This window comes from Pseudorhizobium sp. NPDC055634, assembly GCF_053618655.1.
On record NZ_JBSHHW010000012.1, the window covers coordinates 1 to 57671 of the forward strand.

General features: G+C 64.6%; 47 protein-coding genes (1 of these 47 running past the window's edge). 24 read left to right on the forward strand and 23 right to left on the reverse strand.

Translation table 11 applies throughout. From position 1 onward, the window contains the following. Positions 1-162 precede the first annotated feature (162 nt). Positions 163-366: a CsbD family protein gene (locus ACWGPT_RS17775; protein ID WP_452606968.1), complete on the reverse strand. Its 204-nt coding sequence runs from the start codon at positions 364-366 to the stop codon at positions 163-165. A 230-nt stretch (positions 367-596) separates the two neighbouring features. Here ACWGPT_RS17775 and ACWGPT_RS17780 point away from each other — a divergent pair, with 230 nt between their 5' ends. Then, a complete protein-coding gene (locus ACWGPT_RS17780) occupies positions 597-938 on the forward strand; it encodes a PilZ domain-containing protein (protein ID WP_452606969.1) in 342 nt (113 codons plus the stop codon). A gap of 62 nt (positions 939-1000) precedes the next feature. On the opposite strand, the gene ACWGPT_RS17785 is transcribed toward ACWGPT_RS17780, so the two are convergent. The 7 genes from ACWGPT_RS17785 to ytfQ all read right to left on the reverse strand — a co-directional run bounded on the left by ACWGPT_RS17785 (position 1001) and on the right by ytfQ (position 7749). Then, positions 1001-1711, reverse strand: coding sequence for a BA14K family protein (locus ACWGPT_RS17785; protein ID WP_452606970.1), 711 nt, complete (start codon positions 1709-1711; stop codon positions 1001-1003). A 247-nt stretch (positions 1712-1958) separates the two neighbouring features. Further along, positions 1959-2162: a CrpP-related protein gene (locus tag ACWGPT_RS17790; RefSeq protein ID WP_452606971.1), complete on the reverse strand. Its 204-nt coding sequence runs from the start codon at positions 2160-2162 to the stop codon at positions 1959-1961. Positions 2163-2357: 195 nt separating this feature from the next. After that, positions 2358-3146 carry a FadR/GntR family transcriptional regulator gene (locus tag ACWGPT_RS17795; protein ID WP_452606972.1) on the reverse strand — a complete coding sequence of 263 codons (789 nt, stop codon included), beginning with the start codon at positions 3144-3146 and terminating at the stop codon, positions 2358-2360. Further along, complete coding sequence (gene yjfF, locus ACWGPT_RS17800; protein WP_452607073.1) at positions 3147-4145, reverse strand: galactofuranose ABC transporter, permease protein YjfF; 999 nt, start codon at positions 4143-4145, stop codon at positions 3147-3149. Beyond that, positions 4145-5173, reverse strand: coding sequence for an ABC transporter permease (locus tag ACWGPT_RS17805; RefSeq protein WP_452606973.1), 1029 nt, complete (start codon positions 5171-5173; stop codon positions 4145-4147). Before ACWGPT_RS17805 ends, yjfF begins: the two co-directional genes overlap by 1 nt. Continuing rightward, positions 5173-6693, reverse strand: a complete 1521-nt coding sequence (gene ytfR, locus ACWGPT_RS17810; protein WP_452606974.1) for a galactofuranose ABC transporter, ATP-binding protein YtfR — start codon at positions 6691-6693, stop codon at positions 5173-5175. Before ytfR ends, ACWGPT_RS17805 begins: the two co-directional genes overlap by 1 nt. 96 nt (positions 6694-6789) lie before the next feature. Next, a complete protein-coding gene (ytfQ, locus tag ACWGPT_RS17815) occupies positions 6790-7749 on the reverse strand; it encodes a galactofuranose ABC transporter, galactofuranose-binding protein YtfQ (protein WP_452606975.1) in 960 nt (319 codons plus the stop codon). Between the two features lie 305 nt (positions 7750-8054). Here ytfQ and araD1 point away from each other — a divergent pair, with 305 nt between their 5' ends. From araD1 to ACWGPT_RS17865, 10 genes are all read left to right on the forward strand, one after another. Continuing rightward, on the forward strand, positions 8055-9044 hold the full coding sequence (araD1, locus tag ACWGPT_RS17820) for an AraD1 family protein (RefSeq protein ID WP_452606976.1): 990 nt from the start codon (positions 8055-8057) through the stop codon (positions 9042-9044). Between the two features lie 7 nt (positions 9045-9051). Further along, entirely contained in the window at positions 9052-9975 is a 924-nt protein-coding gene (locus ACWGPT_RS17825) for a Gfo/Idh/MocA family protein (protein ID WP_452606977.1), read from the forward strand. Positions 9976-10022: 47 nt separating this feature from the next. Then, positions 10023-11867 (forward strand): IlvD/Edd family dehydratase, encoded by a 1845-nt coding sequence (locus ACWGPT_RS17830; protein WP_452606978.1) that lies wholly within the window; start codon positions 10023-10025, stop codon positions 11865-11867. Positions 11868-11941: 74 nt separating this feature from the next. Then, entirely contained in the window at positions 11942-13006 is a 1065-nt protein-coding gene (gene chvE, locus ACWGPT_RS17835; RefSeq protein WP_452606979.1) for a multiple monosaccharide ABC transporter substrate-binding protein, read from the forward strand. Between the two features lie 58 nt (positions 13007-13064). Beyond that, positions 13065-14627, forward strand: coding sequence for a multiple monosaccharide ABC transporter ATP-binding protein (gene mmsA / locus ACWGPT_RS17840; RefSeq protein ID WP_452606980.1), 1563 nt, complete (start codon positions 13065-13067; stop codon positions 14625-14627). Next, entirely contained in the window at positions 14624-15814 is a 1191-nt protein-coding gene (mmsB, locus tag ACWGPT_RS17845; RefSeq protein WP_452606981.1) for a multiple monosaccharide ABC transporter permease, read from the forward strand. The genes mmsA and mmsB overlap by 4 nt, the downstream gene beginning before the upstream one ends. A 94-nt stretch (positions 15815-15908) precedes the next feature. Continuing rightward, positions 15909-16727: a DUF1206 domain-containing protein gene (locus ACWGPT_RS17850; RefSeq protein WP_452606982.1), complete on the forward strand. Its 819-nt coding sequence runs from the start codon at positions 15909-15911 to the stop codon at positions 16725-16727. 29 nt (positions 16728-16756) lie between these two features. Further along, a complete protein-coding gene (locus ACWGPT_RS17855) occupies positions 16757-17464 on the forward strand; it encodes a phosphatase PAP2 family protein (protein WP_452606983.1) in 708 nt (235 codons plus the stop codon). A gap of 83 nt (positions 17465-17547) precedes the next feature. After that, positions 17548-18153 carry a J domain-containing protein gene (locus tag ACWGPT_RS17860; RefSeq protein WP_452606984.1) on the forward strand — a complete coding sequence of 202 codons (606 nt, stop codon included), beginning with the start codon at positions 17548-17550 and terminating at the stop codon, positions 18151-18153. Positions 18154-18223: 70 nt separating this feature from the next. Then, positions 18224-18721 carry a cupin domain-containing protein gene (locus ACWGPT_RS17865; protein ID WP_452606985.1) on the forward strand — a complete coding sequence of 166 codons (498 nt, stop codon included), beginning with the start codon at positions 18224-18226 and terminating at the stop codon, positions 18719-18721. Between the two features lie 7 nt (positions 18722-18728). Here ACWGPT_RS17865 and glgB read toward each other — a convergent pair whose 3' ends face one another. From glgB to ACWGPT_RS17885, 4 genes are all read right to left on the reverse strand, one after another. After that, positions 18729-20933, reverse strand: a complete 2205-nt coding sequence (glgB, locus tag ACWGPT_RS17870; protein ID WP_452606986.1) for a 1,4-alpha-glucan branching protein GlgB — start codon at positions 20931-20933, stop codon at positions 18729-18731. Continuing rightward, entirely contained in the window at positions 20930-24217 is a 3288-nt protein-coding gene (treS, locus tag ACWGPT_RS17875; protein ID WP_452606987.1) for a maltose alpha-D-glucosyltransferase, read from the reverse strand. Before treS ends, glgB begins: the two co-directional genes overlap by 4 nt. Positions 24218-24230: 13 nt before the next feature. Then, complete coding sequence (locus ACWGPT_RS17880; protein WP_452606988.1) at positions 24231-27473, reverse strand: alpha-1,4-glucan--maltose-1-phosphate maltosyltransferase; 3243 nt, start codon at positions 27471-27473, stop codon at positions 24231-24233. 67 nt (positions 27474-27540) lie between these two features. Next, positions 27541-27762: a DUF982 domain-containing protein gene (locus ACWGPT_RS17885; RefSeq protein WP_452606989.1), complete on the reverse strand. Its 222-nt coding sequence runs from the start codon at positions 27760-27762 to the stop codon at positions 27541-27543. A 330-nt stretch (positions 27763-28092) separates the two neighbouring features. On the opposite strand from ACWGPT_RS17885, the gene ACWGPT_RS17890 reads away from it, so the two are divergent. Beyond that, positions 28093-30936: a PAS domain-containing protein gene (locus ACWGPT_RS17890; RefSeq protein WP_452606990.1), complete on the forward strand. Its 2844-nt coding sequence runs from the start codon at positions 28093-28095 to the stop codon at positions 30934-30936. Here ACWGPT_RS17890 and ACWGPT_RS17895 read toward each other — a convergent pair. Together ACWGPT_RS17895 and ACWGPT_RS17900 are read right to left on the reverse strand one after the other, a co-directional pair. Continuing rightward, the gene (locus ACWGPT_RS17895; RefSeq protein WP_452606991.1) at positions 30933-31436 is read right to left on the reverse strand and encodes an MgtC/SapB family protein; all 504 of its coding nucleotides are present in this window, start codon (positions 31434-31436) and stop codon (positions 30933-30935) included. The genes ACWGPT_RS17890 and ACWGPT_RS17895 overlap by 4 nt on opposite strands. A 90-nt stretch (positions 31437-31526) precedes the next feature. Then, a complete protein-coding gene (locus tag ACWGPT_RS17900; RefSeq protein WP_452606992.1) occupies positions 31527-32783 on the reverse strand; it encodes an AGE family epimerase/isomerase in 1257 nt (418 codons plus the stop codon). A gap of 152 nt (positions 32784-32935) precedes the next feature. Between ACWGPT_RS17900 and metH the strand changes: the two genes are divergently transcribed. Then, the gene (metH, locus tag ACWGPT_RS17905) at positions 32936-36709 is read left to right on the forward strand and encodes a methionine synthase (RefSeq protein ID WP_452606993.1); all 3774 of its coding nucleotides are present in this window, start codon (positions 32936-32938) and stop codon (positions 36707-36709) included. A 30-nt stretch (positions 36710-36739) separates the two neighbouring features. On the opposite strand, the gene ACWGPT_RS17910 is transcribed toward metH, so the two are convergent. The 5 genes from ACWGPT_RS17910 to ACWGPT_RS17930 form a co-directional block, all read right to left on the reverse strand. Then, the gene (locus ACWGPT_RS17910) at positions 36740-37795 is read right to left on the reverse strand and encodes an ABC transporter ATP-binding protein (RefSeq protein WP_452606994.1); all 1056 of its coding nucleotides are present in this window, start codon (positions 37793-37795) and stop codon (positions 36740-36742) included. 12 nt (positions 37796-37807) lie between these two features. Further along, positions 37808-38599, reverse strand: a complete 792-nt coding sequence (locus ACWGPT_RS17915; protein WP_452606995.1) for an ABC transporter permease — start codon at positions 38597-38599, stop codon at positions 37808-37810. After that, positions 38596-39471 (reverse strand): ABC transporter permease, encoded by an 876-nt coding sequence (locus ACWGPT_RS17920; protein WP_452606996.1) that lies wholly within the window; start codon positions 39469-39471, stop codon positions 38596-38598. The genes ACWGPT_RS17915 and ACWGPT_RS17920 overlap by 4 nt, the downstream gene beginning before the upstream one ends. 117 nt (positions 39472-39588) lie before the next feature. After that, a complete protein-coding gene (locus ACWGPT_RS17925) occupies positions 39589-40665 on the reverse strand; it encodes an ABC transporter substrate-binding protein (RefSeq protein WP_452607074.1) in 1077 nt (358 codons plus the stop codon). 155 nt (positions 40666-40820) lie between these two features. Then, positions 40821-41708 carry a MurR/RpiR family transcriptional regulator gene (locus ACWGPT_RS17930; RefSeq protein ID WP_452606997.1) on the reverse strand — a complete coding sequence of 296 codons (888 nt, stop codon included), beginning with the start codon at positions 41706-41708 and terminating at the stop codon, positions 40821-40823. A 162-nt stretch (positions 41709-41870) separates the two neighbouring features. Between ACWGPT_RS17930 and ACWGPT_RS17935 the strand changes: the two genes are divergently transcribed. The 8 genes from ACWGPT_RS17935 to ACWGPT_RS17970 all read left to right on the forward strand — a co-directional run bounded on the left by ACWGPT_RS17935 (position 41871) and on the right by ACWGPT_RS17970 (position 50650). Next, on the forward strand, positions 41871-42668 hold the full coding sequence (locus ACWGPT_RS17935) for an N-formylglutamate amidohydrolase (protein WP_452607075.1): 798 nt from the start codon (positions 41871-41873) through the stop codon (positions 42666-42668). A gap of 67 nt (positions 42669-42735) precedes the next feature. Then, complete coding sequence (locus ACWGPT_RS17940) at positions 42736-43245, forward strand: TRAP transporter small permease subunit (protein ID WP_452606998.1); 510 nt, start codon at positions 42736-42738, stop codon at positions 43243-43245. Continuing rightward, positions 43242-44567 (forward strand): TRAP transporter large permease, encoded by a 1326-nt coding sequence (locus ACWGPT_RS17945; RefSeq protein WP_452606999.1) that lies wholly within the window; start codon positions 43242-43244, stop codon positions 44565-44567. The genes ACWGPT_RS17940 and ACWGPT_RS17945 overlap by 4 nt, the downstream gene beginning before the upstream one ends. Positions 44568-44666: 99 nt before the next feature. Next, a complete protein-coding gene (locus ACWGPT_RS17950; protein WP_452607000.1) occupies positions 44667-45713 on the forward strand; it encodes a TRAP transporter substrate-binding protein in 1047 nt (348 codons plus the stop codon). 79 nt (positions 45714-45792) lie between these two features. Beyond that, positions 45793-47163 carry a glutamine synthetase family protein gene (locus ACWGPT_RS17955; protein WP_452607001.1) on the forward strand — a complete coding sequence of 457 codons (1371 nt, stop codon included), beginning with the start codon at positions 45793-45795 and terminating at the stop codon, positions 47161-47163. Positions 47164-47202: 39 nt separating this feature from the next. After that, on the forward strand, positions 47203-48588 hold the full coding sequence (locus tag ACWGPT_RS17960) for an aldehyde dehydrogenase family protein (RefSeq protein WP_452607002.1): 1386 nt from the start codon (positions 47203-47205) through the stop codon (positions 48586-48588). Further along, positions 48585-49730, forward strand: a complete 1146-nt coding sequence (locus ACWGPT_RS17965; protein ID WP_452607003.1) for an iron-containing alcohol dehydrogenase — start codon at positions 48585-48587, stop codon at positions 49728-49730. Before ACWGPT_RS17960 ends, ACWGPT_RS17965 begins: the two co-directional genes overlap by 4 nt. Before the next feature lie 203 nt (positions 49731-49933). Next, positions 49934-50650: an AAA family ATPase gene (locus ACWGPT_RS17970; RefSeq protein ID WP_452607004.1), complete on the forward strand. Its 717-nt coding sequence runs from the start codon at positions 49934-49936 to the stop codon at positions 50648-50650. Positions 50651-50702: 52 nt separating this feature from the next. Here ACWGPT_RS17970 and ACWGPT_RS17975 read toward each other — a convergent pair whose 3' ends face one another. Beyond that, positions 50703-52103 (reverse strand): L,D-transpeptidase, encoded by a 1401-nt coding sequence (locus ACWGPT_RS17975; protein WP_452607076.1) that lies wholly within the window; start codon positions 52101-52103, stop codon positions 50703-50705. Between the two features lie 188 nt (positions 52104-52291). Here ACWGPT_RS17975 and ACWGPT_RS17980 point away from each other — a divergent pair, with 188 nt between their 5' ends. From ACWGPT_RS17980 to ACWGPT_RS17990, 3 genes are all read left to right on the forward strand, one after another. Next, a complete protein-coding gene (locus tag ACWGPT_RS17980; protein ID WP_452607005.1) occupies positions 52292-53131 on the forward strand; it encodes a DUF4432 family protein in 840 nt (279 codons plus the stop codon). A 73-nt stretch (positions 53132-53204) separates the two neighbouring features. Continuing rightward, on the forward strand, positions 53205-53543 hold the full coding sequence (locus ACWGPT_RS17985) for a TIGR01244 family sulfur transferase (RefSeq protein ID WP_452607006.1): 339 nt from the start codon (positions 53205-53207) through the stop codon (positions 53541-53543). 62 nt (positions 53544-53605) lie between these two features. Continuing rightward, positions 53606-53947, forward strand: a complete 342-nt coding sequence (locus tag ACWGPT_RS17990) for a RidA family protein (RefSeq protein WP_452607007.1) — start codon at positions 53606-53608, stop codon at positions 53945-53947. A gap of 162 nt (positions 53948-54109) precedes the next feature. Here ACWGPT_RS17990 and ACWGPT_RS17995 read toward each other — a convergent pair whose 3' ends face one another. The 3 genes in view from ACWGPT_RS17995 to ACWGPT_RS18005 are tightly spaced (each overlapping or abutting the next) and all read right to left on the reverse strand, a layout consistent with a single transcriptional unit that may run on beyond the window. Then, positions 54110-55759 carry a thiamine pyrophosphate-binding protein gene (locus tag ACWGPT_RS17995; protein WP_452607008.1) on the reverse strand — a complete coding sequence of 550 codons (1650 nt, stop codon included), beginning with the start codon at positions 55757-55759 and terminating at the stop codon, positions 54110-54112. Next, positions 55756-56961 carry a CaiB/BaiF CoA transferase family protein gene (locus tag ACWGPT_RS18000; RefSeq protein ID WP_452607009.1) on the reverse strand — a complete coding sequence of 402 codons (1206 nt, stop codon included), beginning with the start codon at positions 56959-56961 and terminating at the stop codon, positions 55756-55758. The genes ACWGPT_RS17995 and ACWGPT_RS18000 overlap by 4 nt, the downstream gene beginning before the upstream one ends. After that, a protein-coding gene (locus tag ACWGPT_RS18005; RefSeq protein ID WP_452607010.1) for a DMT family transporter crosses the window boundary here: on the reverse strand, positions 56958-57671 show its 3' portion. It continues 264 nt past the right edge of the window; 714 of the gene's 978 nt are visible here — the last part of the coding sequence; its start codon lies beyond the right edge, outside the window; it ends in the stop codon at positions 56958-56960. The genes ACWGPT_RS18000 and ACWGPT_RS18005 overlap by 4 nt, the downstream gene beginning before the upstream one ends.

Genomic DNA, 57671 nt, shown 5'->3' on the forward strand with positions numbered 1-57671 from the left:
AAATCTCTTTCCACGGCATCAACACCTCCCGCAAAACGGAAAGTGTTACCCATGTATCCGGTACGTTTCGTCACCTATCTCTCAGGTCGGGCATCACCCCACGCTCCGCACACAAAAAAAGCCCCGCCGAGGGCGGGGCCATGCGGTGACGTCTAGCGAGGGTTACCAGGTCTGGCGGGCGTACCAGTCGTCGACGTCCTTGCGGGCCTGGTCCTTGGCGTAGCCGTAGCGTTCCTGGATCCTGCCTTCGAGCTGTTCGCGCTTGCCTTCGATGCGGTCGAGGTCGTCGTCGGTGAGCTTGCCCCACTGTTCCTTGACCTTGCCCTTCACCTGCTTCCAGTTACCTTCCACGCGGTTCCAATCCATGGGATTTCCTCCATTTTGTTTTTCACACGTCGGACAACGCGTGAGGCGGGAAATTGTTCTGGCTTGCGGTCGATAAGGGGCTGTCATCCCGGGCAGGCGCCGGCCCGGTGGGGGGTAATCCGAGGGACGGTGGGAAAAGCAGGGTATCGCTCGCATTCTAGCGATTTCCGAAATGGGGCGGTAACGCGACGCTGCGACGATTGCCAAGGGGCCGCACAAGGAACGTGGCAATGCACCAGCTGGCAGGGAATGCGGGCAGGAAGCCCAGACGAGCGCTCCGGCGGCAGACCCGCGCGGAAGTCACGGTCATCCATATGGGCACGCAGACCGCCGGCGTGCTCCGCGACCTTTCACCGTCGGGCGCGGCGATCGACCTCATGGGCAATTTCCACGGCATCGTGGGAAGCCAGGTCAAGGTGAAGTGCGACGGGTTCTGCACGGTCGAGGCGCAGGTGCGCTGGCTACGCGAGCGCCGTATCGGCGTCGAATTCGATCCGAGTTCGAATACGGCCGCGAAAGTACATGCCTATTTCAAGTTCTATCACAGGGAACCGCTCGTTCCGGCGGGCTGACGCGATTGGTCGGCCTGGGCGGCATCCGCTGTGGGGGAGGCCTCTGAGCGTGAGCGTCCGCGTCAGCCGAAGGGCGACACGCACTGCCGGCGCGGTCCGCCATAGGGCTGGTAGCTGTTGTCCTGCGGGCGGTAGGAATTGTAGCGCTGCAGGCACCATTCCACATGGGCGTTGACCGGCATCTGCGCATTTTGGGCATAGGCGTCGTCTTCGAGATGGGCGGGTTCGGCCGAGGGCAGGCCGGAACGGGCGATGTCGCGGTAGGCGACTTCCTCCGCCATCTCGCTGCCTTCCGCGCCGACCGCCTGCAGGTCATCCATGAAGGGCGACTCGCACTGGCGGCGGGGGCCGCCATAGGGCTGGTAGCTGTTGTCCTCGATGCGATAGGAGCGGTATCTGCCGGCGCACCAGTGGGCGTGCGGGGTCGCGGCGAGTTCGACGGGATCCACGGCCCCGGTCGTGCCCTGGTCGAGACCCGGATCGGCATCGCCAGCCTGCCGGGCCGCCATTCGCAGCTTTTCCTTTTCCTCGGGCGGAAGTTCCACGGCCATCGCCGCGAAGACCGGGGGAACCGGCGCCGCCGCGATCCGCTCGTAGTCCTGGGCGGAGGGATTGACCTTTACAGGCGCGTTGGTCCAGAGCGGCGTACCGTCGAGGTTGGCGAAACGGTGCGGGTCCTCCTCCGCCATCAGCCGGATCAGGCCGATGAACCCTCCGATGAAAAGGAGCACTGCAAGACCGGTTGCGAGAACCAGCGAGACGAGCGATTTCATGGCATTCTCCGCATTCCGCATTCCCGCTCTAGAATGCGGGTTGTGCGGAGGAGTTCCGCGCAATGGCCGATGCTCGCCTAAAGTTCAGGTCCTGGTAACCGCCATCCCCTAGTCTTGGCGGCGGTCAAACCTGGAGATCGCAGTGAGAATTCTTGCCCTGTTCGCCGTCCTGATGCTTGGCGCCTGCGCCACCAACAGTCCGTCCGACTATCAGCCGCCGGAAACGACCCCCGTTTACGACTGAGGCCTAACGCTCATCCTGCCGCCAGGCGTTTTCCACGAGCCAGCCGAACAGCCAGGCTTCCGCCTTCCAGCGCCATTCCTCGGTCGGTTCGCCGGTGATCTGGGGGAGGCGTTCGCGCGCCAGGAACGGGTTGCTCTCGTGCCCGAGGCCGCGCGTCCTTGCGGCCATGCCATCCTGCTGGAAATCGACGAGATTTTCGAACGGCACGGGTAACCTGCTGGCCTTAATGCAATATCAGTCGGGTCTAAATTTTCCCGGACCATGTCAGAGTCGTACCATAGTCGCAACGCTCACCTAGCAGATTGTGGGGGTTAAGTTGTTGAGCAGGATCAATGAGCCTGCGCGCGCCGCACGTGGGGGCCGGGCGGGATCGCAAATCGACGGCCAGGTGCCGGACGTCGTTCAGAAAACGGTCGCGACGGGGAGACCGACGGCCGGGGTCTCGGCCATGCCCGCGGAGGACGGAGCGATCGAGGCGCGAATGCGGCCCTTGCCGACCTCGATCACGTGGCGCATTGCCTGGACCGCCTTTTCCGGATCACGCGAGGCGATCGCATGGGCGATCCGGAGGTGGTTGGTGGCGACTTCGGCAATCTTCTCGGGAGAGGCTGCCGGCGAGGAGAGCTGGAAGGAGATCGCCAGCGCCGCCTCGACGATTGCGCTTGCCGACCGCATGAACGGATTGCCGGACATCCGCGCGATCGCCTGGTGGAACTCGAGGTCCACCTGGGCGATGGTTTCGGGCGTGTGGCTGATGTCGTCGAAGCGCGCGGCGATGGCGTAGAGCTGGACGATGTCGTCGTTGGAGGCGCGCAGGGCCGCCGCCGCCGCCGCCGCGGGCTCCAGCGCAAGCCGCATTTCGGCGAGGTGCTCGATGAAGTCGAAGTCGAGCCCGGACTGGCAGCGCCATCCGAGCACGTCGGCATCGAAGAAGTTCCATTTCGAACGGTCGAGGACGCGGGTGCCGACCTTGGCCTTGGGTTCGATCAGCCGCTTGGCGGCGAGCGTCTTCATCGCCTCGCGAAGGACGGTGCGGGAGACGCCGAAGCGGGCGGAGAGCTCCACGTCGCCAGGGAGAAGTGAGCCCTCGGGAATCCTGCCGGCGACGATCGCACTGCCAAGCTCGGCAACCACATGTGCGTGGCTGCTGCGACCCCTGTGGCCGGTGATCGTCGATTCAAGCAGTCCCAATCATGCCTCCTTCAGGCGCGCATCCGCCAGGCGCCCCTCGGCGAGCTTGCGATCCGAATACCATACAATGCCGCGCTGCAGGACAATGAAGGTGAACAGCAGGATGCCGATCACGATCTTCGTCCACCAGGAGGACAGCGTGCCGTCGAACACGATATAGGTCTGGATAAGCCCCTGTATCAGTATGCCGACAAACGTTCCCGCGACAAGTCCGGCGCCGCCGGTGAGCAGCGTCCCGCCGATCACGACCGCGGCGATGGCGTCGAGTTCAACCCCGACGGTGGCGAGCGAGTAGCCCGAAGAGGTGTAGAGCGTGTAGGCAATTCCGGCGAGGCCGGAGAGGAAACCGGACAGCGCGTAGATGCCGATCGTCGTGCGGCCGATCGGCACGCCCATGAGTTCGGCCGATTGCGGGTTGCCGCCGATCGCGTAGACGTTGGCGCCGAACCGGGTCCGCCCGGCGATGAAGGCGCCGACGATGAAGACGACCAGCATCAGCATGGCCATGGCGGTCAGGCGTCCGCCTCCGGGAAAGCGGAAATAGAAGCCTTGGATCGCGTCGATCACGGGATGGGAGATCGGCACCGATTGGGTCGAGATGAGATAGGCCACACCACGGGCAAGGAACATGCCGGCCAGCGTGACGACGAAGGGCGGGATGGCCAGGAAGCGGATCATCAGCCCCATGGCGGCGCCGAAGGTGGTGGAGATGGCGAGCACCGCCCCGAAGGCGACGATCGGGTTGACGCCGAGGCTGCCGATCATGACCGCGACGAAGACGCTGGTGAACGCGATCACCGAGCCGATCGACAGGTCGATGCCGCCAGACAGGATCACGAAGGTCATGCCGACCGCGGCGATGCCGAGGAAGGCGTTGTCGGTTAGGAGATTGCCGATGACGCGGGTCGACAGCATGTTGGGAAACTGCAGGACGCAGGCGAGGTAGGCGAGAAGGAAGATCGCGAGCGCCGCGACGAAGGGGAGGTTGCGGGTATGGATCACGGCGCCGTCCTTTCCGCCTTCACGGTTTCGACCGTCCGCCGCGACGGCTTCAGGAAGCCGAGCAGCGTGGCGACCGCGGGAGACTGGAGCGTCAGCACCAGGATGATGATGCCCGACTTGATGACGAGGTTGAATTCCGGCGGGAAGCCGGAGACGAGGATGCCGGTGTTGATCGACTGGATGATCAGCGCGCCGATGAGCGCCCCGAGGATGGAGAAGCGGCCGCCGTTCAGCGAATTGCCGCCGATCACCACGGCGAGGATGGCGTCGAGTTCCAGCCAGAGGCCGGCATTGTTGGCGTCGGCGCCGCGGATGTCGGCGGTGACGATCAGGCCGGCCACCGCCGCCATGATGCCGGAGACCGCATAGACGAAGAAGAGCAGGAAGCGGGCGCGGATGCCGGCGAGCATGGCGGCCCGCCGGTTGATGCCGGTCGCCTCGATGAGAAAGCCGAGCGCCGTGCGGCGCACCAGAAGGCCGACAAGGACGGCCGCGCCCACCCACATCAGGATCGGGATCGGCACGCCGGACACGGTTCCCGAGCCGAGCGCCGCGAAGCTCTCGTTGTTGAAGGTCAGGATGACGCCTTCGGTGACGAGCTGGGCGATGCCGCGCCCGGCCACCATCAGGATCAGCGTGGCGATGATCGGCTGGATGTCGAGGACGGCCACGAGGAAGCCGTTCCAGAAGCCGCAGAGCAGGCCGACTGCGAGCGAAACGACGATGACGGTCACCAGGGAGTGACCGTCGCTGATCAGGGTCGCCGCGACCGCGCCGCAGATGGCGATGACGGCGCCGATCGAGAGGTCGATGCCTCGGGTCGCGATCACCAGCGTCATGCCGATCGTCAAAAGCGCGACGGGGGCGGCGCGCACCATGACGTCCACCAGGCTCCCGTAGAGGCGCCCGTTCTGGAAGGTGACGTCGAGGAAGCCCGGCGACAGGATGGTGATCAGCGCGATGATGATCGCCAGCGCGGCAAGCTGCGGCGCGATACGGCGCAGATGGCGGGTCAGCGCGTTCATCAGGCGGCCTCCGTCTGCGATGGCGCCGCGATTGCCTTCATGATGTTGTCGGCGGTGATATCCTCGCCGGTCAGTTCCGCCACATGGCGTCGGTCGGCAAGCACGATGACCCGGTGCGCGACGGCCGTCAGTTCCTCCAGTTCGGAGGATATGACCACGAGCGACATGCCTTCGGCGCACAGCTTCTCGATCATCTTGAGGATTTCCGCGTGCGCACCGATGTCGATGCCGCGGGTCGGCTCGTCGAGGATCAGCAGGCGCGGATGGGTGGCGAGCCAGCGGGCGAGGATCGCCTTCTGCTGGTTGCCGCCGGAGAGGAACTTGATGGGGCGATCGGGATCGGGAGGCCGGATGTCGAGCGACCTTATGTATTCGTCAGCCAGGTTCCGCCGGTCGCGCGGCGAGATGGGCCTCGACCACCCCTGTCTTGCCTGCAGGGCGAGCGCGATGTTCTCGCTCACGGAGAAATCGCCGATGATGCCGTCCGTCTTGCGCTCCTCCGGGCAGAAGCCGAAGCCGTGGCGGATGGCGGTCTCGGGAGAGGCGATGCGGACCTCCCTGCCGTCGATCCGGGCGGTGCCGCTGTCTGGCGCATCGACGCCGAAGAGCAGGAAGGCGGTCTCGGTGCGGCCGGACCCGAGCAGTCCCGCAATGCCGACGACTTCGCCGGGCCGCAGGTCGAGATCGAAGGGGGCGACGCTGCCGCGTCTTCCGTAACCGGAGAAGCGGATCGGAGCTTCGCCCCTGTCGACGGTGGCCTCGACCGCATGGTGTTCGTGGGTGATGTGCTGGAGTTCGCGGCCGAGCATCATCGAGATCAGTTCCATGCGCGGCAGGTCGGCGATCGCCCGGCTTCCCACGAGGCGGCCGTTGCGCAGGACGGTCACCCGATCGGCGATCGCGTAGACCTGGTTCAGGAAGTGGGTGATGATGATGATGCCGAGCCCCTGGGCGCGGAGGCGCCGCAGCACGGCGAAGACCATCTCGACCTCGTGGGCATCGAGGCTCGCCGTGGGCTCGTCCAGCACCAGGACCTTCCCCGAAAGGTCCACGGCGCGGGCGATGGCGATGATCTGGCGGATGGCGACGGAGTAGGAAGAGAGGAGGGCGTCCACGTCGATGTCGAGACCGTAGCCTTCCAAGAGGTCACGGGCCCTCCGTCGCATTTCCCGCCTGTCGACAAGACCGAACCGGCGCGGCTGGCGGCCGAGAAAGAGGTTTTCGGCAACCGTGAGGTTCTCCAGGAGGTTTACCTCCTGGTAGACGGTACCGATGCCGAGCGATTGCGCCTCGGCGACGTTGCCGGGCTCGATCCTTTCCCCGTCCAGGGTCACGGTGCCGCGGTCGCGGCTGTAGACGCCGGTCAGTATCTTGATGAGCGTCGACTTGCCGGCGCCGTTTTCGCCGAGAAGAGCGTGGATCTCGCCGCGGCTCAGCGTGAAGTCGACGCTGTCGAGGGCGGTGATGCCGAGAAAGCTCTTGCCGATGGCGCGGGCTTCCAGAAGGGGAGTGGGTTCCATGTGCGGGATGTCCTGCGGCCTGCGGCCGGAAGCGCATGGGCGTTTCCGGCCGTCTGGTTCAGGGAAGAGGCGCCACTTGCGCCTTCTCCGGCTCGATCAGTAGCCGAGGCCCTTCTTGGACTCGTAGACCTTCATCGGGTCGTCCGCGGCGGTATAGAGCTTGGATTCCGTCTGGATCCACTTCGGCGGCTCCTTCTTGTCCTTCAGGTAGGCATCGAGGACGTCGAATGCCGGGCCCGCCATGTTGGGCGTCAGTTCCACCGTGGCATTGGCTTCCCCGTCGGCCATCGCCTTGAAGATGTCCGGCACGGCGTCGATCGAGACGATCTTGATCTCCGTGCCCGGCTTCAGGCCGGCCTCCTTGATCGCTTGGATGGCGCCGACGGCCATGTCGTCGTTATGGGCATAGACGGCGCAGATGTCCTTGCCGCCACCTTCCGCCTTGATGAAGCTCTCCATCACTTCCTTGCCCTTGGTGCGGGTGAAGTCCCCCGTCTGCGAGCGGGCGATCTTGATGTTGGCGTGGCCTGCGATGGCTTCCTCGAAGCCCTTCTTGCGGTTGATGGCGGGCGAGGAACCGGTGGTGCCCTGGAGTTCTACGACCTTGCAGTCCTTGTCGCCGACTTCCTTTACCAGCCAGTCGCCGGCGACCTTGCCTTCATGGACCTGGTCGGAGGTCACGGCGGTGAGGTAGAGGTCCTCGGGCGCCTCGATCTGCCGGTCGAGCAGGATGACCGGGATTTCCTCCTCCTTGGCTTCCTGGAGGACGGCATCCCAGCCGGTGGCCACGACGGGAGCGACGAGGATGGCGTCGACGCCCTGTGCGATGAAGCCCCGGATCGCCTTGATTTGGTTCTCCTGCTTCTGCTGCGCGTCGGCGAATTTCAGGTCGATGCCGCGCTTCTCCGCTTCCTGCTTGGTGACGGTGGTTTCGGCTGCGCGCCAGCCGGATTCCGAGCCGATCTGCGAGAAGCCGACGGTCAGGGATTGTGCGGAAACGGTGGATGCCAGGCATGCGGAAAAGGCGACGGTAACCGCCGCGAGAGCCTTCTTCATCTTAGATCCTCCCAGAAGATGATGGCCTATGGACAACACAGAGTTGGCATATTGTCATACTTTTGCAAGACGTTTTTGATGCTCCACCACCAGGGTCCATTGGAAGCTATTTTGAATGACCACTCAGGCCATTGAAATCAAATGGAAATATTAGGCTTCTCTGTAAGGGTTGTCAGACAGCCTGATATTCTGTGCTCTGCTTGACAAGGTCGCGTTTCCTCCAATAGTGCTATTAATGTTCCATCTGTGACGGTGGTGCGGGGAGGTGCCATGGCGGCATCCGTGAATGCGCAGGTAGAGGGTCAATGCTTCGAATTCTTCAGGTACGTGAGGGCGACAGCCAGGTGGTGGTCGCGTGGGACGGTGTTGGGGCTGCGCGAACTGTCCGCGGCGTCACGTCCACCTATGAACTGGCCAAAGCTGCCATCGAGGCAGGCCAGTCGCTTGCCGAGAAGATCGACGCGCTCGGCTATGGAGCCGAGGTGGACCTGGATCGTGCCCGTAGCGAAGGCCGCCTCGGTCTTCCCGTCGCGCATCCCGATCCGGCGCATTTCTTCGTGGCCGGAACCGGCCTGACGCATCTCGGCTCCGCCGACGGTCGCGACAAGATGCACAAGGCGGCGCAATCGGCCGAGAAGCCGACCGATTCCATGCGCATGTTCCAGATGGGCGTGGAGGGTGGCAAGCCGGCCGAAGGGCAGGAGGGCGTGCAGCCGGAATGGTTCTACAAGGGTGACGGGTCGCAGTTGCGCGCCACCGGCGAGGATCTCGTCTCGCCGGGTTTCGCGCTCGACGGCGGCGAGGAGCCGGAACTGGCAGGCATCTACCTGATCGGCTCTGACGGCATTCCCTATCGTCTCGGTTTCTGTCTCGCCAACGAGTTCTCGGACCATGTGACGGAGAAGGGCAACTATCTGTGGCTCGCCCATTCCAAGCTCCGCCAGGCGGCGCTCGGTGCGGAATTGATCGTCGGCGACCTGCCGCAGAGCGTCGAGGGAACGTCCCGCATCCGGCGCGGCGACGAGGTCGTCTTCGAGAAGCCCTTCGTCTCGGGCGAGGCGAACATGTCCCACTCGATCGCCAATCTCGAGCATCACAACTTCAAGTACGATCTCTTCCGGCGGCCAGGCGACCTGCACGTCCACTTCTTCGGCACTGCGACGCTCTCCTTCTCGGAAGGCATCAAGACGGAGCCAAACGACGTCTTCGAAATCTCCGCGGAGCCCTTCAAGCTGCCGCTGGTCAACCGGTTTACCGTCGCCACGTCCACCTCCGTCCCCGTCCGCAAGCTCTGAGGCCGAGATGACCATCCGCCTCGCCATCGTCGGGCTCGGGAAGATCGCAAGGGACCAGCATCTCGGTGCGATCGAGGCGACCGACGGCATCGAACTCGTGGCGGTGGCGAGCCGCAATGCGACGCTGCCGGGCGTGGCATCGTTCAACGACATAGACGAGCTTCTGGCGTCGGATGTCGAGGTGGATGCCGTCTCCCTCTGCACGCCGCCGCAAGGGCGCTTCGCCCAGGCGCGCGCGGCGCTTTCCGCCGGCAAGCACGTCATGCTGGAGAAGCCGCCCGGCGCCACGCTGTCGGAGGTCCATGCGCTCGAGGCCCTCGCCAAGGCGAATGGCGTCAGCCTGTTTGCCACCTGGCATTCCCGCGAGGCGGCGGCGGTGGAGCCGGCGAGGGCGCTTCTGGCCCACCGGACGCTTCGGCGCGTCGTGGTGGAGTGGAAGGAAGACGTCCGCCACTGGCATCCGGGCCAGGCCTGGATCTGGGAGCCCGGCGGGCTCGGCGTCTTCGACCCGGGCATCAACGCGCTGTCGATCGTCACCCGCATCCTGCCGGAGGCGTTCCACCTTACGCGCTCCGACCTGTTCTTTCCGGAAAACCGCGCCGCGCCGATTGCAGCGAAGCTCGCCTTCGAGACCGGTTCAGGAGTCCCGGTGGAAGCGGAGTTCGACTGGCGGCAGACCGGGCCGCAGACCTGGGACATCCGCATCGACACGCAGGAGGGGCCGGTGGTGCTGACCCATGGCGGCAGCCGGCTGATCGTGGACGGCGAACCGCGGATCGTCGAGAAAGACCAGGAATATCGCAACCTCTACCGCCACTTCGTGTCGCTGGTCGGTGACAGCCTGATCGACGCCGATTTCTCGCCGCTGGTGCATGTCGCCGACGCATTCATGCTGGGGCGGCGCACGGGTGTCGAAGCTTTCGAGGACTGACGGCCTTTTGACTGTCCGTCCCTTATTTCACGCATGAGAAGAAGAACATGAGCAATTCAGAAAACCTGCCGTCAACCGAGATCGCCGAAACGGATCACCGCCGCGGGGAGGTGCGCAAGCTGCGCTCGCGCGCCTGGTTCGACAACCCGGCCAATGCCGACATGACGGCTCTCTATCTCGAGCGCTACATGAACTTCGGCCTCAGCCAGGCGGAACTGCAGTCGGACCGACCGATCATCGGCATCGCCCAGACGGGCTCCGACCTCTCGCCGTGCAACCGCCATCACCTGGAACTTGCCAAGCGCCTGCGCGAAGGCATCCGGGAAGCGGGCGGCATCGCGATCGAGTTCCCGGTCCATCCGATCCAGGAAACGGGCAAGCGCCCGACGGCCGGCCTCGACCGCAACCTCGCCTATCTGGGTCTCGTGGAGGTCCTTTACGGCTACCCGCTCGACGGCGTCGTGCTGACGATCGGCTGCGACAAGACCACGCCGGCCTGTCTGATGGCGGCGGCCACCGTCAACATCCCGTCGATCGCGCTCTCGGTCGGCCCGATGCTGAACGGCTGGTTCCGCGGCGAGCGGACCGGATCCGGCACCATCGTCTGGAAGGCCCGCGAACTGCTGGCAAAGGGCGAGATCGACTATGCCGGCTTCGTGAAGCTGGTCGCCTCATCGGCGCCGTCCACCGGCTACTGCAACACGATGGGCACGGCGAGCACGATGAATTCGCTGGCTGAGGCGCTCGGCATGCAGCTTCCCGGCTCCGCCGCGATCCCCGCACCCTATCGCGACCGGCAGGAGGTTTCCTACCTGACGGGGCTGCGGATCGTCGAGATGGTGAAGGAGGACCTCAAGCCCTCCGACATCATGACCCGCGAAGCCTTCATCAATGCCATCCGCGTCAACTCGGCGATCGGCGGCTCCACCAACGCGCCGATCCACCTGAACGGTCTTGCGCGTCACATGGGCGTCGAGCTGACGGTCGACGACTGGCAGACCTATGGCGAGGACGTACCGCTGCTCGTCAACCTGCAGCCGGCCGGCGAGTATCTCGGCGAGGATTACTATCATGCCGGCGGCGTGCCTGCCGTGGTCAACCAGCTCATGCAGCAGGGCCTGATCCACGAGGATGCCCTGACGGTCAACGGCAAGACGATCGGCGAGAACTGCCGGGGCGCGATCATCGAGGACGAGAAGGTCATCCGTCCTTACGACGCGCCGCTCAAGGAGCGCGCCGGCTTCCGCGTGCTGCGCGGCAACCTGTTCTCGTCGGCGATCATGAAGACCAGCGTCATCTCGCCGGAATTCCGCGACCGCTATCTCTCGAACCCCGAAGACCCGGATGCCTTCGAAGGCCGCGCCGTGGTGTTCGACGGGCCGGAGGACTACCACAAGCATATCGACGACCCGGCACTTGCCATCGACGCATACTCCATCCTGTTCATGCGCGGGGCCGGGCCGATCGGCTACCCGGGTGCGGCCGAAGTCGTCAACATGCGGGCGCCCGACTATCTCCTGAAACAGGGGATCACCTCGCTTCCCTGCATCGGCGACGGCCGCCAGTCCGGGACGTCGGGCAGCCCGTCCATCCTCAACGCTTCGCCCGAGGCGGCGGCCGGCGGCGGCCTGGCGCTTCTGAAGACGGGCGACCGCGTGCGCATCGACGTCGGCCGCGGCACGGCAGACATCCTGATTTCCGACGAGGAACTGGCGGAACGTCGCCGGGAGCTCGAGGCGCAGGGCGGCTACCACTATCCGAAACACCAGACGCCCTGGCAGGAAATCCAGCGGACCTTTGTCGGTCAAATGGAATCCGGCGCGGTTCTCGAACCGGCCGTGAAATACCAGCGGATCGCGCAGACGGAAGGCATTCCGCGCGACAACCACTGAGTTCATGAGGCGGAGGCAGGAGGCCTCCGCCTTTTCATCTGGGGCGTGAAGCCCGTTGCTTAGGAGGAGCAGACATGAAACTCATCAAGTACCTGACGACAGCCGCGATGCTGGCGTCGATGGCATTCGCCGCACCCGCGTCCGCACAGGACAAGGGCCTCGTCGGCGTCGCAATGCCGACCAAGTCTTCCGCGCGGTGGATCGCGGACGGCGACAACATGGTGAAGGTGCTGCAGGAGCGCGGCTACGACACCGACCTGCAGTATGCGGAAGACGACGTGCCGAACCAGCTTTCGCAGATCGAGAACATGATCGTGAAGGGCGCCAAGGTGCTGGTCATCGCCTCGATCGACGGCACCACGCTTTCCGACGTGCTGCAGCAGGCCGCGGACCAGGGGATCAAGGTAATCGCCTATGACCGCCTCATCCGCGACAGCCCGAACGTCGACTACTACGCGACGTTCGACAACTTCCAGGTGGGCGTCCAGCAGGCCCAGTCCCTCGTGGACGGGCTCAAGGCCAGCGGCAAGGAAGGCCCCTACAATATCGAACTCTTCGGCGGTTCGCCAGACGACAACAACGCCTACTTCTTCTACGACGGCGCCATGAGCGTGCTGCAGCCGATGATCGACAGCGGCGAACTCGTCGTCGGCAGCGGCCAGACCGGCATGGATAAGGTCGCCACCCTTCGCTGGGACGGCGCAACCGCCCAGGCCCGCATGGACGCCCTGTTGAGCTCCACCTATGCGGACAAGCGTCTCGACGCGGTGCTGTCGCCCTATGACGGCATCTCCATCGGCATCCTGTCGTCGCTGAAGGGCGTCGGCTACGGCAGCGGCGACATGCCCATGCCGATCGTGTCCGGCCAGGATGCGGAAGTGCCTTCGGTGAAGTCGATCCTTGCCGGCGAGCAGTACTCGACGATCTTCAAGGATACCCGCGAGCTTGCGAAGGTCACGGTCGATATGGTTGACGCCGTGATGGGCGGCAAGGAGCCGCAGGTCAACGACACCAAGACCTACGACAACGGCGTCAAGGTCGTTCCGTCCTACCTCCTGAAACCGGTCGTCGTGAACAAGGACAACTGGAAGCAGGTCCTGGTCGATAGCGGTTACTACACCGAAGACCAGATCCAGTAAGGCATCGGAAGGCGCCGGCGATTGCCGGCGCCTTCGCATCTCAAGACGGAGTATGCGGATGCTTGCACCCGTGGTTTCGGCCGACCAGCCGCCAATTCTGGAGATGCGCGGCATCTCCAAGTCCTTCGGCGCCGTCAAGGCGCTTTCCGATGTCAGCTTCACCGTGCGCGAAGGCGAGATCCATGCGCTCGTCGGCGAAAACGGCGCCGGTAAGTCGACGCTCATGAAGGTGCTGTCGGGGGTCTATCCCCATGGCAGCTACGAGGGCACAATCCTGTTCGGCGGGCAGGAGCGGGAGTTCCGCGACATCAACGATTCCGAGGCGCTCGGCATCATCATCATCCACCAGGAACTCGCCCTCATTCCGCTGATGTCGATCGCGGAGAACATCTTCCTGTCCAATCCGCCGTCGCGCTTCGGCGTCATAGACCGGTCCGCGGTCCATGAGCGGACGAAGGCGCTTCTCGCCAAGGTGGGGCTGGACGAGGCGCCCGACACGCTGATCACCAATATCGGCGTGGGCAAGCAGCAACTGGTCGAGATTGCCAAGGCGCTGTCGAAGGACGTGCGCCTGCTGATCCTCGACGAGCCGACCGCCAGCCTGAACGAGAGGGACAGCGCGGCGCTTCTTGAACTCCTGAAGGAATTCCGCGAGCACGGCATCACCTCGATCCTGATCTCCCACAAGCTGAACGAGATTTCGGCGGTCGCCGACCGCATCACGGTGTTGCGCGACGGCCGCAGCGTCGGCACGCTCGATTGCCACGAAGGCGTCGTCGAAGAGGACGAGATCATCCGGCGGATGGTCGATCGCGACATGGAGAGCCGCTATCCCAAGCGCGAGCCGAAAATCGGCGACGTGATCTTCGAGGTGAAGGACTGGTCGGTCTACCACCCGCAGCATGCCGAACGGCATGTGGTGAAGAACGTCTCGATGCGGGTGCGGGCGGGTGAGGTCGTTGGGATTGCCGGGCTGATGGGCGCCGGCCGCACCGAGTTCGCCATGAGCCTGTTCGGCCGCTCCTGGGGGCGCGACATCACTGGCACCGTGCGCCTGCACGGCCGCGACGCCGACCTCTCCGACGTGCACCGGGCGATCAAGGCCGGGCTTGCCTATGTCACGGAAGACCGCAAGCATCTCGGGCTGATCCTGTCGGAGGATATCCGCAAGAACATCACGCTCGCCCATCTGGGCGGCGTTTCCTCGCGCGGCGTCATCGACGACATCCGCGAAATGAAGGTGGCGCAGGAATTCCGCAGCCGCATGCGGATACGCAGCCACAACGTCTACCAGGAGACCGGCAAGCTTTCGGGCGGCAACCAGCAGAAGGTCGTGCTGTCGAAATGGCTGTTCACCCACCCGGACGTGCTGATCCTCGACGAGCCGACCCGCGGCATCGACGTGGGCGCGAAATACGAGATTTATTCGATCATCAACGAACTGGCCGGGGCCGGAAAGGGCGTCGTCGTGATCTCCTCCGAAATGCCCGAACTCATCGGCATCTGCGACCGGATCATGGTGATGCACGAGGGCGATTTCGTCGGCGAGGTGGCCGGAGCGGAGGCCACACAGGAAAACATCATGCGTGCCATCATGCGCCGCAAGGAGAGGGAAGAATGAGCAACCCGCCAAACACGATGACGTCGCCGCAGCGGGGCGCCGGATTCTGGAAGGAAAACCTTCGCGAGTACGGCATGATGATGTCGCTGCTCGCGATCGTGGTGTTCTTCTATTTCGCCACCGGCGGCGTGATCCTGAAGCCGCTCAACGTCACCAACATCATCCTGCAGAACAGCTACATCGTCATCATGGCGCTCGGCATGCTGATGGTGATCGTGACCGGCCACATCGACCTGTCGGTCGGGTCCGTCGCCGGGTTCATCGGCGCGGTTGCCGCCGTGATGATGGTCCAGTACGACATGAACTTCGTCGTGGCGGGCCTGCTGTGCCTTGCGCTGGGCGGGCTGATCGGGGCGATGCAGGGCTTCTGGGTCGCCTATTTCAAGATCCCGTCGTTCATCGTGACGCTCGCGGGCATGCTGGTCTTCCGGGGCCTGATGATCGCCGTCCTGAGCGGTCGCTCGATCGGGCCGTTCGATCCGACCTTCCAGAAGCTCTCCTCCGGCTACATCCCCGAACTGATCACCGCCGCGAACGGGCTCTACGTCACGTCGCTGATCCTCGGACTGGGGCTAGCCGGGCTCCTGGTCTGGCAGAACTTCAAGGGCCGCGCACGCCGCATCTCGCACGATGTCGAGACGGAGCCGTTCGGCTTCTTCCTCGCCAAGAACGTCGTGATGTTCGCGATCGTCGGCTACATCGCCTACCTCATCTCCTCGCATCGCGGCATGCCGAACGTCCTGATCATCATGGCGCTCCTGATCGCCGCTTATGCCTTCTTCACCAACCGGACGATCCTCGGGCGCCAGATCTATGCGGTGGGCGGCAACGAGAAGGCGGCGGCACTCTCCGGGATCAAGACGGCGCGGCTGACCTTCTTCACCTTCGTCAACATGGGCGTGCTGGCCGCGCTGGCGGGCCTCGTCTTCGCGGCGCGACTGAACACGGCCACTCCGAAGGCCGGCCTCGGCTTCGAGCTCGACGTCATCGCCGCCTGCTTCATCGGCGGCGCGTCGGCCTATGGCGGCGTCGGCAAGGTCACCGGCGCGGTGATCGGCGCATTCATCATGGGCGTGATGAACAACGGCATGTCGATCCTCGGCATCGGCATCGACTACCAGCAGGTGATCAAGGGGCTCGTCCTGCTCGGGGCGGTCTGCGTCGACGTCTACAACCAGCGCCGCTGATGAAAAGTACCTGCACGGTCCCACCACCGGGGCCGGCCGATGCCGGAACCGGCCGCAGCGCTGCGCGTTCGCCTGTCTCAACGGGAGAATGCGGATGCGGGATCAACTGCGGTTCGAGTGGCTTGCGCGCTTCGGCTATGCGGCGCGGGGCATCGTCTACATCCTCGTGGGCGGCATGGCGCTGCTTTCGACGGTCGGGGGCGGGGAGGCGGATTCGCAATCCGCGCTGAAGCTGGTTCTGGAGCAGCCCCTCGGCGCGGCGTGGCTGGGGCTGATCGGGATCGGGCTGGTCTTCTTCATCGTCTGGCGGCTGGCCCAGGCTCTTCTCGACGCCGACCATCAGGAAAACGATGCCAAGGGGCTGGTGATCCGCGCGGCTCTCCTCGTGAGCGCCGCCACCTATACCGGCCTTGCCGCCTATGCCATCGGGCAGGCGCTGAAGATCTCCCTCGGCGATGGCGCCGGCAACAGCCGGGAAAGCTGGACCAGCTGGCTGATGGAGCAACCGTTCGGCCCCTATCTCGTGGCGGCGGTCGGCCTGGCGGTAGTCTGCGCCGGCGGCGTGCAGGTCCACAAGGGGGTCACGAGAGGCTACGAGAAGTTCGTCCGCATCGCCGGCCGGCACAAGCGTCTCCTCGATCTTCTGTGCATGTACGGTCTTGCCGCCCGTGGCGCGATCTTCGTCATCGTCGGCGGGTTCTTCCTGTTCGCAGCCTGGGCCGTCGATGCCGGCCAGGCGGGAAGCACGTCGGATGCGCTCACCTGGGTGCGAAGCCTGCCGTTCGGCGGACCGCTCTACGGTCTGGCTGCCCTCGGACTTTTTGCCTTCGGGGCCTATGGCCTGATCGAGGCGAGATATCGCATTATCCGCGAACCGTCCTTAAGTGATGCCGGGCGCGTCCTGCGGACGTGAGCGTCGGCGATAATCCAGGGGAGTGAAGAATGGCGTTTCATCGGCAGGTCGGCCGCAAGCTCATCGACCGGATCATGACCTTCGAGCCGGCGACGCTCATTCTCTTCGCGGCCGCGGCCGGCGGGCTTTTCGTCTTCCTGCAGCTGACCGGAGAGGTGATGGAGGGCGACACGCGCGCCTTCGACGAGAGCATCCTTCTCCTGCTGCGGCAGTCGGACGACCTGCACAGGCCGATCGGTCCCTTCTGGCTTCCCCATGCCATGGACGACATCACCGCGCTCGGCGGCACGACCGTGCTGTCGCTGATGACGGTCATCATCACCGGCTACCTTCTTCTGGCCAAACGCCGGGCCATCGCCGTCTTCACCTTCGCCGCCGTGGTCGGCGGCTGGGTATTGAGCGCGCTGCTGAAACTCGGCGTCGCGCGTCCCCGGCCGGACATCGTGCCCCATCTCGTCGAGGTCCACGACCTGAGCTTCCCGAGCGGCCACGCCATGCTGGCGGCGGCGACCTATCTTACGCTGGGCGCGCTTCTGTCACGCGGCGAGGCGAGGCGGGCGATGCGGCTCTACATGATCGGCGTCGCGGTCTTCCTGACCTTCATCATCGGCCTGAGCCGGGTCTATCTCGGGGTGCATTATCCGACCGACGTGCTCGGCGGCTGGTGCGCGGGCGCCACCTGGGCGCTTATCTGCTGGCTGGTCGCCCGCCGTTATATCGCCCAAACACCGGGCTAAGGCGGATAGCTCGCCGATGGGGAAAACGAGGTTCGTGCTTGAGCGGAACGGCATCAACCTTTAGACCTTGATCGGGCTGGAGCATGGCCGAAATCAGGTGGGACACGTTGATCGATCCATACGAGACCCTCGGTGTCGAACGAGACGCCGATGCCGCACAGGTCAAGACAGCTTATCGCAAGCGCGCCAAGAACGCCCATCCGGACACCGGGGGCGACATCGACGCCTTCGCCAGGCTGAAGACCTCGTACGAACTGCTTTGCGACCCCGTGCGCCGCAAGGTCTTCGACGAGACGGGCTACGACCCGACATTGGCCGATACCAAGGACCTCGAGGGCCTGCTGGTGCTCGAGGGGCTGATCAACGACTTCATCCTCGACGAGCGGGAGCCGGGCAGCTTCGATCCGGTGGCCGCGATGCGGCGAAAGCTCACCGACAGGATCGTCAACGTGCGCTTCCACATTCTCGAGCTGGAGCGGCACAGGGCGCGGATACGCAACCACATGGACCGGATCGGACGGCGGCCGGAAACCGATTTCCTCGGCAGCATGATGCGGGCGCGCAGCGATTCGATAACCGAGGCCATCGGCAAGGCCGAGGTGCAGATCGCCACCATCGAGCAGGCCTACCAGATGCTGGAAGGCTATTCCTACGAGATCGAGGTGGAAGCGAAAAGCGCCGCCGAATAGCCGCCGCCACTGGTCGCGGCCGTCGCCCCGCCTCCTGGCTTAGCCCGCGCAAGGAGCATGGAGAGGGAAGATGGTGATCGATCATTTCGTGCTGTCGCAGAACGACTGGGTTCCCAACAATCCGGTGCTCCCGGTGATCACCTGCAAGGGCATCCGGGCGGAAGGCGGCGATCTCGCGACGACCTTCGAGAGATTCTTTGCCCGCAACGGCTGGCAGGGGATCTGGCGAAACGGCATCTTCGACTATCACCACTATCACACCATGGCGCATGAGGTGCTGGGGATCGCACGCGGACGGGGCGTCGTGATGCTGGGCGGACCGGGGGGCCCGGAAGTCGAGGTGTCCGCCGGCGATTGCCTGATCCTGCCCGCCGGTACGGGCCATTGCCGGCTTTCCGCCAGCGACGATTTCCTGGTGATCGGCGCCTATCCGCCGGGCCAGGACCCAGAGCTTCGGCGAAATGCGCCGGGAGAGGCGGGGCTTCACATCATCGCGACGCTTCCGTTGCCGGAAAGCGATCCGCTCGGCGGCAAGGCCGTCGGCGAGCTTTGGGGCAATGCCGGCTGAGCGACCGTCACCCTCTCCAGCGAAGGTAGATGGTGGAAAGCGGCGGCAGGACCAGATGCAGGGACTGTTCCTTCCCGTGGGCCGGGACGGCCTCCGTCCAGGCCTCGACATTGCCAAGGTTGGAGCCGCCGTAGCAGGCGGCGTCGGAGTTCAGGACCTCCTCCCAGCGGCCGGCGCGCGGCACGCCGACGCGATAGCCGTGGCGGGGCACCGGCGTCATGTTGGACACGGCGAGAATGCAGGACGCGCGATCCTGCGGCCAGCGCAGCATTCCGAAGATCGAATTCTCCGCATCGTCTCCCACGGCCCATTCGAACCCCTCCGGATGAAGGTCGCCGTACTGGAGCGCCGGCTCGGACGCGTAGAGGCGGTTCAGGTCGCGGACCAGCCGCTGGACGCCCGCATGCATCGGATCGTCCAGCAGGTCCCAGTGCACCGAACTGTCGTGGTTCCACTCGGCAAGCTGGGCGATCTCGCCGCCCATGAACAGCAGCTTCTTTCCGGGATGCGCCCACATGAAGCCGAAATAGGCCCTGAGGTTGGCATGCTTCTGCCACATGTCCCCCGGCATCTTGCCGAGAAGCGAGCCCTTGCCGTGGACGACTTCGTCATGGGACAGCGGCAGCACGAAGCGTTCCGAATGGGCGTAGACCATGCCGAAAGTCATCATCCCGTGGTGGTATTTCCGGTAGACGGGGTCCTCCTCCATGTAGTGCAGGCTGTCGTGCATCCAGCCCATGTTCCACTTGAAGTCGAAGCCGAGCCCGCCTTCCTCGGGCGGGCGGGTCACGCCCGGCCAGGCGGTCGATTCTTCCGCGACCGTGAAGGCATGCGGGCAGCGCTGGTGGACGATGCTGTTGAGGTGCTTGAAGAACTCGACCGATTCCAGGTTCTCGCGGCCGCCATACTTGTTCGGAATCCACTCGCCGGCATTGCGGCTGTAGTCGCGGTAGAGCATGGAGGCGACCGCGTCGACGCGTAGCGCATCGATATGGTAGTGCTCCAGCCATTCCAGCGCGCTGGCGATGAGGAAACCCTTCACCTCGTTGCGCCCGAGATTGTAGATCAGCGTATTCCAGTCCTTGTGAAAACCCTCTCGCGGATCCTCGTGCTCGTAGAGTGCGGTGCCGTCGAAGCGCGCGAGGCCCCAGACGTCGGTCGGGAAATGGGCGGGCACCCAGTCCAGTATGACGCCGAGCCCGGCGGCATGGCAGCGGTCCACGAAATAGGCCAGATCTTCCGGCGTCCCGTAGCGGCCGGTTGGCGCGAAAAGGCCGAGCGGCTGGTAGCCCCAGGAGCCGCCGAAGGGATGCTCCATGATCGGCAGGAGCTCGATATGGGTGAAGCCGAGATCGGCGACATAGGGGATCAGGCGCTGGCTGAGCTCGATCCAGTCGAGGTTGCGGTTGCCTTCCTCCGGTATGCGCAGCCAGGATTCCAGATGGACCTCGTAGACCGACATCGCCTCCTTTCCCTCGCGGGCCGAATGACGATGCATCCATTCGTCGTCGCTCCAGCGGAAGGGCGCATTGGAGGCGACGATCGACGCGGTGGAGGGCGCTGCCTCGCTTGCACGCGCCACCGGATCGGCCTTCTGCGGCAAGGTATTGCCGTTGCGATCGACGATCTCGAACTTGTAGCGCTCGCCGGGCCCGAGCCGCGGGACGAAGAGCTCCCAGATGCCGGCGGAGGGGCGGAGACGCATTGGGTGACGGCGTCCGTCCCATGCATTGAAGTCGCCGACGACGGAGACGCGGCGCGCGTTCGGGGCCCAGACGGCGAAGCGGACCCCGGAGACGCCGTCCACTTCCATGGGCTGGGCGCCGAGCGCCCGGGCGAGGTCGTAATGGGTCCCCTGCGAAATCAGATGAAGGTCCAGCTCGCCGAGAAGGAGGCCGAAGGAGTAGGGGTCCTCCGTCTCCTGGATCGCGTCGGGCCAGTGGATGCGGAAACGGTATCGGCCGCGGCTGCCGATATCGGCGGCGAAGAGGCCGCCGTGGAAGACCTGCTCCATCGTCGCGATCACCGTGCCGCTGTCGGCGTCGATCACCTCTACCGAGGCTGCACCCGGCAGCAGCGTCCTCACCACATGGGTCTGGCCGACCGTGTGGCGACCGAGGATTGCGAAGGGATCGCCATGGCGCCCCTCCACGAGAGCCTGAAGTGCGCCATTGTCGACATTGGCAAGAAGGTCAGCACGCTCAAGGTTCATTCCGAAGTCTCCAGGAGCCTCGTTGCGATCTGGGCAAAGCCCTCGAGCGGGATGGGAAGCCATTTCGGGCGGTTTCGCGCTTCGTAGGCAATCTCGTAGGCTGCCTTTTCGAGAAGGAAGAGGTCGAGCATGGCGCTCGTCTTCTCCGCGTCCATGGCAAGGGCGGGCACCGCCGCGGTCGCCTCGAAATACTGCTCGCGGAAGGCCTGCTCGGCTTCCCGCCCGAAGAGGCCCACGACCTCTCGGCGTCGCGGCTGGTCGGCGTCGGCCACCACGTCCTGCTCGAGGTCGGCGGTCGCGGCCAGATAGCTCAGCGAGCGGAGAAGGCCGGCGACGTCCCGGAGCGGGCTTGCCTTGGCGCGCCGGTCGGCAAGAGCCCGGGCCGGCTCGCCCTCGAAGTCGATGATGTAGGCGTCGCTTTCGGCGACAAGGATCTGGCCGAGGTGGAAGTCGCCATGGTGACGCGTCATCAGGGCGCCCTCCGCCACATCGGCAAGCCGGGAGGCGGCGTCCAGGAGTTTCTCCCGCCGCGCAATAAGGGGCTGGACGCGCTGCGATGCCGTCGGGTCGAGATCGCCGGCCTCGTTCGTCAGGATGTCGAGCGCCGTCGCGACCTGCGAGGTGACCGACTGTCGCCAGGTGGCCACGTTTTCGGGCTTCGCCTTGACGGGCCGGAAATCGGGGTCGTCGGTGTCCTGCGAGAGCGCGACATGGAGTTCACCGAGCCTGCGTCCGATGGTGCCGGCGAAGTCGATCAGCGGCCGGAACTGGTCGTGGATCGTCTCTTCACCGGCGTCGGTCACGAGGACTTCGTCCATGCAGCGCCGCAGGTTACCGAGCATCCAGGTCCATGCGTCACCCTGGTTGCGGATGGCGCCCTGGATGATCATGAGCGTGTAGCGGCTGCCGTCCGGCGCGGTGCGCGCGACTTCGCCGAGGAGCGGAGCGGTGTTCTGGTAACCGGCCCGGGTCAGGTAGCGGGTCATCTCGACTTCCGGATGGATGCCCGGGAAAATGTGGCGGATCAGCTTGATCATCGCCAAGTCGCCGACGATCAGCGAGCTGTTGGATTGCTCGGTGGAAAGCCAGTTCACCTGCATGTCGTCGGTCATGCCCATGCAGTCCAGGCTCTCGGTGCCGAGGAATTCCAGCGTTCCCGCGCGCCCCGAAACCCGCGACCTTTCGCAAAGAGCGCGGATGACACCGCGCGCCATGCTCTCCATCGCAAAACCGTCGGTCAGGAAACCGACGCGGCGCCCCTGGCGGATACGGCAGAGCGCCAGTTGCTGGGCAAGTGCCGTCGGATGCGTCTCGTCCCAAGCGGCGGCGAGGGGAAGGAGATAGGTTTCGGTATGGCCTTCGAGATCGGCTTCCAGCTCGCCGAGAAGGATGTTGCCGACGAAGGGCAGCGTCGTCGCCGAGACGAGCCGCACCCCGTTCAGCCGCTCTCCCTTCGAGCCGAACCAGCGGCGCTTGGAGACATAGGCGGGGAGGATTTCCCGCGACAGGGTGTCGGCAAGGCGGCTCTCTTCCAGGAGTTCGTGCAGGTCGCGGCGGATGACCAAGGTGAGGAGGTCGTCGAGCTGTTCCGGGGGCTGGTTCCGCCACGCAGGCCCGTCGGCTTCGGCCACAAGCTGGAACCAGAAGAAACCGTAGGGGGGCATGGTTAGGAGGTAGGTCAGCTGGCCGATCGGGGGGAAGGGCGACATGCCGGTCAGCTCGATCGGCACGCGGCCCTCGAACTCCGACAGGTCGAGCTCGACGGCCTGCGGCAGGCGCGAGAGGTTTGCGACGCACAGGAGCGTCTCGCCCTCGTATTCCCGCAGATAGGCGAGGATCTTCCGGTTGCCGGGCGCGAGGAAGCGAAGGCTGCCGCGGCCGAAGGCGGGATGCTTGCCGCGGAGCGCCAGCATCCGCCGCGTCCAGTTCAGTAGCGAGTGGGCGTCGGCGGCCTGCGCCTCCACATTGACCGCCTCGTATCCGTAGAGCGGGTCCATGATCGGCGGCAGAACGAGACGGGCGGGATCGGCCTTGGAGAAGCCGCCATTGCGGTCGGGCGACCATTGCATCGGGGTTCGCACGCCGTCACGGTCGCCCAGATAGATGTTGTCGCCCATGCCGATCTCGTCGCCGTAATAGAGCACCGGCGTGCCGCGCATGGAGAGCAGTAGCGCGTTCATGAGCTCGATACGCCGGCGGTCGCGCTCCATCAGCGGCGCAAGCCGCCTGCGAATGCCGAGATTGATGCGGGCGCGGCGATCCGCGGCATAGGTGTTCCAGAGATAGTCGCGCTCCTCGTCGGTGACCATTTCAAGGGTCAGTTCGTCGTGGTTGCGCAGGAAGATCGCCCACTGGCAGTTCTCGGGGATCTCGGGCGTCTGCCGCATGATGTCGGTGATCGGAAAACGGTCCTCCTTGGCGATCGCCATGTACATGCGCGGCATCAGCGGGAAGTGGAACGCCATGTTGCACTCGTCGCCGTCGCCGAAATATTCGCGGGTATCCTCCGGCCACTGGTTGGCCTCGGCGAGCAGCATCTTGCCCGGATGCGTGGCGTCGAGGGCGGCGCGGATCTTCTTGAGGATCTCATGCGTCTCGGAAAGGTTCTCGTTGATCGTACCCTCCCGCTCGATGAGATAGGGAATGGCGTCGAGCCGGAAGCCGTCGATGCCGGTTTCGAGCCAGAACCGCATCACCTTCAGAAGCTCGTCGAGGACGGCCGGACTGTCGAAGTTGAGATCGGGCTGGTGGGAATAGAAGCGGTGCCAGTAGTAGGCGCCGGCGACCGGGTCCCAGGTCCAGTTGGATTTTTCGGTGTCGAGGAAGATGATCCGGGTCTCGGGAAACTTCTGGTCCGTGTCCGACCAGACGTAGAACTCCCTCTCCGGCGACCCGGGCGGTGCGTGGCGGGCGCGCTGGAACCAGGGATGCTGGTCCGAGGTGTGGTTGATGACCAGTTCGATGATGACCTTGATGCCGCGCTCGTGCGCCGCTTCGACGAAACGCCGGAAGTCGTCCATCGTGCCGTAGTCCGGGCTGACGTCACCGTAATCGGCGATGTCATATCCATCGTCGCGGCGGGGCGAGGGGAAGAAGGGCAGAAGCCAGATCGCGGTGCACCCGAGCGAAGCCACGTGGTCCAGCTTCTCGTGCAGGCCCTGGAAGTCGCCGATCCCGTCGCCGTTGCCATCGAAGAACGACTTGATGTGGAGCTGGTAGATGATCGCGTCCTTGTACCACAAGGGATCGCTGGCGATCCGCGCCTGCGACTGCAGGGTATCCATTCGCATTCCTCCCTTATCGCACGCGCCAGATGCCGAACGGCATCGCGGGTTCGAGCCGCAGGCGTTGCACCTTGCCGTTCCATGTGAATTGATGGCCCGAGATCAGGTCCTCCATGGGAAGCGCGCCGTGGTCCGGCAGGTTCCAGGACCAGAGCGGGATCTCGACGTCCGCTTCCTGGGCGTTATGTGGATCGAGGCTGATGGCCACCATGACGACGTTCTCCCGGCCCGCACTTGCCTTCTCGAAGAAGAGGACGTTGTCGTTCCAGGCGTTGAGCAGCGTCAGCCCGAGATGCGAGTGAAACGCGGGGTTCTCCCGGCGGATGCGGTTGAGGAGCGCGATTTCCTGCTTGATGTTGCCCGGCCGGTCCCAGTCCCAGGCACGGATCTCGTATTTCTCGCTGTCGGCATATTCCTTGCGCTTGGCGTCCGGCCGGCCCTCGCAGAGTTCGAAGCCGTTATAGACACCCCATAGGCCCGAGAGGGTGGCCGCAAGTGCGGCGCGGATGAGATAGGCCGAACGGGGGGCGTTCTGCAGGAAGTCCGGATTGATGTCGTGGGTGTTGACGAAGAAGTGCGGCCGGAAGAAATCCCTGGGCGCTTCGGTGGTTATCTCGCGCATGTACTCTTCGAGTTCCCACTTGCTGTTGCGCCAGGTGAAGTAGGTGTAGGACTGCGAGAAGCCGATCTTCGCCAGCCGGTACATGACCTTCGGCTTTGTGAAGGCCTCCGACAGGAAGAGCACGTCCGGGTGGCGCGAGCGGATGTCGGCGATCAGCCATTCCCAGAATGGAAACGGCTTGGTGTGGGGATTGTCGACGCGGAAGAGCTTGACGCCCTGGTCGACCCACATCTGCACGATGTCGCGAAGCTCCTGCCAGAGCGAGGGGACCGCGTCGGCCGCATAGAAATCGACGTTGACGATGTCCTCGTATTTCTTCGGCGGGTTTTCCGCGTAGCGGATCGTGCCGTCCGGGCGCCAGTCGAACCAGCCCGGGTGCTCCTTCAGCCACGGGTGATCGGGCGATGCCTGGATGGCGAGGTCGAGCGCGATCTCCAGACCATGCTCCTTTGCCTCCTTCACCAGCCGGCGGAAGTCCTCGAAGGTTCCGAGTTCCGGATGGATAGCATCATGGCCGCCGAGTTCCGAGCCGATGGCGTAGGGGCTTCCCGGATCGCCGGGCAACGCCTTGAGGCTGTTGTTGCGCCCCTTCCGGTTGGTCGAGCCGATCGGGTGGATCGGCGGGAAGTAGAGGACGTCGAAGCCGAGTTCACGAATGGCCGGCAGGCGCGAGATGACGTCGTCGAAGGTGCCGTGACGATTGGGATCGCCGCTCTGGGAGCGCGGGAAGATCTGGTACCAGCTGGCGAAGGAGGCGCCGAGCCGCTCTGCGTCCAGCGGGATGATATGCGAGCGGAGGCGGAAGGGGCGGCGGTCCGCCTTCTCCATGAGTTCGGACGTGTCGTGGGCGAGCAGAAGCTCGATCCGGCGTGATTCCGAGGCCTGTTCGAGATCGCCCACGAGCTTCTGCAGCGCCGTGACAAGGCCAGGATGCGCCGAAGCCAGAGCCTCCTTGACGAGGTTGATTCCTTCCTGGATCTCCAGCTTCAGGTCCAGCCGGGCATCGTGCTTCTTGGTGAATTCGTAGCGGAAGATCGCGAACGGGTTTCGCCAGGCCTCGATCGCGAACTCGTGGCGCCCCATGCGCAGCGGCGTGAACTCGGCTCTCCAGCGGTCGTTCTCGAAGAGCTGCATGCGGACTTCCTGCCAGTCGTCCTCGTCGCCGGCGCGCCACAGGAGGACGGCGGCCAGCGGATCATGGCCGTCGCCGAAGATATCCGCCTCCACCCGCACGGCCTCACCGACCACCCGTTTGACGACGAAACGGCCGTCGTCCACCGAGGGAGTGATATGCTCGATCGCCAGCCGCGGCGCGGCCGAAGCCACCGCAAGGTCAGGCAGCGGCGAGCGCGAAATGACGGGCGTCGACACGCGGCCTTCGAGGAGGCGGACTTCGCCGGGCTTCAGCCTCTGGGTGGGCGAGCCGTCGACGTCCTTGAGGGGCAGGAAGGACGAGGCGATCTGGTTGATCGCGTTGGCGGGAAGGGCCGCCGTCTGCCGCAGGTCGCGATTGACGAGGATTACCCGGATCCTGTCGGAGGATCGCAGGTCTTCCCGGTTCGACTGCACGATGGCGACGGCCGGCGTGTTGGTGGCCGAAATCAGCGTGAACGGGTGCTGCTGGAACCCGTCCTGCTCCTGCCTCAGCACATCGTTGATCGCGCGGATGTCTCCGCCGATGTCGTAGGCCGACTGGTCCCTGAGGCCGGCGAGCCCGAGACCGTCGCCATGCATCTGGTCGAGCGGAGTGGAGGCCCCGAATTCGAAGCCCATCGGAAGCATCAGGCCGCCGCCGAAACGGGCCGCGAGCTTCAGCGCCCGCAGCGCCTTCCGCTGCAGGATTTCGCGCCCTTCGGCGCCGTGGGCGATCCGCTTGTCGTAAGGGGCTTCGGGAAATGCGATCTCTATTCCGAGGCCGCGCTGGACCTCGTGCTCCTGCGACAGCCAGCCGTCCTGCAGGTTCCACCAGGCGAAGGAGGAAAAGCAGCCGTCGAGGCCGGCACCTTTCAGCGCGCGCCGGCGATCGAAGCTGGTGCCGGGCGTCCAGGCGAAGAAGGCCGTGCCGTCACGCCTGTTCCGAGCCGTCTTGACGAGCGAGGCCCATGCCTCCTCGGGGACGCGGTCGATGCCGAGGCAGCGGAAGCCGGATACACCGGACGCGACAATCCTGCCGATCCGGTCGCGCCATTCCTCCAGGTAGTTGTACGTGGTCTCGCTCGGGGCGAGATCCAGGAAGCGGCTGCAGCCCGCATCCGGCCCGATCCGGGGGTCGGCGGCGATGTCGCCATTGTCGCGATCCTCCTCAGCCACCCGGTCGATGACCAGATCGAGCATCAGCCGCAGGTTGTGGCTCTCGGCCATCTTCGAGAGGCGGGAGAGGCCGGCCTCGACCTCCTCGCCAAGTCCGAGGCCGGGATCGAGGCGATCGAAGTCGCTGGAGACGAAGACGCTCGCGCCGCGGCCGCGGTGGAACAGCGGAGCGGTCAGCACCCAGTCGAAACCGAGCGCATGGGCGTGCGCGAAGACCTCCTCCCAGGCGTCGTATCCCTTCAGAAGGAGCGGGTGGATGTAATAGATGCGGGGGAGCTGGGCGAGGCGGGAGACCGGAGCATTGAACGTAGGAACAGTATTCATCGCGGAGCCTTGCGTTTGCTTCGACAGCTAAACGACAAGGCCCCGGGCTTGTTCCCTTGGGACAGGACTAGTTCAGTTGCGCCTCGGCGACGGCTTCCTTGAAGCGCTCGCGCGCAATCTCGGCGGTCTCGCGGCCGTCCAGGGCCGCAAGGCAGGCATGGCGCGCCGTGATGAACCGCGGGCCCTTTATGTTCGGCCAGTGATGGTCGAGGAGATCGAGGGCTTCGTAGGCGTTGGAGACGGCGCTGACGCTGGTCCTCACAGGTCTTTGCCAGGTAACGTTCTGCATATCATCCTCCCATGATGTCAGGTCTTCCGGCCAAAAGGCCAAGACGTCCGATGAACGTCCAGGAGTGGCAGCAGTTGCGCCGCGCCGGCACGTTAGCACGTCCGCGACCGGGTGGCATCGATTTAATGCCGTGGGGTGCCTCGGGGCCTGTCGAATGCGCAGGTCCGTGACGGGTGACCGGCCGATGGCGCCGGCATCACGACATGCCCATCGGCGCAACCGAGCCGGGCAATTGTCATCGCCGGAGGAAGATATATAACCAGTGCTTGATCTGGCATGGGAATGGGTATGTTTCGGCGGACTGGCCTATCGAATTTGGATCTGAACGAGTTGTTCAATCTCTCTCCGAATCCCTATGTCGTCGTCGACAGGGACCTGCGTATAGTCGGAGCGAATGACGCATATCTCGCCGTGACCTCCCGGTCGGAAGAAGAGGTCATCGGTCATCTCATGTTTGACGTCTTTCCCAGTGACCCGGATTCCGGGCACGGGAAGATACTGCGCGAGTCCTTTGCGCGGGTTCTGGCGACCGGGGAGATCGACCACCTCCCGCTCATTCCCTATCCCATCACCGGTCCCGAGGGACTGATGGAGAACCGCTATTGGAGCGCGACGCATACGCCGGTCAAGGATGCGGACGGCAAGGTCGACTTCATCTTCCAGCACACGGTGGACGTGACGGAACTCCATACCCTGCGCCAGGGCGGCACGACGAACGACTGGAAGATGCAGACCGACCTCATGCGCCGGGTCGATGCGGTCCAGGGGCAGAACCGGATTCTCGGGGAGGAGCGCGAGTATCTGCGCAACCTGTTCGAGCAGGCGCCGGGCTTCATGGCGGTCCTGCGCGGTCCGGAGCATGTCTTCACCATCGCCAACCGCTCCTACCGGCAACTGGTCGGTCGGGAGGACCTGATCGGCAAGTCGGTGAAGGATGCGCTGCCGGACCTCAACGGCCAGGGCTTCTACGAGCTTCTGGATGAGGTCTACGAGACCGGCGAGCCCTACGCCGCCAACGCGGCGAGGGTCGTCCTGGAATGGGGGGACAACGGTCCCCAGGAGCACTACCTGGATTTCGTCTACCAGCCGATCCGGGACGCGGACGACAAGGTCTTCGGCATTTTCGTGCAGGGGCATGATGTCACCGCGTTGCGGCAGGCCCAGGAGACGGCCAGGGAAAACGAAAGCCGCTTCCGTACGCTCGCTGAATCTCTCCCCAACCAGGTATGGACGGCCAAGCCGGACGGCGAGGTGGACTGGTGCAGCGACCAGGTCTACCGCTACAGCGGAATGCAGAAGCTGCATTTCGACGCGAACACGCGTTCGAACATGGTCCATCCGGACGATGCCGAGCGAGTATCTGCCGAGTGGCAGCAGTGCCTGCGCACCGGACAGCTCTTCGAGGTCGAACTCAGGCTGCGCCGCAATGACGGCGCCTACAGGTGGTTCATCAGCCGCGCGGCGCCCCTGACCAACAGTGCCGGCGACATCGTTCTCTGGGTCGCGACCAATACCGATATCGAAGAGCAGAAGCAGACGGAGTCCCACCTCGAAATCCTGGCGGAATCGCTCGGCCAGACGATCGAGGCGCGCACGCAGGAACTGGAGCGTACCCAGGAAGCCCTGCGCCAGAGCCAGAAGATGGAGGCTATCGGCAACCTCGCCGGCGGCATCGCCCACGACTTCAACAACCTGCTGCAGGTCATCAGCGGCAACCTCCAGCTCCTCGGGCGAGATCTCGCGGGGAACGAGGTCGCCGAGAAACGCATCGCTGGGGCGCTTGCGGGCGCCGCGCGGGGCGCAAGGCTTGCCTCGCAGCTCCTTTCCTTCGGACGCCGGCAGCCGCTCGAGCCGAAGGTCATCAATCTCTCGCGGCTGATCCGCGACACCGACCAGCTTCTGCGCCGCAGCCTCGGCGAGGCGATCGAGATCGACACCATCGTCGGCGGGGGACTGTGGAACACGCTCGTCGACCCGAGCAATGTCGAGAACGCCCTTCTGAACCTTGCGATCAACGCGCGCGATGCGATGGATGGAGAGGGCAAGCTGACCATCGAGCTCGGCAATGCCTTCCTGGACGACGAGTATGCCCGCAACGCCTATGACGTGAAGCCGGGCCAGTACGTCATGCTTGCGGTCAGCGATACCGGTTGCGGCATGACGGCGGACGTCCTGGAAAAGGTCTTCGATCCCTTCTTCACGACCAAGCCCGACGGCAAGGGAACGGGGCTCGGCCTTTCGATGGTCTACGGCTTCGTCAAGCAGTCGGGCGGACACATCAAGATCTACAGCGAGCCGGGCAGCGGCACCACGGTGAGGATCTATCTGCCCCGTTCGCTGGAGGCGGAGGACGTGATTGCCGACAGCCTCGGCGGTCCGGTCACCGGCGGGACGGAGACGGTGCTGGTCGTGGAGGATGACGAGGCCGTTCGCGAGGTCGCGGTCGGCCTCCTGGCCGAACTCGGCTACAAGGTGCTTCGGGCCAAGGATGCGGACAGTGCGCTTGCGATCGTCGAGAGCGGCGCTGCGATCGACCTGCTCTTCACCGACGTGGTGATGCCGGGGCGGCTCAGAAGCCGCGATCTTGCCCGCAAGGCAAAGGAGCGCCTGCCGATGCTCGGGGTGCTCTTCACCTCGGGATATACGGAAAATTCGATCGTCCATGGCGGGCGGCTCGATCCCGGCGTCAACCTGCTGAGCAAGCCCTATACGCGGGAAGCTCTCGCGAGGAAGATCCGGCAGGCGATCGAACAGGGCAGGGGCGAGGGCGCCCTGCGCAAGGCGGCACCGGAACAGCAGCCCGCCCAAAAGGATGCTCCGATCAAGGTTCTGCTCTGCGAGGACGAGGCGTTGATCCGCATCTCCACGGCGGACTTCCTGCAGGACGCGGGGATGACCGTCATCGAGGCGGGAACTGCGGGAGAGGCGATCGCCGCTGCGGCGGACCATCCGATCGACGTGCTGGTCGCCGACGTTCACCTGCCCGACATGAGCGGCGTACAGCTGGTCCGGGAAGTCCGGCAGAGGTTTCCGACGCTGCCGGTCATCTTTGCGACGGGCGACCGCAAGGTTTCGGAAATGGACGGGCTGGAGAACACGACCCTCGTCAACAAGCCCTATGATTACGAGATGCTGGCAAGCCGGATCCGTTCGATGATGTCGGGAGGCGACTAGCCCCTGCCGCCGTCCTCCTCCTCCTTGATGCCGAGGGCGACTTCCGTCTTGCGCAGCAGCCAGAGCACGATGACGCCGGTGATGGTGGCCACAATGGCGACGATCCACATGCCGAGCCCGACCGTCAGGCCGACGCCCGCCGAAAGCCACATGCTTGCGCCCGTCGTGAGCCCGCGGACATCGCCGCGGGTATAGACGACGACACCGGCGGCCAGGAAGGCCACCCCGGACGTCACGGCTTCCACGAGGCGGATCGGGTCCATCCGGGTGGCGTCGCTGTCGCCCGTCATCGTCTGCAGCATGTGCAGCGTCACGAGCGAATAGATGGTGGCGGAAAGGCCGATCAGCATGTTGGTGCGGATACCGGCCGTGTTGTTGCGGATTTCGCGTTCCAGTCCGATGAGCCCGCAGAGGAAGAGGGCGCCGAAGATCCTCAGGAACAGGACGCGGATGTCAACGGGGGAATGATAGGAAAATTCGGAGGCAAGAACTTCGGTCATCGTTGGCGTCACCCGTCATCCAATTGTCACCCGACAACTGATGATCGGCGTGGAGGTTCCGACCCGGCGCCGACCAGGGATGCGCGCCGGTCAGAGCCGGCCTTCGGTCTCCTCGATGGCGCGAATGAGGCTTCCGGTCGCCGGAAAGAGCGGGATGAGGCAGGCCTGCAGCGCGTGATAGATGTCGCCCTTGCCTGCAAAGAGCGTGTGCGCCGGAACGAGGTCCGCAGTCAGTTCCTCGTGCCAGCCTCCGTTCTGGTGGTCGAGGAAGCGATTGGCGATGACGCTCCAGACCAGCCGGTAGGTGTCCTCGTAGAAGTCGTCGGCCGGCAGGTGTTCGTTGAGGAAGTGGGCCGCGCCGGCCGCCTCGCACATGGGCCACCAGAGCTTGCTGGTCATGGCCGGCCGATCATCCCAGTCGAGCGTATAGAAGAAGCCGCCCCGCTCCTTGTCCCACCCCAGTGACATCGCCTGTATGAAGAGCGACTTGGCGGCCTCCGGCATCCAGCCGTGCTGCTTGTCGCCGAGCGACCAGAGCTGCAGGAGGAGCCGCGACCATTCCATCCAGTGGCCGGGGGTCGTGCCGGCCGGCCGGAACATCTCGTTTGGATGATAATAGGTCCGGTCGATCCGCCATTCGGCGTCGAAATGCTCCGCGACCCGAAAGCCGACGCTGCCCGCCGCCCGTCGGATGACGAGGTCGGCGATGCTTTCCGCCTTGTTGAGATAATGTCTCTCAGCGGTGACTTCGAAGGCCGACATCAGCGCCTCCGTGATGTGCATATTGGAGTTCTGGCCGCGATAGGCTCCGCCGTCGACGGGCGACCAGTCGCTGCCGAACTCCTCTGCGATCGCGCCGTGGCGGCCTTCCCAGAAACGCGTCTCGATCACCTCGGTCACGTCCGCGAGCATGCCGTCTGCCAGGGGATGGCCTGCCGCCTTGGCGGAGGCGGCGGCGAGAAGCACGAAGGCGTGTCCGTAACCCTGCTTGCTGTCGTCGGCGGGCCCGTCGTCGTTCAGCGACCAGAAATATCCGCCGTTAAGGGGGTCGCGATGCTTCTCCCACAGATAGCGCATGCCGTGGTCGATGATCTCGCCGGCACCCGGGCGGCCGAGCAGGTAGGCGATCGAATAGCAATGGACCATGCGCGCCGAGGCGTGGATGCCGCGCGTCGGATTGTCCGGATCGAGCGGCATGCCGTCGACGGCAAGATCGTTGAAGCCGCCCTTGGGATTGACGGCGCGGTACTGGAAGAAGTCCATGAGCGCATCGGCCTGGCGCAGAAGCCACTGCCGGTGGTAGTCCCGCTTCGCCCAAGTCCTCGGCATCGCCGCCTGATCGCTCATGAGATTCTCCGGAAGCCAATGATTTCAGTGGAGAAAGGTATATCCAGAGCGGGCAGGGCTGTCATTGGCTTTGTGGACGTGAGAAGGCAGCTTCCGTTTGACATAAAGATATCTTTATGCGCTTATGGGGTTCGCATGTGAAGGAGATACCCATGTTCGACGAGCTGTTCGGTCCGCAGGCGGCGCCGCAGGACGGAAACGAAGTCCTTGCCGCGTTGCGCCATGCTGCGCGCGAGCGCATCCTCGTCATCGACGGCGCCATGGGAACGCAGATCCAGGGGCTCGGCTTCGACGAGGACCAGTTTCGCGGCGACCGGTTCGCCGGCTGCGCCTGCCACCAGCAGGGCAATAACGACCTCCTCATCCTTACACAACCGAAGGCGATCGAGGAAATCCACTACCGCTACGCCATGGCAGGCGCAGACATCATCGAGACGAACACCTTCTCCTCCACCCGCATCGCGCAGGCGGATTACGAGATGGAGAACGCCGTCTACGATCTCAACCGGGACGGTGCGCGTCTCGCCCGCCGGGCTGCGCTCAGAGCGCAGAAGGAAGACGGTCGCCGCCGCTTCGTCGCGGGCGCGATCGGTCCGACGAACCGCACCGCCTCGATCTCTCCGGACGTCAACAATCCCGGCTACCGCGCGGTCTCCTTCGACGACCTGCGAAAGGCTTATGGCGAGCAGATCGACGGGCTGATCGACGGCGGGGCCGACCTCATTCTCATCGAGACGATCTTCGACACGCTCAATGCCAAGGCGGCGATCTTCGCCTGCGAGGAGCGTTTCGCGGAAAAGGGCATCCATCTGCCGGTGATGATTTCCGGCACGATCACCGATCTTTCCGGCCGCACGCTGTCGGGACAGACGCCGTCCGCCTTCTGGTATTCCATCCGCCATTCCAATCCGTTCACCGTCGGCCTGAACTGCGCGCTGGGCGCCGATGCGATGCTGCCGCACCTGCAGGAACTCTCCGCGGTGGCGGATACCTTCATCTGCGCATATCCGAATGCCGGCCTGCCGAACGAGTTCGGCCAGTATGACGAGACGCCGGCGGACATGGCGCGGCAGATCGAGGAATTCGCGCGCGAGGGGCTGGTCAACGTGGTCGGCGGTTGTTGCGGGTCGACGCCGGAGCATATCCGGGCGATCGCCGAGACCGTGGCGCGCTATCCGGCCCGCGAAGTGCCGAAGCACCGGCCGCTGATGTCGCTCGCCGGGCTAGAGCCCTTCGTGCTGACCAAGGACATCCCCTTCGTCAACGTCGGCGAGCGGACGAATGTCACCGGCTCGGCCAAGTTCCGCAAGCTGATCACCGCGGGCGACTACACGGCGGCGCTCGCCGTCGCGCGCGACCAGGTGGAGAACGGCGCGCAGATCATCGACATCAACATGGACGAGGGGCTGATCGATTCCGGCCGGGCGATGGTCGAGTTCCTCAACCTCATCGCCGCCGAGCCCGACATCGCCAAGGTGCCGGTGATGATCGATTCCTCCAAGTTCGAGATCATCGAGGCCGGGCTGAAATGCGTCCAGGGCAAGGGGATCGTCAATTCGATCTCGCTCAAGGAGGGCGAGGAGAACTTCCTTCACCAGGCCCGGCTGATCCGCAACTACGGTGCCGCGGTCGTCATCATGGCCTTCGACGAGACGGGCCAGGCGGACAGCTACCAGCGCAAGGTCGAGATATGCGAGCGCGCCTACAAGCTGCTGACGGAAACGGTCGGCTTCCCGCCTGAGGATATCATCTTCGACCCGAACATCTTCGCCGTGGCGACCGGGATCGAGGAACACAACAATTACGGCGTCGATTTCATCGAGGCCACCCGCACGATCCGCGAGCGTATGCCGCTCGTCCATATTTCTGGCGGTGTCTCCAACCTCTCCTTCTCCTTCCGCGGCAACGAGCCCGTGCGGGAGGCGATGCATGCGGTCTTCCTCTATCATGCCATCCAGGCCGGGATGGACATGGGCATCGTCAATGCGGGGCAGCTGGCGATCTACGAGAACATCGACCCCGATCTTCGCGAAGCCTGCGAGGACGTGGTGCTCAACAGGCGCGACGACGCGACCGAGCGCCTCCTCGAGATCGCCGAGCGCTATCGCGGAACGGCGGGCAAGGAGGCGAGGGCCCAGGACCTCACCTGGCGCGAATGGCCGGTCGAAAAGCGCCTTGAGCATGCCCTCGTCAACGGCATTACCGAGTTCATCGAGGGCGATACGGAGGAGGCGCGGCTACAGGCCAGGCGTCCGCTCGACGTGATCGAGGGACCGCTGATGGCCGGGATGAACGTCGTCGGCGACCTGTTCGGCTCGGGCAAGATGTTCCTGCCGCAGGTGGTGAAGTCGGCCCGCGTCATGAAGCAGGCCGTCGCAGTGCTCCTGCCCTACATGGAGGAGGAGAAGCGGCTCGCGGGCGGCGATCAGCGCCAGTCCGCCGGCAAGGTGCTGATGGCGACCGTCAAGGGTGACGTGCACGATATCGGCAAGAACATCGTCGGCGTCGTGCTCGCCTGCAACAATTACGAGATCATCGACCTCGGCGTCATGGTGCCCGCCACGAAGATCCTCGAGACGGCGGTGTCGGAAAAGGTCGATATCATCGGGCTTTCCGGCCTGATCACGCCGTCGCTCGACGAAATGGTCCATGTCGCCTCCGAGATGGAGCGACAGGGCTTCGACATCCCGCTCCTGATCGGCGGGGCGACGACGAGCCGCGTCCATACGGCGGTGAAGATCCATCCGCGCTACGAAAAGGGCCAGGCCGTCTACGTGACCGATGCGAGCCGCGCGGTCGGGGTCGTCTCCTCGCTTCTCTCGCCCGAGGCGAAATCCGGTTACGTCGACAATATCCGCGCCGAATATGCCAAGGTCGCCGCGGCCCACGCGCGAAGCGAGGCCGAAAAGCAGCGACTGCCGCTTGCCCGGGCCAGGGAGAACGCCACCCGGCTCGACTGGAACGCCTACGAGCCGGTTGTGCCGAAGCTTGTGGGAACGAAGGTCTTCGACGACTACTCGCTGGAGGAACTGGCGAAATACATCGACTGGACGCCGTTCTTCCAGACCTGGGAACTGCGCGGCCGTTTCCCCGCTATCCTCGATGACGAGGCCCAGGGCGAAGCCGCCCGCCAGCTCTATGCCGATGCCCAGGCGATGCTGGAGAAGATCATCGCCGAGAAGTGGTTCCGGCCACGCGGGGTGATCGGCTTCTGGCCCGCCAATTCGGTCGGCGACGACATCCGCCTCTACACCGACGACAGCCGTCGTGAGGAACGGGCAACCCTGTTCACCCTTCGGCAGCAGCTGTCGAAGCGCGACGGGCGGCCGAATGTGGCGCTGTCGGATTTCGTGGCGCCCGTGGAGAGCGGCAAGCACGACTATGTCGGCGGCTTCGTGGTGACCGCAGGAATCGAGGAAGTCGCCATCGCCGAACGCTTCGAGCGGGCCAATGACGATTATTCGTCGATCCTCGTGAAGGCGCTGGCGGACCGCTTCGCCGAGGCCTTCGCCGAGCGGATGCACGAGAGGGTCCGCAAAGAGTTCTGGGGCTACGCCGCGGCCGAGAACCTGTCGCCGGACCAGCTGATCGGCGAGGAATATGCGGGCATCCGCCCCGCGCCCGGCTATCCGGCCCAGCCCGACCACACGGAAAAGGCGACCCTGTTCGAGCTGCTCGATGCGGAGAAGGCGACCGGCGTCAAGCTGACGGAGAGCTATGCCATGTGGCCCGGTTCATCCGTCTCCGGCCTCTATATCGGCCATCCGGAGTCCTACTATTTCGGCGTCGCCAAGGTGGAGCGGGACCAGGTACGCGACTATGCGGCGCGCAAGGGCATGGCGGTCGAGGAGGTGGAGCGCTGGCTCGGCCCGATCCTCAACTATGTCCCGACCGGCCGGGCGGAGGCAGAGGACGAGGCGGCCTGAGGCCGCCAGCCGAAATGGACGGCGACGGTCCTAGTCGCCGACCACCAGCAGGTCCTGGGCGGAGAAGTTGAGCGTCAGCTTGTCGCCCGGTGCCGGCATGGTCAGGTCCGGCGCATTGAACATGTCGAAGGATATGGCATTGCCGCCGACGTCGATCTTGGTGCGGACGACGGAGCCGAGGAAGCTCGAGGAGAGGACGGTGCCATTGAGCGCCGTGTCGCCGCCGGCTGAGATCGAGCCTGCTTCCGGACGCAGGGCGAGGAGGATCGGATCGCCCGCATTTCGTCCCGGCGGCAGGTCGCGCAGCCGGACCTGCTGGTCGCCGATCCGCACCGTCCGGGCCGACGGCTCCGCCACCACCGCGTCGATGATGTTGAGCGTTCCGACGAAGGACGCCACGAAGCGGGTCGCGGGGCGGTTGTAGATTTCCGAAGGCGTGCCGATCTGGTCGGCGCGGCCGGCATTCATCACCACGATGCGGTCGGAGATGGAGAGCGCCTCCTCCTGGTCATGGGTCACGAAGACCGTGGTGATGCCGAGCTTCCGCTGGATCTGGCGGATTTCTTCCCGAAGCGAGATACGGATCTTGGCGTCGAGGGCCGAAAGCGGCTCGTCGAGCAGCAGCAACTGCGGCTTCGGCGCCAGCGCGCGGGCCAGCGCCACGCGCTGCTGCTGGCCGCCCGACATCTGGTAGGGATAGCGGTCGGCGAGGTGCTCGAGGCGGATGAGCGCCAGCATTTCCTTGACGCGGGCCTCGATCTCCGCTTTCGGCGTGCCGGCGACCTTCAGGCCGAAGGCGACGTTGTCGAAGACGTTCATGTTGGGAAACAGCGCATAGGCCTGGAAGACCATGCCGATATTGCGCTGGTTGGTCTTCAGCCTGTTCTGGTTGCGGCCGTTGATGCTGATCGTGCCGCCGCTTGGCGTCTCGAAGCCGGCGATCATGCGCAGCACCGTCGTCTTGCCGCAGCCGGAGGGCCCGAGGAAGGAGACGAACTCGCCCTTGTCGATCGACATGTTGAAGTCCTTCACCACCTGTATGGCGCCGAAGCTTTTCTGGAGGTTGTCGAGAACCAGGAACGACATGCGGTAGGATCCTTAGATGCGCGAGGGCGCTGCCTTGCTGAAGCGCGACACGAGCTGAATCAGGCCGAGACAGCCCCAGGTGATGGCAAAGGCGATGACGGAAAGGGCGAAGGGCTCATAGGCCTTGTTGGCGCCGATCCGCTGCAGGTAGGGGCCGAAGGCCGGGCGGTCGAGAAGGGCGGCCAGCGTGAATTCGCCGATGACGATGGCGAAGGTGAGGAAGGCGCCGGAAAGGACCGCCGGCACGACGTTCGGCAGGATGACGCGCCGGAGGATCGTGAACCAGCCGGCACCGAGGCTTTGCGCGGCCTCCGTCAGCGTCGCGACGTCGATCGTGCGGAGCCCCGTGTCGACGGCCCGGTACATGTAGGGCAGGGCGAGGATGGTGTAGCCGAAGGCGAGCAGCGCATTGGTCCCGACGATGGAGCCGGTGAGCGGCAGCCAGCTGGATGTATTGTAGAGGCGGATATAGCCGAAGACGATGACGATTGCCGGGATGACGAGCGGCAGGAGCGTGACGAACTCCACATAGGGCCGCGCCCAGGGCATCTTCAGGCGGACCCAGAAGGCGGTCGGCACGACGATCAGGACGCCGATGGCGATCGTCACAAGGGCCATGACGACCGAATAGGAGAAGGTCGCCTGGAACTGCGGGTCGGCAAAGACCTCGCGATAGGCGTCGAAGGAATAGACGCCGCGCCGGGCCTTCAGCGAAAACTCGAACATGCCGGTGAGGGGCACGAAGAAGTAAAGCAGGCCGAGGATCAGAACGCCCCAGCCGAGGATGCGCGCGCCGAGGCTCATTTCAGCCACCTCTCGGCGCGGATGCGCAGCCAGATGTAGATGACGTTGGCGATCGCCGTGACGACGATCATCCCGAAGGCCATGGCATAGCCGAGATTGGGGTTGCCGAGCACGTCGCCGCGGATCTGTGCGAAGAGCTGGATCGGCACGATGTTGAGGCTCGATCCGGTCAGCGCGATGGCGGTCGCGACGGCCCCGAAGGCATTGGCGAAGAGGAGCGCGAAGGTGCCGAGCAGGGAGGGAAAGAGGATGGGCAGCGCGACCATGCGCCAATATTGCAGGGTCGAGGCGCCGAGGACCTGTGCCGCCTCCCGCCATTCCCGGCGCAGTCCTTCGAGAGCCGGCGTAATGATGAGGATCATCAGCGGAATCTGGAAGAACAGGTAGGTGACGGTGAGGCCCCAGAAGCTCAGGATGCTGAAGCCGAGATCGCGCTGCAGGACGATCCCGAAATTCTGGCGAAGAAAGACCGTGACGAGGCCGACCGGGCCGAAGGTCGCGAGGAATGCAAAGGCCAGCGGCACGCCGGCGAAATTCGAGGCGACGCCGGAGAACGTCATCAGCGGCGAGCGCACCCAGCGCGGCACGGCGCCGAAGACGACGGCGACGGCCATGCCGAAGCCGATGAGGCATCCGAGAGCGGCGGAGGTCGCCGATATCCGCACGGAAATCCAGTAGCTCGACGGGATGGTGCCGCTGTTGAGATCGATGATGTTCTGCAGGGTGAAGGAGCCGTCGCGCGCCTGAAAGGCCCCGACGACGATATGCATGGTCGGCAACACGAGGAACAACAGCACGAAGAGCGCAAAGGGCGCGAGCCCAAGCCAGGTCAGCGGCAGCCGCAGCCGGGTTGCGGGAGAGCTATTGTTCATCGGCGCGGTCGTCTCCCTCGGCTCGGTTGTCGATTGGTGGCGAAAGTACGGCGAGTGGAGCCGAGATGGCAAGCCCGGCCCGAGAGGTTCGGGCCGGACCTGCGTGGCGAAGGCTGCTTACTGGACGTTGGCGCCGACGACGCCGTCCCAGCTGCCGGTGACGGCGGCCTTGTTGGCATTCTGCTCCTCGACCGTCGGGAAGACGGCGGCCTCGTAGCTTTCAGCCGGCGGCAGGGCGTCCAGGAGCTCCTGCGGGATCTTGCCGGCCTTGGCCATGGCGTTGAAGCGGGCCGGGTGGCAGTAGCCCTTCAGCCAGAGGTTCTGGCCCTCGTCGGAATAGAGGTATTCCATCCACAGCTTTGCGGCATTCGGATGCGGCGCATAGGCGGAAATCCCCTGGACGTAGACGCCGGCGAGCACGCCCGTCTTCGGAACGACGACCTCGACCGGCGGGTTGTCCTTGAGCTCGTCGCGCCAGGCGAGGGCGTTGTAGTCCCAGGCGATCGCGATCGGCGTTGCGCCCTGCGCGATCGTGCCGGCCTTGGCGATGACCGGAACGAAGTTGCCGGCCTTGTTCAGTTCCGCAAAGTATTCGAGACCGGCCTTGCCGGCGTCCTCGCCGGACTTGGCGCCCTTGGAAAGGCCTGCCGCGAGGACGGCGAGGATTGCCTGGTTGGACGCGCGCGGGTCGCCGGCAAGCGCCACCTGGCCGGCATATTCCGGCTTCAGGAGGTCGGCCCAGTCCTGCGGCACGGTCTCGACCATGTCCTTGTTCACGATGAAGGAGAGAACGCCGTAGTAATCGCCGTACCAGTGGCCGTCGGCATCCTTGACCTCGTCCGGGATTTCGTCCCAGGTCGAGACCTTGTAGGGCTGCAGGAGGCCTTCTTCCTTCATCTGCGGACCGAAGGAGAGACCGACGTCGATGACGTCCGGGGCCTGCGGTCCCTTGTTGTCCTTGTTCGCCTTGATGGCTTCCACCTCATCGGCCGAACCGGCGTCCGGGTTCAGTTCGTTGACCTGGATTTCCGGATACTTGGCCTTGAAGCCGGCGATGACGTCGCCGTAGCCGCACCAGCTGTGGGGCAGGGCGATGGTGGTCAGCATGCCTTCCTTCTTCGCGGCCTCGATCAGCTCCGCGCTCGGTTCGGCGTAGGCGAGGCTGGTCGATGCGATGACGACGGCGGTCGTCATGGAAAGAAGGCGGTGGGTCCTGTCGAGCACGATATCCTCCTGGGGTTTGGTCGTGTTGCGGCGACTCGTAGAGCCGGTTCATGTACGGTATGTGACAGTCTGCTAGGCCGGGTATTCCTCTTTGGTATTCCGTGCGGCGGGCATTTCGCGGCCGGTTATTCCATTTTGTGCCGGTGCGGGCGGCGGAAGAGCCGCGACTGCTCGAAGAGGTCTTCGAGGGAGGTCATGCGCTCGCGGGTCCTGTCCCAGGTGGCGCTCTGCACGGCCTCGATCAGCGCCTCGACGAGGAACAGGGTGACGACGGAGGAGTCCCAGGCGCTCGGCGCCTCGATCCGGACGCGGAAGGTGTGGCGGGCATGCTTGGCGACGGGGGATGCCCAGATATCGGTGATCAGGACGATGATGACGCCGTTCTGGGTGGCGACCTCCGCCAGGGTCGCCATCTCCTGCTCGTAGCGGCGGATGTCGAAGATCACCAGCACGTCGCCGCGGTTCATGTTCAGCACATGCTGGGGCCAGGAACTCGAATTGGTCGAGATCAGCGTCGTCTTCGGACGGATGACCTGCATGTGGGTGAAGAAGTATTCCGCAAGCGACCCGGTGATGCGGCCCCCGACGAAATAGACGCTGCGGTCGAGATCGCCCAGCAGCGCGGCGGCACCCTCGAAGGTCTTCGTGTCCAGCGCGGACAGGGTGTCCCTGAGGTTGGCGGTGACGGCGTCCGCGAAGCGGTTGAGGATGTGCGTGCCTGGCGCGTTCAGCGCCCAGCGATCATGCTTGGCGATCGGGTTGGAGATCGTTTCCTCGAGCTCGTGGTGCAGGTGAGACTGGAATTCCGGATATCCCTTGAAGCCGAGCTTCTGCACCATGCGGGCAACCGTCGGCGTCGAAACGCCGGCGCTCTCCGCAATCGTCGTGATGCTCCCCAGGCCGGACACCGGATAATTCTCCAAGATCCTGTCGGCCAGCTGCTTTTCGGCGCGCGTCAGGCTGTCGTAGCGGGTGCGGATGACATCCGAGACGGTGCGTGCGGCGGTTGGCACTGATGCTGTTCCCTTCCGGTCTTCGCCGGTTGATCGGATTAATCCCTCTTTCGCGGGGCGAGTCAATGCGGCCCTTGAAGAGAAATTTTCAGAACTGCATTGACGCCAGGCAAAAGATGAAGAATTCTTTTCTCCGTGTTCCACGCTTGCGCTCCGGACGACATGCTGGCCGAAACGACATTCTTCGCGGAAAGTGACGGCGAGCCGGTTGCGGTGGAGAACCCAAGGGGACGGGGCGAGGTTCTCCTCGTCTGCGAGCACGCCTCGCGCCGGCTGCCGAAGCGCTACGGAACCCTTGGACTTTCAGAGGACGCGCTCGCCTCGCATATCGCCTGGGACCCCGGCGCGCTCGCCGTTGCGCGGCTGATGTCGAAGCGGCTCGACGCCACCCTCATCTTCCAGCGCTTTTCCCGCCTCGTCTACGACTGCAACCGGCCGCCGGAATCGCCGGCGGCGATGCGGGATGTGAGCGAGATCTTCCGCATTCCGGGCAACGAGAACCTGTCTGCGGCGGAGAAAACCCTGCGCACCGCGTCGCTCTACCTGCCGTTCCAGGGCGCCATCCGCGAGGAGATCGCGACGCGGCAGGCGAAGGGAATTGAGACGGTGCTGGTCACGGTTCACAGCTTCACGCCCGTCTACTTCGGCAGGCAGCGCGCGGTCGAGATCGGCATCCTGCACGATCGGGACAGCCGGCTCGCCGATGCGATGCTGGAAGCGGCAGGCCATGCGGGTCCCTACAGGGTGGAGCGCAACGAACCCTACGGTCCCGCCGACGGCGTGACCCATACGCTCGAACTTCACGCCTTGCCTGGCGGGCTCCTGAACGTGATGATCGAGATCCGCAACGACCTGATCGCCGATGAAACGGGGCAGGGCGCGGCGGCGGATTTCCTCGGCGACCTGCTGAGAAAGAGCATCGATACGCTGACCAAGAACAACAATGATGGCGGCGATTGAAGAGGTGGAACGGACTGGGAGAATGAAAGGGTGCGCTATCACGTCATACTAGCCGCGGCGGGCGCCGATGCCTGACGCCCTGAAGACCTATGTCCGCGTCGTCGACCGCTTCAACCGCGGCGTCGGGCGCGTAACCATGTATCTGATCTTCGTGATGATGGGGATCCTGCTGTGGTCCTCCGTCTCGAAGTCCTTCTTCCTGCCTTCGCTCTGGACCCTCGAAATGGCCCAGTTCGTCATGGCCGCCTATTACCTGCTCGGCGGCGCCTATTCCCTGCAGCTCGATTCCCACGTGCGGATGGACCTTGCCTATGGCCGCTGGTCGCCGAAGGCCAAGGCGATGGTGGACGTGGTCACCATCTTCATGCTCTTCGTCTACCTCTTCTTCCTCCTCTATGGCGGCGTTTCCAGCACGACTTACGCCCTTCAGTACAACGAGACGAGCTATTCCTCCTGGTCTCCGTACATGGCGCCGATCAAGATCATCATGGTCATCGGCATCTTCCTCACCTTCCTCCAGGCGACCTCGATCTTCATCAAGGATCTCGCCGTCGCCGTCGGGAGGCCGTTGGCATGAGCGCGGAAATGATCATCCTCTTCATGTTCTCGTCCATGCTGCTCAGCATGCTGACGGGGCAGCGCGTCTTTGCCGTGATCGGCTTCGTGGGCGTCGTCGCGGCCGCGATCCTGTGGGGGAACGGCGGCTTCGAGATGGGCTTCGCGGCGGCGATGAAGCTGATGAAGTGGTATCCGCTGCTGACGCTGCCGATGTTCATCTTCATGGGATACCTGCTGTCGGAATCCGGGATCGCGGAGGACCTATACAAGGCCTTCCACGTGTGGATGGGCGGCCTCAGGGGCGGCCTGGCGCTCGGCACGATCGGGCTGATGGTCATCATTTCAGCCATGAACGGCCTGTCGGTGGCCGGCATGGCCATCGGCGCCACCATCGCGCTTCCGGAACTGCTGAAGCGCGGCTACGACAAGACGATGGTGTCCGGCGTCATCCAGGCCGGCAGTTCGCTCGGGATCCTCGTGCCGCCGAGCGTCGTGCTGGTCCTCTACGGGATGATCGCCCGCCAGCCGGTCGGCCAGCTCTGGCTCGCCGGCGTGTTTCCCGGCCTGCTGCTTGCGGCGCTGTTTGCGCTCTACATCGTGATCCGCTGCCATTTCAACCCGGCGCTCGGGCCCGTGCTTCCGAAGGAGGAGCGCGACCTGCCGCTGGCGGAGAAGCTGAAGCTGCTCCGGGCCGGGATACTGCCCTTCCTCATCTTCTTCCTGATGATGGGGCTTTTCCTGATGGGCTATACGAGCCTGGTGGAAAGCTCGGCGGTCGGCGCCCTTTCCGCCCTCGTCGTCGCCGCCTTCAAGGGCCGGCTCGGCAACGGCGTTCTGACCCGGACGATCGAGCAGACGCTCGGCATCTCGTGCATGTTCATGTGGATCATCCTCGCCGCCCTCTGCTTCGGCGCGGTCTTCGACGGGCTGGGTGCGGTGCGGGCGATCGAGGGCCTGCTGATCAATGACTGGGGCCTGTCGCCATGGACGATCCTGATCATCATGCAGCTCTCCTTCATCCTGATGGGCATGTTCCTGGACGATACCGCCATGCTGGTCATCGTCGCGCCGCTCTACATCCCGCTGGTCGGAAAGCTCGGCTTCGACCTCATCTGGTACGGCGTGCTCTACACGATCACCTGCCAGATCTCCTACATGACGCCGCCGTTCGGCTACAATCTCTTCCTGATGCGGGCCATGGCGCCGCCGGAGATTTCGCTCGCCGACATCTACCGGTCCGTCTGGCCGTTCGTGATGGTGATGATGATCGGCCTCGCCATCATCATGGCCTTCCCGCAAATCGCACTCTGGCTGCCGGAGCAGATCAGTGTCCGCGGCTGACCCCCGACATACCGACAAGAGCCCGGGACACGGGCCTTTCTTACCCGCCGTTGGCGCGGCGTGGCGTGACTGGATCAATCAACAACAGAGGGAACAGACATGACCAACAGACGAGAATTCCTGAAGAAGGCCGGTATCACCGCCGCCGCGGCCGGACCGGCCATCCTCGCCGCGCCCCATGTCAGGGCGCAGGCGCCCATCCGCTGGAGGCTACAGACCTATGCGGGGCCGGCACTCGCCGAGCACGTGATCAGGCCGGCAATCGACAGTTTCAACAAGATCGCCGCCGGCCAGATGGAGATCGAACTCTACACGGCCGACCAGCTCGTTCCGACCGGAGAACTCTTCCGCGCCATGCAGGCGGGCACGATCGACGCGGTGCAGTCGGACGACGACTCAATGAATTCGCCGGTCGATATCAAGGTGTTCGGGGGCTATTTCCCCTTCGCCTCGCGCTACAGCCTCGACGTCCCGACGCTGTTTCACCAGTACGGGCTGAAGGATATCTGGGAGGAGGCCTATAACGAGGTCGGCGTGAAGTGGCTGTCGGCGGGTGCCTGGGACCCCTGCAATTTCGCCACCAACAAACCGCTGAAGAGCCTCGAGGACCTGAAGGGGCTGCGGATATTCACCTTCCCGACGGCCGGACAGTTCCTCACCCGCTTCGGCGTCGTGCCGGTGACGCTTCCGTGGGAAGACGTCCAGGTCGCCATGCAGACCGGCGAGATCGACGGGATCGCCTGGTCGGGCATCACCGAGGACTACACGGTCGGCTGGGCGGACGTCACGAAGTACTTCCTGACGAACAACATTTCCGGCGCGTGGTGCGGCTCCTTCTTCGCCAATGCCGACCGCTGGAACGAGGTGCCGGACAATCTCAAGGAGCTGTTCAAACTGACGATGGATTCCTCGCACTACTACCGGCAATACTGGTACTGGGGCGGCGAGGCGCAACTTCGCACCGAAGGGACCAAGCTCGAGCTCACCACCATTCCCGAGGCGGAATGGAAGACGGTGGAAGACGAGGCGCTCAAGTTCTGGGACGAGGTCGCCGCGACCAGCCCCCGCTGCGGCAAGGTCGTCGAGATACTCAAGGCCTATCGCGAGACGATGGCAAAGGCCGGCCCCCCGTACCGCTACAGCTGACATGCACAGAAGCGGGGTCGCGCCCAGAAACATGGGTGCGGCCCGCCATTCTCCAGTGTTCATCCCGATGGAAGCCTTCATGACCGCCACCTACAGCCTTGACGACCTGAAACGCGACGTTGCCGACGGTCGGATCGATACCGTGCTCGCCTGCCTCGTGGACATGCAGGGCCGCCTGATGGGAAAGCGCTTCCAGGCGCAGTTCTTCGTCGAGGGAGCCTATGAGGAAACCCACAGCTGCAATTACCTTCTGGCGACCGACATGGAGATGGAGACCATTTCCGGCTACAAGGCGACCAGCTGGGAAAAGGGCTATGGCGACTACACGATGAAGCCCGACCTCACGACGCTTCGGCGCATTCCCTGGCTGGAGGGGACGGCGCTGGTGCTCTGCGACGTGCTGGACCACCACACCCATGAGGAAGTGCCGCATTCGCCCCGCGCCATCCTGAAGAAGCAGGTCGCCCGTCTCGAGGCGATGGGCATGAAGGCCTTCATGGCCACCGAGCTGGAATTCTTCCTGTTCGACCAGACCTACGAGCAGGCGCATGCGTCCGGCTATCGCAACCTCAAGCTCGCCAGCGCCTATAACGAGGACTACCACATCTTCCAGACCAGCAAGGAAGAGGAGGTGATGCGGGCCATCCGCAACGGGTTGCAGGGCGCCGGCATCCCCGTCGAGAATTCCAAGGGGGAGGCCTCGGCCGGCCAGGAGGAAATAAACGTCCGGTACGCGGACGCTCTGACCATGGCCGACCGCCACGCGATCATCAAGAACGGCTGCAAGGAAATCGCCTGGTCGAAGGGCAAGGCGATCACCTTCCTCGCCAAGTGGAACTACACCGCCGCCGGTTCGTCCTCCCACATCCACCAGTCGCTCTGGAGCGCGGACGGCAAGAAGCCGCTCTTCTTCGACGCGGATGGCGAGCACGGCATGTCGCAGACGATGAGGCACTACGTGGCGGGCCTTCTCGCCCATGCCGGCGAGATCACCTACTTCCTCGCCCCTTACATCAACTCCTACAAGCGCTTCATGGCCGGCACGTTCGCGCCCACCAAGGCGGTCTGGTCGAAGGACAACCGCACGGCCGGGTATCGTCTCTGCGGCGATTCGACGAAGGGCATCCGCATCGAATGCCGGGTCGGAGGCTCCGATCTCAACCCCTACCTCGCCATGGCCGCGCTGCTCGCCGCCGGCATAGACGGGATCGAGAAGGAGATGGAACTCGAACCGGCCTTCGTCGGCGATGCCTATGGCGGCCGGGATATCCGCGAGATACCGCACACGCTCCGGGACGCGACGGCGCTGATGTCCGGTTCGGCCATGCTGCGCGCCGCCTTCGGCGACGACGTCATAGACCACTATACCCGCGCGGCGCAGTGGGAGCAGGAGGAATACGATCGCCGCATCACCGACTGGGAAGTGGCGCGGGGCTTCGAAAGGGCCTAGGGCTCGACCAACAAGATCATAAAACGACAGGAAGTGATCATGACCATGATCCAATGCATTTCGCCGGTCGACGGCTCGGTCTATGCCGAGCGGAAGGCCATGGGCTTCGACGAGGCTTCGGCGGCGATCGACCGTGCCCGCAAGGCGCAGAAGGACTGGGCGAGGCGGCCGCTCGAGGAGCGTGTGCAGCTCGTCCTCAAGGGGGTCGCCCGCCTGAACGAAATGGCCGACGAGGTGGTGCCGGAACTCGCCTGGATGATGGGGCGGCCGGTGCGCTACGGCGGCGAGTTCAAGGGCTTCAACGAACGCTCCAACTACGTTGCCTCGATCGCGGCCGATGCGCTGGCGCCGATGGTGGTCGAGGAAAGCAACAGCTTCGAGCGCCGGATCGAGCGCGAGCCGCACGGCGTCGTCTTCGTCATCGCCCCGTGGAACTACCCCTACATGACTGCGATCAACACGGTGGCGCCGGCGCTGATGGCCGGCAATACCGTGGTCATCAAGCACGCCTCGCAGACGCTGCTCGTCGGCGAGCGGCTGGTGCGGGCCTTCGTGGAAGCGGGCGTGCCGGAGGACGTCTTCATCAACCTCTTCCTCGATCACGAGACGACAGCCGCGCTGATTTCCGCGGGAAAGTTCAACTTCATCAACTTTACGGGCTCGGTCGAAGGCGGGCGTTCAATCGAACGGGCAGCGGCCGGAACCTTTGCCGGGCTCGGCCTCGAACTCGGCGGCAAGGACCCGGGCTACGTGATGGAGGACGCCGATCTCGACGCTGCCGTCGATACGCTGATGGACGGCGCCACCTATAACTCGGGCCAGTGCTGCTGCGGCATCGAGCGCATCTATGTGCACGAATCGCTCTACGACCAGTTTGTCGAGAAGTCGGTCGCCTGGGTCTCGAACTACAAGCTCGGCAATCCGCTGGAGCAGGAGACGACACTCGGACCGATGGCGAACAAGCGCTTCGCCAAGGTCGTGCGCGAGCAGATCGCCGACGCGGTGTCGCGCGGTGCCAGGGCACTCGTCGACCCGAAACTCTTTCCCGCCGACGATGGCGGCGCCTATCTCGCGCCGCAGGTCCTCGTCGACGTCGATCATTCCATGGCCTTCATGACAGAGGAGACCTTCGGTCCCGCCGTCGGCATCATGAAGGTCAAGGGCGACGAGGAGGCGATCGCGCTGATGAACGACAGCCGGTACGGGCTGACCGCATCGCTCTGGACGCAGGATGCAGAGCGGGCAGGGCGGATCGGCCGCGAGATCGAGACCGGGACCGTGTTCATGAACCGGGCCGACTACCTCGATCCGGCGCTCTGCTGGACGGGCGTCAAGGAAACCGGCCGCGGCGGCTCGCTTTCCGTCCTCGGCTTCCAGAACCTCACCAGACCCAAGTCCTATCACCTGAAGAAAGTCACGAAATGAACATCGTCGCGAACTGGAGCTACCCGACCGCCGTCAAGCTCGGCGGGGGCCGGATCAAGGAACTGGCGGAGGCCTGCAAGTCGCTCGGCATGAGGAAGCCGCTGCTTGTCACCGACCGGGGACTGGCCTCGATGGCGATCACGCAGAAAGCGCTCGACATCCTCGATGCAGCCGGCTTAGGCCGGGCGATCTTTGCGGATGTCGATCCGAACCCCAACGAGAAGAACCTCGAGGCGGGCGTGAAGGCGTTCCGCGACGGCGGGCATGACGGCGTGGTGGCCTTCGGCGGCGGCTCCGGCCTCGATCTCGGCAAGGCCGTCGCCTTCATGGTCGGCCAGACCCGCCCCGTCTGGGATTTCGAGGATATCGGCGACTGGTGGACGCGCGCGAAGACGGACGGCATCGCTCCGATCGTCGCCGTGCCGACGACGGCGGGCACGGGCTCGGAAGTCGGGCGCGCCTCGGTGATCACCAATTCCGAAACGCACGTCAAGAAGATCATCTTCCACCCGAAGTTCCTGCCGGGCGTGGTGATCGCCGATCCGGAACTCACGGTCGGCATGCCGAAGGTAATCACCGCCGGAACGGGCATGGATGCCTTCGCGCACTGCCTGGAAGCCTATTGCTCTCCCTTCTACCACCCGATGAGCCAGGGGATCGCGCTCGAAGGCATGCGGCTGGTGAAGGAATTCCTGCCGCGCGCTTATAGTGACGGCACCGATATCGAGGCGCGGACCAACATGATGGCCGCGGCCGCCATGGGGGCGGTGGCCTTCCAGAAGGGGCTCGGCGCGATCCATGCGCTCTCGCATCCGATCGGGGCGGTCTACAACACCCATCACGGCATGACCAACGCGGTCGTCATGCCGCCGGTGCTGCGCTTCAACCGCCCGGCTATCGAGGAGAAGATCGAGCGCGCGTCCGCCTATCTCGGCATCGCGGGCGGTTTCGACGGCTTCTACGACTATGTCCTGTCCCTGCGCTCGCAACTCGGCGTGCCGGAAAACCTGACGGCCATGGGCATCAAGCAGGACCGAATCGACGAGCTTGCCGCCATGGCGATCGAGGATCCGAGCTGCGGCGGCAACCCGGTTCCGATGACACTGGAGAATACCCGAAAGCTCTTTGTCGACTGCTTCTGAACGCGCAGCCAAGCCGCGCAGACGAAGGCCCCATAGCTTGCGCTCCGGGGCCTTTTTCATGGCGCGACGGGAGAGGTCTGGACCCTGATCGACCCTGAAGATTTACGATTTGTTAACCATGATTAAGCAAGGATGACGCCCATGCACCATGCTTCCCAGGTGCGCATCTGAGCGATGCGGCTCATGCCCTTCAAGGATCGAGAATGCCCGTAATATCCTTTGCAAATGCCAAGGGCGGTGCCGGAAAGACCACCGCTGCACTTCTGCTCGCGACCGAACTCGCTCATCAGGGTCATCGCGTGGCAATCATCGATTGCGATCCGCAGCAGTGGATCACCCAGTGGGCCGAAATTTCCGGTCCCGTCCCCAATGTGGAGGTCATCTCGGAAGTGTCCGTCGCCTCGCTGCAGTGTCACCTGCGGGAAATGGCGGGGCAGGTGGATTTCTTCGTCATCGACCTGGCCGGTGCAAGGGACGCACTGGTAACGACGGCGATCGGTCTTTCCGATCACGTGATGATCCCCGTCCAGGGCTCGGCCATGGACGCCAAGGGCGCGGCGCAGATCCTCGATCTCCTTGCCCTGATGAAGCAGAAGGCGAACCTCTCGATCGCCCATTCGGTGGTGCTGACCCGGGTCAGCTCGATGGTCACCACCAAGGCGCTGCTTGCGATCAAGGGGCTTCTCGCCGCGCGCGGGGTCAATGTCCTGAATACCCCGATCGGCGAGCGCAACGCCTTCAAGGAACTCTTCGAGACGGGCGGCACGCTACGCACGCTCGATGTCGCCAGGGTCAGCAACCTCGAGAAGGCGCGGGGAAATGCGTCCGCCTTCGCCCAGGAAGTCGTCCGCCTGATGCCGGCCAGGGTCGTCCGCTCGGGAAAATCGCGGCCGGTCGCCTCAGGACGCTTGGCAGCCTGAACTGATCGTAAGACCTCTTCCCAAAGGAAAAGGCGCCCGCTGGCGCCTTTTTCTATTCCACGAACTCGACGGTGACGCCGGGCTTGACCATCTTGGCCAGTTCGGTCGCGTCCCAGTTGGTCAGCCGGATGCAGCCGTGGCTGTTGGTCTTGCCGATCTTCGACGGTTCCGGGGTGCCGTGAATGCCGTAGCTCGGCTTGGAAAGCGCGATCCAGACCGTGCCCACGGGCCCGTTCGGTCCCGGCGGGATCTGCAGGATCTGGTCGTTGTCGCCCTGCTTGAAGTTCACCTTCGGATTGTAGGTGTAGCCGGGGTCCAGCGCGATCCGCTGCACGGCGTGGGTGCCGGTTGGCGAGGGGGTGTCGGTCGAGCCGATCGTCGCGGGGTAGGCGGCGATCAATCCGCCGTCCTCGCCATAGGCGAAGATCTGCTTCTTGCTCTTGTCGGCGACGATGCGCGCGACATTGCCCTTCTTCGGCTGGCCGGGATTGACGACCTTGATGATCGTGCCCGGAATGGAGAAATCCTTGCCCGGGTTCAGCGCCTTCAGGTAGCTCTCGTCCATGTGGAACTGCTCGGCGAGCTTCTCGCTGGTCGAGGTATAGGACATGGCCGGCATCTGCGCCTTCTGGCCGTAATCGTCGGGAATGGCCGCGACGAACGGGCCTGCGGCATCGGCGGCCGTGATCGTGTAGTCGACGATCGGCAGGCCGCCGGAATAGGCGAGCCGCTGCAGGATGTCCTCGGAATTGTTGGGGTCGAGCGTCTCGCCGGTCATCTCCTGCCAGGCGGCGATCGCCTTGTTGACGTTGTCGCCGAGATGGCCGTCGATGACGCCGGGGGAAATCCCTTCGCGGTCGAGGAAGACCTGCAGCGCGGCGATCTCCGCCTGCGGCTTCTTGGTCACCGCGATGATCGGCTTTTCGGGTTCAAGCGGCATTGCGGGCTGCTGATCACGCTCTATCGAGGCGTAGTCGTCCCGGGGCTCGTCGCCCGGGAAGGGCTGGTCCTCGAGCGGCAGGCGGGTGATCGATCCCGGGCCCGGAATGGTGCCGGTGAACTCGCCGGGTTCGCCCCGGTCCTCGTATCCCGGCTCGCCATGACGGTATTCGCGGTAATCGCGATATCCGGCGGTATCCCGCTGGCGGCGGTAGTCGGAAGGCGGCGGCGGATAGCGGTCGATGCTGCCGGACTGGTAGCCGCCGCGCTGAACTTCGGTGGCGATGACCTCGCCATAGCGGTCGATGAGTATCCGGCGTCCCCTGCGGTCGCGGGTTACCACGACCTCGCCGTCTTCGGGGACATAATCCAGTATGCTGCCGTCGGGAGCGACAAGAAGCGTATCGGTGGCGTAGGGATCGTAGATGGACTGGGCCGAGACCACGGAGGTCGTCGAGGCGCCCTGCGCCACGAGGACTGCTAGACCGAGACCAGCGGTAAGGAGCCGTTTCACGTTGTCACCGACCTTCTTGTTGAACATGGAAGAAATCAACGAATCGGCCAAACGTTCCGGCCGACGCGTTGTCTCTCAGACAAGCGAATTTCGACGCTAGTGTGAAAAAGGTGAATTCGTCCTGAACGTGGCGTTAATATTCGATCACGTTCTTGTCACGGAGACGTTCCGGAATCTGGAGTACTGACATGAAGGTCTTCTCCGCTGCCGCAGGCCCCCGCATCCTGCTGGACGAAACTTCGGTGCTCGACATCGGCTCGTGCTTCATCGGCACCGTCGATCTTGCGCCGGGTCGCGCCATCCCGGACGACGGCGATCCGCGCATCGATCACTCGCTGGAGGGTTTCCTGTTCACCTGCGGGCCCGACCACATCCGCCATCCCGAACCGATCCCGGGCCGGGAAGACAAGGGAAGGTACCCGCTGCACGGTTCCTTCTCCTCCCACCCGGCGGAACTGATGTTCTGGGATTGCCAAGACGGCAATGCGGAGTGTCGGGCGAGGGTCCCGGTCGCGCTTGCCGACGGCGGCTCGGCGCTTCTCGAACGTCACTGGCGCATCGACGGGGAGACAGGCGAAGTCTGTCTTGCCGACCGCCTCACCAATACCGGAACCAGGGCCTTTCCCCCGCTCCACATGTATCACATGAACATCGGGGCCTGGCTGTTCGACGGCGAGGTGCGGCTCACCGGGCAGATGATCGACGAGGGCAGCCTGCCCTGGAATTTCGGCGAGGATCCGGGCGGCGTCTTCTGCGTGCCGGCGGCGCGCGAGGGCGAGGACTGGGCGGAAATCGCCCTTGGTCCGATCGCGGCGATCGGCGGGCTGACGCTGAGGGTGAAGTTCCGCACAGACACGCTTCCGTGGCTGCAGATCTGGCGCAACCAGCAGGCTCCGGCGCATGTGCTCGGCATAGAGCCGGTCTCGCACCGCTGGGTCGGACGCCAGGAGCTCGCGGAGCGCGGGGAACTGCAGTCGCTGAAGCCCGGCGAGAGCATCGACTACGGACTGCGCTTCTCCTTCGTCTGAGCCTGCGTCGATTGACGCCCTGCCGGCTGCGGCGTAAGGGATCACCCAGACAACGAGCCGGAGGAAGAAGCGCATGGATATCCGCCAGATCAACGACGAATATGCCGTGACCGGACAGATCCGGGTCGAGGATCTCGACCAGATCAAGGCCATGGGGTTCAAGTCTCTCGTCTGCAATCGGCCGGACGAGGAAGAACCGGGACAGCCGGAATTTTCCGAGATCGCCGCCCGCGCAGCCGAGCTTGGCCTTGAGATCCGTCATGTGCCCGTGGGCCGCATGGGCGTCGATGCGGAGGCTGTGAACGGCATGGTCGACGCCCTCGACGAACTGCCGCGGCCCATGCTCGGCTATTGCCGTTCCGGCGCCCGTTCGACCGCCATCTACGAAAAGAGCCAGCACCTGCGCGGCTAGGTTTCCCGCGGCCGGCTGAGTGTCGGCCAACATCAGCAGCTCGAACATTTCCAGGAGCATTTATGAGCATCAAGCGCATCGAAACCGGTGCCCGCATGAGCGGCGCCGTCGTCCATGGCAACACCGTCTACCTCTCCGGCCAGGTCGGCGAAGGCGAGACCGTGAAGGAACAGTGCGAATACGCGCTGCGCGAAGTTGACCGCCTTCTGGCTGCCGCAGGCTCCGACAAGTCGAAGATCCTGCAGACGCTGATCTACCTCTCCGACATGGCCTATTTCGCCGAGATGAATGCCGTGTGGGAAGCCTGGGTCGACCCGGCGAACACGCCGGCCCGCGCCACGAGCGAAGCCAAGCTGGCCGCCCCGAAGTACAAGGTCGAATTCACGGTCGTCGCCGCGATCTGAGGGGTGCCCCTCATCCGCCTGCCGGCACCTTCTCCCCGCATGCGGGGAGAAGGGCTATGCCATACCGTTTCGGCCGGATAGCTTGGGGCACGTCACCTCTCCCCGCATGCGGGGAGAGGGCTAGGGTGAGGGGCAATCCCTACGCCTCGTGGGGCAAGGCCCCTACGCCTTCTCCCGAATCTGCGTGAGAGTCCGGGTCGGGGTGATCGCTTCCGCATCCAGCCTCACCTCGATGATCGCGGGTTTGCCGCTCCGGCGTGCACGCTCGAAGGCGGGCGCGAAGTCTTCCGTCCGCGCCACCAGCTCCCCGTGCCCGCCATAGGCCTCGGCGAAGGCGACGAAGTCCGGGTTGACGAGGTCGGTTGCGCTGACGCGGCCGGGATAGTCACGCTCCTGGTGCATGCGGATCGTGCCATAGGTGCCGTTGTTGACGAGTACGGTGATGATCGGCAGGTTGTAGCGTACCGCGGTGATGAACTCCTGGCCGTGCATCATGAAGCAGCCGTCGCCGGCAAAGCAGATCACCTCGCGCTCCGGAAACAGCTGCTTGGCGGCCACGGCGGCCGGCAGGCCGTAGCCCATCGAGCCGGAGGTCGGGGCCGCCTGGGTGTTGTAGCGGCGGAAGCGGTGGAAGCGGTGCACCCAGGTGGCGTAGTTGCCGGCACCGTTGGTGAAGATCGCGTCCTGCGGGGTATTGGCCTCGATCCACTCCATGATCGGTCCCATCTGGACTGCGCCCGGTCCCGTCCGCGGCGGCGTCGACCACTTCAGGTAGGCGTCGTGCATGGCCGACTTCCGTTCGGCCCAGAGAGGCAGAGCCGGCGGCTCGAGCGCCTCGAGGGCGACGCTGAATTCCGCAGGTGCGGCGCAGATGGCGAGATCCGGACGGTAGATGCGGCCGAGTTCCTCGGGGTCGGGATAGACGTGGACGAGCTTCTGCGAGGGGTAGGGGATATCGATCAGCGTGTAGCTCGAAGACGGCATTTCCGACATGCGGGCGCCGACGAGGACGAGGAGGTCGGACTCCTTTATCTCCTTGGCGAGCGCCGGATTGATGCCGATCCCGACGTCGCCGGCGTAGCTCGGATGCATGTGGTCGAACAGCATCTGCCGGCGGAAGGAACATCCGACCGGGACCTTGAAGCGGCTCGCGAACTCCTGGAAGCGGGCGACGGCTTCCGCGTTCCAGCGCGTGCCGCCGAGGATGAACATCGGTCGTTGCGCCTCCTTCAGCATCGCCTCGAACTGCTTCATCTGGCTCGGGCCGGGATGGGCCTCGACCGGGGTATGGGCCATGGCCTGCGGGGCCTCGACCTCATCGACCAGCATGTCCTCCGGCAGCGTCAGCACCACGGGGCCGGGACGTCCGGAAGTCGCCACCGCAAAGGCGCGGGTGACGAATTCGGGGATGCGCCGGGCGTCGTCGATCTCGCCCACCCACTTGGCGAACTCGGTGAAGGCGCGGCGGTATTCGACCTCCTGGAAGGCCTCGCGCTCGCGGGCATCGCGCTGGACCTGGCCGATGAAGAGGATCATCGGGATCGAATCCTGCCGGGCGATGTGAAGGCCGGCAGAGGCGTTGGTGGCGCCCGGACCGCGGGTGACCATGCAGATGCCGGGCTCGCCGGTCAGCCTGCCCCAGCAGTCGGCCATCATCGCGGCGCCGCCTTCCTGGCGGCAGACCAGAACCTCGATGCCGCTGTCATAGAGCGCGTCCAGGACGGCGAGATAGCTTTCTCCGGGCACGCAGGATACGCGCTTGACGCCGTTCGCCTTCAGCGCGTCGACGATCAGTTGGCCTCCGGTCTTCATCGGTCTTTCCCCTTCATTTCGATTTCTTCGAGTTCCGCCAGCACGGCGGCCGTATGTTGGCCGAGCGCCGGGCTCGGGCGGTGGTAGGCAAGCGGCGTCTCCGACAGGACGATCGGCGTGCGCACACTCGGAATGACGGTCCCGTCTTCCGCTTCCAGGTCGACCCGCAGTTGGCGTGCCTTCACCTGCGGATCGTCGAACATTTCGGCGATAGAGTTGATCGGCCCGGCGGGGACGGCGTTTTCGCCACAGGCGGCAAGCAGGTCCGCCTTCGCCCATTTTTCCGTCTCCGCGAGGATCAGGCGCCGCACCTCGACCCGGTTGGCGACACGCGCCTTGTTGGTCGCGAAGCGTTCGTCGTCGGCGAGCGCCTCAATGCCCAGAATGCGGCAGAAGCGGCGGAACTGTCCGTCATTGCCGACGGCGAGGATGACATGGCCGTCCGAAACCGGGATGACCTCATAGGGGCTGATGTTCGGATGGGCATTGCCGAGCCGCGTCGGGGCGGTGCCGGAGATCAGGTAGTTCATGTTCTGGTTGGCGAGGACAGCAGACATTACGTCCAGGAGGGCCATGTCCACGAGCTGTCCTTCGCCCGTCCTCATGGCGTGGATCAGCGCCGCCTGGATGGCGGTCACCGCGTAGATGCCGGTGAAGATGTCGGCAATCGCCACGCCCGCCTTCATCGGTTGGCCGTCGGGCTCGCCGGTGATCGACATGAACCCCGACATGCCCTGCACGATGTAGTCGTAGCCGGCGAGGCTCGCATAGGGCCCGTCCTGGCCGAAGCCGGTGATGGAGCAGTAGACGAGCCTAGGGTTGATCGCCTTGAGGCTTTCGTAGTCGAGGCCGTATTTCTTCAGGCCGTCGAGCTTGAAATTCTCGATCACGACATCCGCGGTCGCCACCAGCCGGCGGACGATCTCCTGGCCCTCCGCCGATTTCAGATCGACGGCGATCGACCGCTTGCCCCGGTTGGTCGCGTGGTAATAGGCGGCGGACAGGTTCGTCCCGTCCTTGCCCTCCACGAAGGGGGGGCCCCAGGCGCGGGTGTCGTCGCCCCCCTCCGGATGCTCCACCTTGATGACGTCGGCGCCCATGTCGGCGAGCATCTGCCCGGCCCAGGGGCCCGCGAGCACGCGGGCAAGCTCGATCACGCGGATGCCGGCGAGCGGCGGCTTCTTTCGGGTATTCTCGGTCATGGGATGTTTATCCGGGGCGCGACCGCGGCTTCGGCGGTCGTTACTGGTTTGGCCGCGACGCGTCGTTCGCGCCAGATGATGTAGAGGCCGGAGCCGACGATGATGGAGATGCCGAGCCATTTCACGGCATCGGGGAAGTCACCGAAGACGAGCCAGCCGAAGAGGGTGGCCGAGACGATCTCGAAATACTGGAGCGGCGCAAGAACGGATGCGGGCGCCACCCGATAGGCGTAGACCGCGAGGATGCCGGACAGGGCGGCGAAGAAGCCCACGCCGACCAGCCAGAGGGAGACGGTGAGGTCGGGCAGCGAGGAGGCAAGGAAGCCGATGTCCGTCAGGTCCCCGGCGAGAAGCAGCAGGGCGCAGATCGGGATTCCCCAGACGGACATCTGGAACTGCATGGCCCAGGGGTTCTCGCGCGGCGCCAGCGCCCGGGTCATGAGGGCGAAGACGGCGACGCAGAAGGCGGTGATGACCGGAAGCACGGCAATCAGGCCGACCTCCTCGAAGCTCGGGCGGATAACGATCATCGCTCCGATGAAGCCGACGCCGCAGGCCGTGTACCGCCGCCAGCCGATCGTCTCGCCGAGGAAGATGCTGGCGAGGATGGTCAGGATGATGGGTTCGACGAAGAAGATCGCGATCGCGTCCGCGACCGGCATGACGGCGAGGGTCGCCACGAAGCAGATCATCGACACGGTGATGATCGC

Coding starts and splice junctions, on each gene's coding strand:
- ACWGPT_RS17855 (WP_452606983.1), top strand. CDS start 16,757: ATGGCGTTTCATCGGCAGGTCGGCCGCAAGCTCATCGACCGGATCATG.
- ACWGPT_RS17945 (WP_452606999.1), top strand. CDS start 43,242: ATGAGCGCGGAAATGATCATCCTCTTCATGTTCTCGTCCATGCTGCTC.
- ACWGPT_RS18000 (WP_452607009.1), bottom strand. CDS start 56,961: ATGACCGAGAATACCCGAAAGAAGCCGCCGCTCGCCGGCATCCGCGTG.
- ACWGPT_RS17920 (WP_452606996.1), bottom strand. CDS start 39,471: ATGAACAATAGCTCTCCCGCAACCCGGCTGCGGCTGCCGCTGACCTGG.
- ACWGPT_RS17910 (WP_452606994.1), bottom strand. CDS start 37,795: ATGTCGTTCCTGGTTCTCGACAACCTCCAGAAAAGCTTCGGCGCCATA.
- mmsA (WP_452606980.1), top strand. CDS start 13,065: ATGCTTGCACCCGTGGTTTCGGCCGACCAGCCGCCAATTCTGGAGATG.
- treS (WP_452606987.1), bottom strand. CDS start 24,217: ATGGATACCCTGCAGTCGCAGGCGCGGATCGCCAGCGATCCCTTGTGG.
- araD1 (WP_452606976.1), top strand. CDS start 8,055: ATGCTTCGAATTCTTCAGGTACGTGAGGGCGACAGCCAGGTGGTGGTC.
- ACWGPT_RS17825 (WP_452606977.1), top strand. CDS start 9,052: ATGACCATCCGCCTCGCCATCGTCGGGCTCGGGAAGATCGCAAGGGAC.
- ACWGPT_RS17940 (WP_452606998.1), top strand. CDS start 42,736: ATGCCTGACGCCCTGAAGACCTATGTCCGCGTCGTCGACCGCTTCAAC.
- chvE (WP_452606979.1), top strand. CDS start 11,942: ATGAAACTCATCAAGTACCTGACGACAGCCGCGATGCTGGCGTCGATG.
- ACWGPT_RS17950 (WP_452607000.1), top strand. CDS start 44,667: ATGACCAACAGACGAGAATTCCTGAAGAAGGCCGGTATCACCGCCGCC.
- ACWGPT_RS17965 (WP_452607003.1), top strand. CDS start 48,585: ATGAACATCGTCGCGAACTGGAGCTACCCGACCGCCGTCAAGCTCGGC.
- ACWGPT_RS17925 (WP_452607074.1), bottom strand. CDS start 40,665: ATGACGACCGCCGTCGTCATCGCATCGACCAGCCTCGCCTACGCCGAA.
- ACWGPT_RS17985 (WP_452607006.1), top strand. CDS start 53,205: ATGGATATCCGCCAGATCAACGACGAATATGCCGTGACCGGACAGATC.
- ACWGPT_RS17785 (WP_452606970.1), bottom strand. CDS start 1,711: ATGAAATCGCTCGTCTCGCTGGTTCTCGCAACCGGTCTTGCAGTGCTC.
- ACWGPT_RS17850 (WP_452606982.1), top strand. CDS start 15,909: ATGCGGGATCAACTGCGGTTCGAGTGGCTTGCGCGCTTCGGCTATGCG.
- ACWGPT_RS17775 (WP_452606968.1), bottom strand. CDS start 366: ATGGATTGGAACCGCGTGGAAGGTAACTGGAAGCAGGTGAAGGGCAAG.
- ACWGPT_RS17915 (WP_452606995.1), bottom strand. CDS start 38,599: ATGAGCCTCGGCGCGCGCATCCTCGGCTGGGGCGTTCTGATCCTCGGC.
- ACWGPT_RS17935 (WP_452607075.1), top strand. CDS start 41,871: ATGCTGGCCGAAACGACATTCTTCGCGGAAAGTGACGGCGAGCCGGTT.
- ACWGPT_RS17990 (WP_452607007.1), top strand. CDS start 53,606: ATGAGCATCAAGCGCATCGAAACCGGTGCCCGCATGAGCGGCGCCGTC.
- ACWGPT_RS17980 (WP_452607005.1), top strand. CDS start 52,292: ATGAAGGTCTTCTCCGCTGCCGCAGGCCCCCGCATCCTGCTGGACGAA.
- mmsB (WP_452606981.1), top strand. CDS start 14,624: ATGAGCAACCCGCCAAACACGATGACGTCGCCGCAGCGGGGCGCCGGA.
- ACWGPT_RS17885 (WP_452606989.1), bottom strand. CDS start 27,762: ATGCAGAACGTTACCTGGCAAAGACCTGTGAGGACCAGCGTCAGCGCC.
- metH (WP_452606993.1), top strand. CDS start 32,936: ATGTTCGACGAGCTGTTCGGTCCGCAGGCGGCGCCGCAGGACGGAAAC.
- glgB (WP_452606986.1), bottom strand. CDS start 20,933: ATGAACCTTGAGCGTGCTGACCTTCTTGCCAATGTCGACAATGGCGCA.
- ytfQ (WP_452606975.1), bottom strand. CDS start 7,749: ATGAAGAAGGCTCTCGCGGCGGTTACCGTCGCCTTTTCCGCATGCCTG.
- ACWGPT_RS17865 (WP_452606985.1), top strand. CDS start 18,224: ATGGTGATCGATCATTTCGTGCTGTCGCAGAACGACTGGGTTCCCAAC.
- ACWGPT_RS17995 (WP_452607008.1), bottom strand. CDS start 55,759: ATGAAGACCGGAGGCCAACTGATCGTCGACGCGCTGAAGGCGAACGGC.
- ACWGPT_RS17860 (WP_452606984.1), top strand. CDS start 17,548: ATGGCCGAAATCAGGTGGGACACGTTGATCGATCCATACGAGACCCTC.
- ytfR (WP_452606974.1), bottom strand. CDS start 6,693: ATGGAACCCACTCCCCTTCTGGAAGCCCGCGCCATCGGCAAGAGCTTT.
- ACWGPT_RS17960 (WP_452607002.1), top strand. CDS start 47,203: ATGACCATGATCCAATGCATTTCGCCGGTCGACGGCTCGGTCTATGCC.
- ACWGPT_RS17900 (WP_452606992.1), bottom strand. CDS start 32,783: ATGAGCGATCAGGCGGCGATGCCGAGGACTTGGGCGAAGCGGGACTAC.
- ACWGPT_RS17880 (WP_452606988.1), bottom strand. CDS start 27,473: ATGAATACTGTTCCTACGTTCAATGCTCCGGTCTCCCGCCTCGCCCAG.
- ACWGPT_RS17970 (WP_452607004.1), top strand. CDS start 49,934: ATGCCCGTAATATCCTTTGCAAATGCCAAGGGCGGTGCCGGAAAGACC.
- ACWGPT_RS17955 (WP_452607001.1), top strand. CDS start 45,793: ATGACCGCCACCTACAGCCTTGACGACCTGAAACGCGACGTTGCCGAC.
- ACWGPT_RS17895 (WP_452606991.1), bottom strand. CDS start 31,436: ATGACCGAAGTTCTTGCCTCCGAATTTTCCTATCATTCCCCCGTTGAC.
- ACWGPT_RS17780 (WP_452606969.1), top strand. CDS start 597: ATGCACCAGCTGGCAGGGAATGCGGGCAGGAAGCCCAGACGAGCGCTC.
- ACWGPT_RS17830 (WP_452606978.1), top strand. CDS start 10,023: ATGAGCAATTCAGAAAACCTGCCGTCAACCGAGATCGCCGAAACGGAT.
- ACWGPT_RS17805 (WP_452606973.1), bottom strand. CDS start 5,173: ATGAACGCGCTGACCCGCCATCTGCGCCGTATCGCGCCGCAGCTTGCC.